General features: G+C 69.1%; 60 protein-coding genes, 4 tRNA genes and 2 pseudogenes (1 of these 66 running past the window's edge). 37 read left to right on the top strand and 29 right to left on the bottom strand.

Annotated features, from left to right (window positions below; all coding sequences use genetic code 11):
* From VGX25_RS07645 to VGX25_RS07635, 3 genes are all read left to right on the top strand, one after another.
* Positions 1–257, top strand: the final stretch of a protein-coding gene (locus tag VGX25_RS07645; protein ID WP_326916907.1) for a hypothetical protein. Its footprint begins 280 nt before the window's first position; only the last 257 of its 537 coding nucleotides appear in the window; its start codon lies off the left edge, out of view; the stop codon is at positions 255–257.
* 263 nt (positions 258–520) lie between these two features.
* Positions 521–1,054, top strand: coding sequence for a hypothetical protein (locus VGX25_RS07640; protein ID WP_326916906.1), 534 nt, complete (start codon positions 521–523; stop codon positions 1,052–1,054).
* Between the two features lie 27 nt (positions 1,055–1,081).
* Positions 1,082–2,098, top strand: a complete 1,017-nt coding sequence (locus VGX25_RS07635) for a proline racemase family protein (protein WP_326916905.1) — start codon at positions 1,082–1,084, stop codon at positions 2,096–2,098.
* Positions 2,099–2,153: 55 nt separating this feature from the next.
* Here VGX25_RS07635 and VGX25_RS07630 read toward each other — a convergent pair whose 3' ends face one another.
* Both VGX25_RS07630 and VGX25_RS07625 read right to left on the bottom strand, forming a co-directional pair.
* A complete protein-coding gene (locus tag VGX25_RS07630) occupies positions 2,154–2,561 on the bottom strand; it encodes a hypothetical protein (RefSeq protein WP_326916904.1) in 408 nt (135 codons plus the stop codon).
* A gap of 83 nt (positions 2,562–2,644) precedes the next feature.
* Positions 2,645–3,517, bottom strand: a complete 873-nt coding sequence (locus VGX25_RS07625; protein WP_326916903.1) for a DUF4394 domain-containing protein — start codon at positions 3,515–3,517, stop codon at positions 2,645–2,647.
* Positions 3,518–3,922: 405 nt separating this feature from the next.
* Here VGX25_RS07625 and VGX25_RS07620 point away from each other — a divergent pair, with 405 nt between their 5' ends.
* A complete protein-coding gene (locus tag VGX25_RS07620) occupies positions 3,923–5,047 on the top strand; it encodes an alpha/beta hydrolase (RefSeq protein ID WP_326916902.1) in 1,125 nt (374 codons plus the stop codon).
* A gap of 116 nt (positions 5,048–5,163) precedes the next feature.
* Here the strand turns inward: VGX25_RS07620 and VGX25_RS07615 are convergent, their stop codons facing one another.
* A complete protein-coding gene (locus VGX25_RS07615) occupies positions 5,164–5,454 on the bottom strand; it encodes a hypothetical protein (protein WP_326916901.1) in 291 nt (96 codons plus the stop codon).
* 588 nt (positions 5,455–6,042) lie between these two features.
* Here VGX25_RS07615 and VGX25_RS07610 point away from each other — a divergent pair.
* The 3 genes from VGX25_RS07610 to VGX25_RS07600 all read left to right on the top strand — a co-directional run bounded on the left by VGX25_RS07610 (position 6,043) and on the right by VGX25_RS07600 (position 8,340).
* Complete coding sequence (locus VGX25_RS07610) at positions 6,043–7,119, top strand: YncE family protein (RefSeq protein WP_326916900.1); 1,077 nt, start codon at positions 6,043–6,045, stop codon at positions 7,117–7,119.
* Between the two features lie 51 nt (positions 7,120–7,170).
* Complete coding sequence (locus VGX25_RS07605) at positions 7,171–7,899, top strand: hypothetical protein (protein ID WP_326916899.1); 729 nt, start codon at positions 7,171–7,173, stop codon at positions 7,897–7,899.
* Positions 7,900–7,968: 69 nt separating this feature from the next.
* The gene (locus VGX25_RS07600; RefSeq protein WP_326916898.1) at positions 7,969–8,340 is read left to right on the top strand and encodes a hypothetical protein; all 372 of its coding nucleotides are present in this window, start codon (positions 7,969–7,971) and stop codon (positions 8,338–8,340) included.
* 154 nt (positions 8,341–8,494) lie between these two features.
* Here VGX25_RS07600 and VGX25_RS07595 read toward each other — a convergent pair whose 3' ends face one another.
* From VGX25_RS07595 to VGX25_RS07575, 5 genes are all read right to left on the bottom strand, one after another.
* Entirely contained in the window at positions 8,495–9,640 is a 1,146-nt protein-coding gene (locus VGX25_RS07595) for an ABC transporter permease (RefSeq protein ID WP_326916897.1), read from the bottom strand.
* Positions 9,640–10,524, bottom strand: coding sequence for an ABC transporter ATP-binding protein (locus tag VGX25_RS07590; RefSeq protein WP_326916896.1), 885 nt, complete (start codon positions 10,522–10,524; stop codon positions 9,640–9,642). Before VGX25_RS07590 ends, VGX25_RS07595 begins: the two co-directional genes overlap by 1 nt.
* A 71-nt stretch (positions 10,525–10,595) precedes the next feature.
* Positions 10,596–11,270, bottom strand: coding sequence for a response regulator transcription factor (locus VGX25_RS07585; protein WP_326916895.1), 675 nt, complete (start codon positions 11,268–11,270; stop codon positions 10,596–10,598).
* Positions 11,267–12,589 carry a sensor histidine kinase gene (locus VGX25_RS07580; protein WP_326916894.1) on the bottom strand — a complete coding sequence of 441 codons (1,323 nt, stop codon included), beginning with the start codon at positions 12,587–12,589 and terminating at the stop codon, positions 11,267–11,269. The genes VGX25_RS07585 and VGX25_RS07580 overlap by 4 nt, the downstream gene beginning before the upstream one ends.
* A 61-nt stretch (positions 12,590–12,650) precedes the next feature.
* Positions 12,651–13,346: an SDR family oxidoreductase gene (locus VGX25_RS07575; protein WP_326916917.1), complete on the bottom strand. Its 696-nt coding sequence runs from the start codon at positions 13,344–13,346 to the stop codon at positions 12,651–12,653.
* On the opposite strand from VGX25_RS07575, the gene VGX25_RS07570 reads away from it, so the two are divergent.
* Complete coding sequence (locus VGX25_RS07570) at positions 13,341–13,505, top strand: hypothetical protein (RefSeq protein WP_326916893.1); 165 nt, start codon at positions 13,341–13,343, stop codon at positions 13,503–13,505. The two genes, VGX25_RS07575 and VGX25_RS07570, sit on opposite strands and share 6 nt — an antisense overlap.
* A 522-nt stretch (positions 13,506–14,027) precedes the next feature.
* Here the strand turns inward: VGX25_RS07570 and VGX25_RS07565 are convergent.
* Positions 14,028–14,840, bottom strand: coding sequence for an SAM-dependent methyltransferase (locus VGX25_RS07565; protein ID WP_326916892.1), 813 nt, complete (start codon positions 14,838–14,840; stop codon positions 14,028–14,030).
* Between the two features lie 548 nt (positions 14,841–15,388).
* Here VGX25_RS07565 and VGX25_RS07560 point away from each other — a divergent pair.
* On the top strand, positions 15,389–16,009 hold the full coding sequence (locus VGX25_RS07560) for a sigma-70 family RNA polymerase sigma factor (RefSeq protein WP_326916891.1): 621 nt from the start codon (positions 15,389–15,391) through the stop codon (positions 16,007–16,009).
* Positions 16,006–18,387, top strand: a complete 2,382-nt coding sequence (locus VGX25_RS07555) for an EAL domain-containing protein (protein ID WP_326916890.1) — start codon at positions 16,006–16,008, stop codon at positions 18,385–18,387. Before VGX25_RS07560 ends, VGX25_RS07555 begins: the two co-directional genes overlap by 4 nt.
* On the opposite strand, the gene VGX25_RS07550 is transcribed toward VGX25_RS07555, so the two are convergent.
* From VGX25_RS07550 to VGX25_RS07515, 8 genes are all read right to left on the bottom strand, one after another.
* Entirely contained in the window at positions 18,384–19,184 is an 801-nt protein-coding gene (locus tag VGX25_RS07550; RefSeq protein ID WP_326916889.1) for an SAM-dependent methyltransferase, read from the bottom strand. The two genes, VGX25_RS07555 and VGX25_RS07550, sit on opposite strands and share 4 nt — an antisense overlap.
* Positions 19,185–19,705: 521 nt before the next feature.
* On the bottom strand, positions 19,706–20,557 hold the full coding sequence (locus tag VGX25_RS07545; protein WP_326916888.1) for a helix-turn-helix transcriptional regulator: 852 nt from the start codon (positions 20,555–20,557) through the stop codon (positions 19,706–19,708).
* Positions 20,557–21,339 (bottom strand): hypothetical protein, encoded by a 783-nt coding sequence (locus tag VGX25_RS07540; RefSeq protein WP_326916887.1) that lies wholly within the window; start codon positions 21,337–21,339, stop codon positions 20,557–20,559. Before VGX25_RS07540 ends, VGX25_RS07545 begins: the two co-directional genes overlap by 1 nt.
* Entirely contained in the window at positions 21,336–21,998 is a 663-nt protein-coding gene (locus VGX25_RS07535; RefSeq protein ID WP_326916886.1) for a sigma-70 family RNA polymerase sigma factor, read from the bottom strand. The genes VGX25_RS07540 and VGX25_RS07535 overlap by 4 nt, the downstream gene beginning before the upstream one ends.
* Complete coding sequence (locus VGX25_RS07530; protein WP_326916885.1) at positions 21,995–22,255, bottom strand: hypothetical protein; 261 nt, start codon at positions 22,253–22,255, stop codon at positions 21,995–21,997. Before VGX25_RS07530 ends, VGX25_RS07535 begins: the two co-directional genes overlap by 4 nt.
* Positions 22,256–22,618: 363 nt before the next feature.
* Positions 22,619–22,948: a hypothetical protein gene (locus VGX25_RS07525; RefSeq protein ID WP_326916884.1), complete on the bottom strand. Its 330-nt coding sequence runs from the start codon at positions 22,946–22,948 to the stop codon at positions 22,619–22,621.
* A 121-nt stretch (positions 22,949–23,069) separates the two neighbouring features.
* Entirely contained in the window at positions 23,070–23,723 is a 654-nt protein-coding gene (locus VGX25_RS07520) for a hypothetical protein (RefSeq protein WP_326916883.1), read from the bottom strand.
* Between the two features lie 40 nt (positions 23,724–23,763).
* Positions 23,764–24,003 (bottom strand): hypothetical protein, encoded by a 240-nt coding sequence (locus VGX25_RS07515; RefSeq protein ID WP_326916882.1) that lies wholly within the window; start codon positions 24,001–24,003, stop codon positions 23,764–23,766.
* Positions 24,004–24,421: 418 nt separating this feature from the next.
* On the opposite strand from VGX25_RS07515, the gene VGX25_RS07510 reads away from it, so the two are divergent.
* Genes VGX25_RS07510 through VGX25_RS07500 form a run of 3 tightly spaced genes read left to right on the top strand, consistent with a single transcriptional unit; the run spans position 24,422 to position 26,443 of the window.
* Complete coding sequence (locus VGX25_RS07510) at positions 24,422–25,282, top strand: helix-turn-helix transcriptional regulator (RefSeq protein ID WP_326916881.1); 861 nt, start codon at positions 24,422–24,424, stop codon at positions 25,280–25,282.
* Entirely contained in the window at positions 25,279–25,524 is a 246-nt protein-coding gene (locus tag VGX25_RS07505; protein WP_414635726.1) for a DUF397 domain-containing protein, read from the top strand. The genes VGX25_RS07510 and VGX25_RS07505 overlap by 4 nt, the downstream gene beginning before the upstream one ends.
* Positions 25,525–25,579: 55 nt before the next feature.
* Positions 25,580–26,443: a helix-turn-helix transcriptional regulator gene (locus VGX25_RS07500; protein WP_326916880.1), complete on the top strand. Its 864-nt coding sequence runs from the start codon at positions 25,580–25,582 to the stop codon at positions 26,441–26,443.
* Here the strand turns inward: VGX25_RS07500 and VGX25_RS07495 are convergent.
* Positions 26,416–27,138 (bottom strand): hypothetical protein, encoded by a 723-nt coding sequence (locus VGX25_RS07495; RefSeq protein ID WP_326916879.1) that lies wholly within the window; start codon positions 27,136–27,138, stop codon positions 26,416–26,418. The genes VGX25_RS07500 and VGX25_RS07495 overlap by 28 nt on opposite strands.
* Before the next feature lie 40 nt (positions 27,139–27,178).
* Between VGX25_RS07495 and VGX25_RS07490 the strand changes: the two genes are divergently transcribed.
* The 5 genes from VGX25_RS07490 (at position 27,179) to VGX25_RS07470 (ending at position 30,671) form a co-directional block, all read left to right on the top strand.
* A complete protein-coding gene (locus tag VGX25_RS07490) occupies positions 27,179–27,511 on the top strand; it encodes a hypothetical protein (protein ID WP_326916878.1) in 333 nt (110 codons plus the stop codon).
* 259 nt (positions 27,512–27,770) lie between these two features.
* Positions 27,771–28,565: a radical SAM protein gene (locus VGX25_RS07485; RefSeq protein WP_326916877.1), complete on the top strand. Its 795-nt coding sequence runs from the start codon at positions 27,771–27,773 to the stop codon at positions 28,563–28,565.
* A gap of 88 nt (positions 28,566–28,653) precedes the next feature.
* Positions 28,654–29,301 (top strand): dTMP kinase, encoded by a 648-nt coding sequence (tmk, locus tag VGX25_RS07480; protein ID WP_326916876.1) that lies wholly within the window; start codon positions 28,654–28,656, stop codon positions 29,299–29,301.
* On the top strand, positions 29,289–30,101 hold the full coding sequence (locus VGX25_RS07475; protein WP_326916875.1) for an exodeoxyribonuclease III: 813 nt from the start codon (positions 29,289–29,291) through the stop codon (positions 30,099–30,101). The genes tmk and VGX25_RS07475 overlap by 13 nt, the downstream gene beginning before the upstream one ends.
* Positions 30,102–30,176: 75 nt before the next feature.
* Complete coding sequence (locus VGX25_RS07470) at positions 30,177–30,671, top strand: NUDIX hydrolase (RefSeq protein ID WP_326916874.1); 495 nt, start codon at positions 30,177–30,179, stop codon at positions 30,669–30,671.
* A 17-nt stretch (positions 30,672–30,688) separates the two neighbouring features.
* On the opposite strand, the gene VGX25_RS07465 is transcribed toward VGX25_RS07470, so the two are convergent.
* Positions 30,689–30,955, bottom strand: a complete 267-nt coding sequence (locus VGX25_RS07465; RefSeq protein WP_326916873.1) for a hypothetical protein — start codon at positions 30,953–30,955, stop codon at positions 30,689–30,691.
* Between the two features lie 17 nt (positions 30,956–30,972).
* Here VGX25_RS07465 and VGX25_RS07460 point away from each other — a divergent pair, with 17 nt between their 5' ends.
* The gene (locus VGX25_RS07460) at positions 30,973–31,218 is read left to right on the top strand and encodes a hypothetical protein (RefSeq protein ID WP_326916872.1); all 246 of its coding nucleotides are present in this window, start codon (positions 30,973–30,975) and stop codon (positions 31,216–31,218) included.
* A gap of 131 nt (positions 31,219–31,349) precedes the next feature.
* On the opposite strand, the gene VGX25_RS07455 is transcribed toward VGX25_RS07460, so the two are convergent.
* The 4 genes from VGX25_RS07455 to VGX25_RS07440 form a co-directional block, all read right to left on the bottom strand.
* Positions 31,350–31,424, bottom strand: a tRNA-Val gene (locus VGX25_RS07455).
* A gap of 4 nt (positions 31,425–31,428) precedes the next feature.
* Positions 31,429–31,500 (bottom strand) — tRNA-Cys (locus VGX25_RS07450).
* A 53-nt stretch (positions 31,501–31,553) separates the two neighbouring features.
* A tRNA-Gly gene (locus VGX25_RS07445) sits at positions 31,554–31,626 on the bottom strand.
* Between the two features lie 90 nt (positions 31,627–31,716).
* Positions 31,717–32,142: an SsgA family sporulation/cell division regulator gene (locus VGX25_RS07440; RefSeq protein ID WP_326916871.1), complete on the bottom strand. Its 426-nt coding sequence runs from the start codon at positions 32,140–32,142 to the stop codon at positions 31,717–31,719.
* Between the two features lie 358 nt (positions 32,143–32,500).
* Here VGX25_RS07440 and VGX25_RS07435 point away from each other — a divergent pair.
* Positions 32,501–32,572: transfer RNA gene (locus VGX25_RS07435), tRNA-Val, on the top strand.
* 740 nt (positions 32,573–33,312) lie between these two features.
* On the opposite strand, the pseudogene VGX25_RS35615 reads toward VGX25_RS07435, so the two are convergent.
* Together VGX25_RS35615 and VGX25_RS07425 are read right to left on the bottom strand one after the other, a co-directional pair.
* Positions 33,313–33,522 (bottom strand): annotated as a pseudogene (locus VGX25_RS35615) (response regulator); the annotation flags it as partial.
* A 33-nt stretch (positions 33,523–33,555) separates the two neighbouring features.
* Positions 33,556–33,945, bottom strand: a pseudogene (locus VGX25_RS07425) (sensor histidine kinase); the annotation flags it as partial.
* A 45-nt stretch (positions 33,946–33,990) separates the two neighbouring features.
* Here VGX25_RS07425 and VGX25_RS07420 point away from each other — a divergent pair.
* Positions 33,991–34,152 carry a hypothetical protein gene (locus tag VGX25_RS07420; RefSeq protein WP_326916870.1) on the top strand — a complete coding sequence of 54 codons (162 nt, stop codon included), beginning with the start codon at positions 33,991–33,993 and terminating at the stop codon, positions 34,150–34,152.
* 31 nt (positions 34,153–34,183) lie between these two features.
* On the opposite strand, the gene VGX25_RS07415 is transcribed toward VGX25_RS07420, so the two are convergent.
* Entirely contained in the window at positions 34,184–35,620 is a 1,437-nt protein-coding gene (locus VGX25_RS07415; protein ID WP_414635725.1) for an LVIVD repeat-containing protein, read from the bottom strand.
* Between the two features lie 150 nt (positions 35,621–35,770).
* Between VGX25_RS07415 and VGX25_RS07410 the strand changes: the two genes are divergently transcribed.
* The 3 genes from VGX25_RS07410 to VGX25_RS07400 all read left to right on the top strand — a co-directional run bounded on the left by VGX25_RS07410 (position 35,771) and on the right by VGX25_RS07400 (position 39,136).
* Complete coding sequence (locus VGX25_RS07410) at positions 35,771–36,400, top strand: DUF305 domain-containing protein (protein ID WP_326916869.1); 630 nt, start codon at positions 35,771–35,773, stop codon at positions 36,398–36,400.
* A 76-nt stretch (positions 36,401–36,476) separates the two neighbouring features.
* Positions 36,477–38,540, top strand: coding sequence for a threonine--tRNA ligase (thrS, locus tag VGX25_RS07405; protein WP_326916868.1), 2,064 nt, complete (start codon positions 36,477–36,479; stop codon positions 38,538–38,540).
* 23 nt (positions 38,541–38,563) lie between these two features.
* The gene (locus tag VGX25_RS07400; protein WP_326916867.1) at positions 38,564–39,136 is read left to right on the top strand and encodes an HIT domain-containing protein; all 573 of its coding nucleotides are present in this window, start codon (positions 38,564–38,566) and stop codon (positions 39,134–39,136) included.
* On the opposite strand, the gene VGX25_RS07395 is transcribed toward VGX25_RS07400, so the two are convergent.
* Positions 39,133–39,711 (bottom strand): YceI family protein, encoded by a 579-nt coding sequence (locus VGX25_RS07395; RefSeq protein ID WP_326916866.1) that lies wholly within the window; start codon positions 39,709–39,711, stop codon positions 39,133–39,135. The genes VGX25_RS07400 and VGX25_RS07395 overlap by 4 nt on opposite strands.
* An 89-nt stretch (positions 39,712–39,800) precedes the next feature.
* Here VGX25_RS07395 and VGX25_RS07390 point away from each other — a divergent pair, with 89 nt between their 5' ends.
* From VGX25_RS07390 to VGX25_RS07370, 5 genes are all read left to right on the top strand, one after another.
* Positions 39,801–40,277 (top strand): MarR family winged helix-turn-helix transcriptional regulator, encoded by a 477-nt coding sequence (locus VGX25_RS07390; RefSeq protein WP_326916865.1) that lies wholly within the window; start codon positions 39,801–39,803, stop codon positions 40,275–40,277.
* Positions 40,278–40,325: 48 nt separating this feature from the next.
* Positions 40,326–40,958 (top strand): phosphatidylinositol phosphate synthase, encoded by a 633-nt coding sequence (pgsA, locus tag VGX25_RS07385; protein WP_326916864.1) that lies wholly within the window; start codon positions 40,326–40,328, stop codon positions 40,956–40,958.
* Positions 40,945–41,871, top strand: coding sequence for a phosphatidylinositol mannoside acyltransferase (locus VGX25_RS07380; RefSeq protein ID WP_326916863.1), 927 nt, complete (start codon positions 40,945–40,947; stop codon positions 41,869–41,871). The genes pgsA and VGX25_RS07380 overlap by 14 nt, the downstream gene beginning before the upstream one ends.
* Positions 41,872–42,039: 168 nt before the next feature.
* Positions 42,040–43,179, top strand: a complete 1,140-nt coding sequence (locus tag VGX25_RS07375) for a glycosyltransferase family 4 protein (RefSeq protein ID WP_326916862.1) — start codon at positions 42,040–42,042, stop codon at positions 43,177–43,179.
* A complete protein-coding gene (locus VGX25_RS07370) occupies positions 43,176–44,195 on the top strand; it encodes an NUDIX hydrolase (RefSeq protein ID WP_326916861.1) in 1,020 nt (339 codons plus the stop codon). Before VGX25_RS07375 ends, VGX25_RS07370 begins: the two co-directional genes overlap by 4 nt.
* A 68-nt stretch (positions 44,196–44,263) precedes the next feature.
* Here the strand turns inward: VGX25_RS07370 and VGX25_RS07365 are convergent, their stop codons facing one another.
* The gene (locus tag VGX25_RS07365; protein ID WP_326916860.1) at positions 44,264–46,408 is read right to left on the bottom strand and encodes an elongation factor G-like protein EF-G2; all 2,145 of its coding nucleotides are present in this window, start codon (positions 46,406–46,408) and stop codon (positions 44,264–44,266) included.
* A gap of 278 nt (positions 46,409–46,686) precedes the next feature.
* Here VGX25_RS07365 and pdxS point away from each other — a divergent pair, with 278 nt between their 5' ends.
* A complete protein-coding gene (gene pdxS / locus VGX25_RS07360; RefSeq protein ID WP_326916859.1) occupies positions 46,687–47,580 on the top strand; it encodes a pyridoxal 5'-phosphate synthase lyase subunit PdxS in 894 nt (297 codons plus the stop codon).
* A 343-nt stretch (positions 47,581–47,923) separates the two neighbouring features.
* On the opposite strand, the gene VGX25_RS07355 is transcribed toward pdxS, so the two are convergent.
* Positions 47,924–48,499: an XRE family transcriptional regulator gene (locus VGX25_RS07355; protein WP_326916858.1), complete on the bottom strand. Its 576-nt coding sequence runs from the start codon at positions 48,497–48,499 to the stop codon at positions 47,924–47,926.
* A 46-nt stretch (positions 48,500–48,545) separates the two neighbouring features.
* Here VGX25_RS07355 and VGX25_RS07350 point away from each other — a divergent pair, with 46 nt between their 5' ends.
* The 7 genes from VGX25_RS07350 to VGX25_RS07320 all read left to right on the top strand — a co-directional run bounded on the left by VGX25_RS07350 (position 48,546) and on the right by VGX25_RS07320 (position 54,885).
* On the top strand, positions 48,546–49,226 hold the full coding sequence (locus VGX25_RS07350) for an AzlC family ABC transporter permease (RefSeq protein WP_326916857.1): 681 nt from the start codon (positions 48,546–48,548) through the stop codon (positions 49,224–49,226).
* The gene (locus tag VGX25_RS07345) at positions 49,223–49,531 is read left to right on the top strand and encodes an AzlD domain-containing protein (RefSeq protein ID WP_326916856.1); all 309 of its coding nucleotides are present in this window, start codon (positions 49,223–49,225) and stop codon (positions 49,529–49,531) included. The genes VGX25_RS07350 and VGX25_RS07345 overlap by 4 nt, the downstream gene beginning before the upstream one ends.
* 19 nt (positions 49,532–49,550) lie before the next feature.
* Positions 49,551–50,168 carry a pyridoxal 5'-phosphate synthase glutaminase subunit PdxT gene (pdxT, locus tag VGX25_RS07340; RefSeq protein WP_326916855.1) on the top strand — a complete coding sequence of 206 codons (618 nt, stop codon included), beginning with the start codon at positions 49,551–49,553 and terminating at the stop codon, positions 50,166–50,168.
* A 24-nt stretch (positions 50,169–50,192) separates the two neighbouring features.
* Complete coding sequence (locus VGX25_RS07335; RefSeq protein WP_326916854.1) at positions 50,193–50,942, top strand: YebC/PmpR family DNA-binding transcriptional regulator; 750 nt, start codon at positions 50,193–50,195, stop codon at positions 50,940–50,942.
* Positions 50,939–51,445 carry a DUF4262 domain-containing protein gene (locus VGX25_RS07330; protein ID WP_326916853.1) on the top strand — a complete coding sequence of 169 codons (507 nt, stop codon included), beginning with the start codon at positions 50,939–50,941 and terminating at the stop codon, positions 51,443–51,445. Before VGX25_RS07335 ends, VGX25_RS07330 begins: the two co-directional genes overlap by 4 nt.
* A gap of 126 nt (positions 51,446–51,571) precedes the next feature.
* A complete protein-coding gene (locus tag VGX25_RS07325; RefSeq protein ID WP_326916852.1) occupies positions 51,572–53,026 on the top strand; it encodes an NAD(P)-binding domain-containing protein in 1,455 nt (484 codons plus the stop codon).
* A gap of 95 nt (positions 53,027–53,121) precedes the next feature.
* A complete protein-coding gene (locus VGX25_RS07320) occupies positions 53,122–54,885 on the top strand; it encodes a metallophosphoesterase (RefSeq protein WP_326916851.1) in 1,764 nt (587 codons plus the stop codon).
* Positions 54,886–54,914 lie beyond the last annotated feature (29 nt).

Here is a 54,914-nt window from a genome sequence, read left to right as displayed (position 1 = left end):
ACCGGGCCGGTGTGGTGGGTGCGCGGATACTGCTCGTCGACGAGGTGCTCGATCGGTTCGACGCCGCGACCGCCTCGCTGCTCGGCACGCTCGACCGACTCGACCGTCGCCGGTGGACCGAACCGGTGTTTCCCGACGACGACGTCACCCTTGGCCGATGGATCCAGACCCATTTCAGCGTGCCCGGCCAACCCCCCTTTCGCCACGCGACGTTCCACCTGAACGGCGTTCCGGGCTCGGCGGTCGACCCGGCGTGAGTGGTCCCGGCGCCGGAATTGAGTAGCCCGTGGCGGTGACGGATACGGCGCGGCCCGCGACACTCGGGGCTGCTGACGCAGCACCTTCCGGTATCCCACCGGTCCACCGTGAGTCCTATCGCGACCGAAGTAACGAGCCGCGCCATGTCCTTGGCGTCCCGCTTGGCCGGTGATCTGCTGTTGGGCGTCCGGCTCGCCATCGGCGGTGGGCAGGTCACGAAGACCGCGGTGACCAGGCTGGTGCTGGCACCATCGGTATCGGGTTGGCCCTGGCCGTGCTCCTGGTCGGCGCGTCGGCCGGCCCGATGCTCCAGGCGCGGGAAGCCAGGTTCGCCGCCCGGCAGCCGGACTTCACGCCGCTGGCGGGCGCCGACCCGTTGCTGGTGCGCGGATTGGGCACGGGCACGCAGTTCCGGGACAGCTGGATCCGCGGCATGTTCGTGCGCCCGGCCGGGCCGGGCGCGCCGGTGCCTCCCGGGTTTCGCGACTGCCCGCCGGCGGCGAGGCGGTGCTTTCCCCGGCCCTGGCCGAGTCGCTGGCCTCGCCGGAGGGTGAGCTGCTGCGGCCGCGGTTCCCGCAGCGGATCATCGGGCTCATCGGCGAGCCCGGCCTGTGGACTGGCCGGACATCGGCCGTCGAGCGCCGCGGCGCTGACGCTCACCGTGCTGACCACCGCCGCCACCCTGCCCGCCCTGCGCGGCGCCACCCGACTCGCCGCGCTTCGCACGGAAATAGCCGCGCGGCCGGTCCACTCGATCTGGAAATACGCCACGGTCACGAGCATCAGGTACGGCTGACCGGCTCCGGCGTGGCACCATTCCGTCGTGGTGCCATCGACGATCGCGACCACGGACTACCACACGGGCGGGGAGCCGTTTCGGATCGTGGTGGATCCTCCGGTGCCGATCCCGGGTGCGACGGTGGCCGAGCGGCGGGCTCGGGCGATCGAGGATCCCGAGGTTCAGGGCGTGCGGGCGGTGCTGTGCTGGGAGCCGCGCGGGCACGCGGACATGTACGGCGGGTTCCTCGTGCCGCCGGACGACGACGGCGCGCATCTGGGTGTGCTGTTCTGGCACAAGGACGGCTTCTCGACCGCCTGCGGGCACGGCACGATCGCGCTGGGCGTGTGGGCGGTGGAGACCGGCCGGGTCGCCGCCCCGGTGACCGGCAGCGTGGACGTGGTGATCGACGTGCCGTCCGGCCGGGTGACAGCCCGGGTGCACCGCCAGGACGGCCGGGTGATCGCCGTCGACTTCCTCGGCGTGCCCAGCTGGGTGGTCGCCACCGACGTGCCGGTGACCACCTCCCGCGGCCAGGTGCGGGTGACCGTGGCCTACGGCGGGGCGATCTACGCGACGCTGCCCGCCGCCGCACTGGGTTTGTCGGTCACACCGGCGTGTCTCGATCAGCTCGTCGCACTCGGCCGCGAGATCAAGTGGGCGCTCAACGACACCGAGCATGCCATGCACCCGACCGACCCGCGCCTGACCGGCATCTACGGCACCATCTGGGTCGACCACCTCGGCGACACGGCCGGGCACCTGCATCAGCGCAACGTGACCGTCTTCGCCGACGGCGAGGTCGACCGCTCCCCGTGCGGCTCGGGCACCTGCGCCCGGCTGGCGGTGCTGGCCGCCGACGGCCGCCTGCCCACCGGCGCCGTGCTACGCCACGACTCGATCGTCGGCACCACGTTCACCGCCACGGTGCTGAAGACCGTCGACATCGGCGGACGCCCCGCCATCATCCCGCAGGTGACCGGAATGGCCTACCGCACGGGCGAGCACGCGTTCTGCATGGACCCGCACGACCCCCTGGTCCCCGGCTTCCTGCTGCGGTGAGTGTCGAACCCGGCGAACGACAATGTCCGGCGACCGCGTCGGGTAGGCCCCGGCGTCAGACCTGTCCGAGCAGCGCCTCGGCGCGGGTGGGGTACAGGGCGGCCGGACCGGACGTGCCCAGGACGCTCACCGCGAGCAGGTCGATCCACGTCGCCGCGCACCTCCACCACCACGGCCTCGCCGTGCTGGTGCACGGTGACGGACGTCGGCATGATCGCAAGTCGCGACCTCGGCCGACTGCGCCGGATTCGGGCCGGGTACCAGCCGCAAGGGCACCCGCGGCCAGCGCCGACGTGCCGCCGAACCGCCCGACGTCGACCGGTGGCCGCGCGACCTTGCGCGGCGGCCGGCGACCGGCCCCGATCTCCGCACCATGCTGGACAGCTACTCTCGCCTCGACCTCGACCTCGACCTCGACCTCGACCTCGACCGCTCCCGCGCTGCGATCGCGCTCAACGTTCACCGTCATCACCCTCGACGGGTGAGCCCGTCCCGGCGGGGTGCGGGGACGGGCTCACCGTGTGCCGGCCGGAGGACCGGCGGGGTCTATGAGTCGAGCGCGACGGCGATGTCGCTTATGTTCAACGGGAACAGGCCGACGCTGGTCGCGGTCCCGGTGAGCAGTTCGACGGTGAAGAGCGTCGAACGGCTGTTGCCCGGGACCGTGAGGGTGGCGAAGGCCGTGTTCGAGATCGTCTTGCCGCCGCTGAGGTCGGCGAAGATGTCGAAGCCCGCGTTGGGGCCGGCGTCGACGCCCAGCGAACCGGTCGCGATCACGAAGCCGGTGTTGGCCGGCGACTGGATGACGACCTGATCAGTGGTCGTGTTGATGTCGAACAGCGTGGTGTTGCTACTCGAGTTGAGGTCGTTGTTCGTGTAGGCGGCGGCGCTGATGCCGGTGACCGTCGCGGTGTTCGGCCCGGAGCTCAGCCTGCCGTCCACCGCCGTGACGTGGGTGTTGAGGTCGTGCCGCAGGTTCTGCCCGGTGTCACCGACGATCCGCAGCCGATCGGCCGCCGGGTTGAAGTCGACGCCGAAGTTCGTGCCCTCCAACGGAACACTGAGCTGGGAGACGTGCCTGAGCGACACGACCGGCACCGGCGGGGGCGGCGCCGGCGGGAGCGTGACGATGTAGATGCAGCCGCGGTTGCCGAGGGCGTACAGCTGGCCGTCCTGCACGCGGAAGTCGATCCCGATCAGAAAAGTCTCACCGCAGACGAACCCGGTCGGGACCGAGACCCAGTTGAGCACCCCCGGAGTGTTGGTGTTGAACGAGGCCATCAGCCCGCCGTCGCTGGTGATCCCGAACGCCGGCAGCCCGGGCACCGTGGCCGAGCTGCTGCCCGACGACCCGACCGCCAGCGCGGCCGAGGCCGCCACCACCGCCGCCGCGATCCCCTTCTTGATCCATACCTTCACTGAGTTTCCACCCCTCTGGATTCTGATGTGCTGGCGATTGCCAGCCCGCACATCTTCCCGAGGACACGGCCACGGGTTCTTCGTGAAATGTGTGAAACGCGCCGGCCGAAGCGAGATCAACCTGTCATTTCCGGTGAAGCCGGACGCACACGCCGGCCCGGTCGCCAGCCGGCCAAGCACGACGACGGAGTCCCCGCGCGCGTAACCGCATCGCGGTCCTGCCCTCGAAGCTGGATTGTCGAACGCACGTGAGATGGTCCACTGGACCATGATCCGCATCATTGGCCGCCGACTCACCAACAAGGTGTAGGACAAGCTGTCACAGTTCACGATTGCCATCGGCGGATCGATTGGCAGAAACTGGGCGAAATGGGGCTGGGGATCCGACTGGGGAAGGTTGTGACGATGAGAGCCTTGCGGAACGTCATGGCGGTGATCGCCGGGCTGGCGGCGATGGCGCTCGTCGCGCCGGCTGGTGCGGCACCCGGGACGGCGCCGCACCCCGGCGATGACCAGTTCACGCTGCCGGCGCCGACCGGGCGGCAGTGGGTCGGTTCGGATGCGCTGCATCTGGTCGACGCCGACCGGCCGGATCCGTGGGTGCCGACCGGGCCGCGGGAGCTCATGGTGTCGGTGTGGTACCCGGCCGCCGTCCCTGGCGGGCACCGGGTGCCGTACGCCACGGCCGAGGAGTCCGCGTTGGTGCTGGCGGGGATCCCTGTGCCGGCCGACGCGCTGACCCGGGTGCGCATCCACGCGCGGGTCGGGGTGCCGCCGCTACGCACGCCGCATCGGCTGCCGCTGGTCGTGCTCTCGCCGGGCTTCGGCCTCCCGCGCTGGACGCTGACGGCGCTGGCCGAGGACCTGGCAAGCCGCGGGTACGTGGTGGCCGGTGTGGACCACACCTACGAGGCGGCGGCGGTCACCTTCCCCGACGGGCGGGTGGCCGAGTGCGTGGTGTGCACCGGGGAGGTGAACGGGCCGGAGATTGCCGCCAGCCGGACCCTGGACCTTTCGTTCGTACTCGACCGCCTGCTCGGCCACCGGCGGTACGGGCAATTGATCGACCCCCGCCGGATCGCGGCCGCGGGTCACTCGATCGGCGGGGCGGCGGCCGCCGCCACCATGCTCGCCGACCGGCGGGTGGACGCCGGGATCAACCTGGACGGGTCGTTCCAGCCAGCCCTCCAGACCGGCCTGTCCCGCCCGTTCCTCATGCTGGGCGCCGGAGCCCGGCATGGGCTTCCCGGGCAGGACGCGAGCTGGGATGCGACCTGGCCCCACCTGACCGGTTGGCGCCGCTGGCTGCACGCACCCGAGATGGAACACAGCTCGGTAACCGACATCGCCGTGTGGGGCGATTGGGTGGGCCTGCCGGTCCAGCCGCTGCCCGGTGCGCGATGCGTCGAGATCATCCGCAGCTACGTCGCTGCCTTCGTCGACCGGCACCCACGCCACCAGCCCGAGCCACTGCTCAACGGCCCGTCGCCACAGTTCCCCGAGATCGACTTCATGGGTCCGACCGTCTGATCAGGACAGGCGGCCGTTGTTGAATGGCATTCCGCCAAAGAGGCCGGGCAAAGTTGAGAACTCGTTACTGCCAGATTGGCAAATTCCGGGGCGCCGCCGTTGGTCGGCCCTGACCGTCACTGCTCCGCGCTCCGCAGGCGCAGCCTGTCGATCTCCGCTTCGGCGGCATTGATCAGTTGTCGATACTTGTCGATCCGGTCGAACAACTCCGCAACCTCGGGACTGTCCGTGGCCTGGCGGCCCCGGGACCCCGCCAGCTCGTGCGCCGTCAGATGTCTCACGTAGGCCAACTCCGCCGCCTTCGCCCGGCGCGGATTCCACCAGGGGCGGTCCCGCGGGTCGTACAGCTGGTGCTCGCCGGACTCGCCGTGCCAATGGGCCGGTTCGGCGCCGGTCAGCATGCTCATGACGTTTCCTCCCGCGTCGCACTTCGCTGCGGCGTGCCCCGTGCCGGCACGGCCACGACGTCGTTGCCCCGCACGGAAAGCCTGTCCATTCGGCTCCGCGTCGTCTCCGGTCACGCGGCGCTGACCTCGGCGCACTCGCCGGACTTGCGACCTCGACCAGGCCGAGGATTCAGTCTCCGCGACCTGATCGACGCCAGCCTAGGGTCATAGGTCCCCATTCCTGGCAGACCCTATGGCCATGACCAGCCTCAGCAGCTGGACACACCTGGCCAAGAAAGAATGGTCGTGCGCAAGTACTTGCGTACTCGCCCGTCGTCGCGGTTGCCAGCATCGTGAGTGTTATTCCTTGGCCACCAGCCGAGTCGGTAGAGTTCGAGTCGGCTCTGCTTGTTGCCATCGAGTTCGCGAGCACCATGAGCCTGCCGATTGGCCTGGTGATCGGCGACGTCGTCGTGCTGGACTGCTGCTCATCCGCGTGCCGTTGGGCGGGTGGAGTACCTACGTGCCTGGTGGTACCGCCCCATTCCGGCATAACTCCGGGCGTTCCTAGCATCGCCGGTACCGTATGCCGACGTCTTGGGGATTCTCATGGGAAACCGGGTCAGGGACTGTGCCGCGGCCGTGCTGGCGGTCGCGATCGCGGTGAGCACCGCGCCGGCGGCGGTGGCGGCCGGCGGAGCCACCCGGGGGTACTTGGTGAACAGCAGCGTGACCAGCAGCGAGCTGCTGGTGCTCGACCCGGTCGGCAACACGATCACCGATCGGATCGCGTTCGGCTCCGAGCCCAAGATCGCGGTGCGCCCGGACGGCCGGGAGGTCTACGCTTCCGATCCCACCACGGGGCGGGTCCTCGTGGTCTCCACGGCGACCAGCACGGTCGTCGCCACGATCAACGTCGGGGGCACCCCGGGCCGGCTTGCGGTCACTCCGGACGGTCGCCGGGTCTACGTCAACCAGAATCGTGACGGCCGGGTCAGTGTGATCGACACCGCGACCCGCCGGGTGGTCCGGACGATTGCGGTCGACGACCTCTACCTCGGCCTGGCGATCTCACCCGATGGCTCCCGGATCTACCTGTCGGTCGGGGCGAACGGGACCCGGCCGCGCGCGCTCGTGGTGATCAGCACCGCGAGCGACACGGTCACCAAGGTCATCCCCACACCCGACCGGGACGTGTTCTCCCGGGTCGAGTTCGCCCCCGGCGGCCGGTTGGCCCTGACCGACTCCGGGCTGGTCATCGACCCGAGGACCGACACGATCCTGCGGGACATCCCGCTGCCGTTCTGGCTGGCCGACTACCAGTTCACCGCCGACGGCGCCGGGGTCTACGTCGCCGATTCCTGCGCCACGGACAACCGCGGCGCGCTGCGGGTGATCGATCCGGCCTCCGGGGCGATCGTCCGCACGGTCATCAACGGCCGCAACCCCTACAGCGTCACGCTGACCCCGGACAACCGCCTGCTGTACGCCGCCTTGGACGCTGGCCGCAACATCGCGGTGCTCAACCCGGACACCGGCGCCATCCTGGACGTGTTCGGCGTCCCCGACCCCAACGGCAACCCGCGGGTGATCGACATCAGGCTGTCCGCCACCGCCCCGGCCGCGCCACGACCGGGCCAGCGGCTCGCCCCGCACCCGCCACCCCAACTGTTCTGCCAGATCTGAGAACATCACACCGCCACGCCTTCAAGGATCTTCGCCGAGCAAGTCGACGGATTGGCCCAACGCTATCAACGCCGCAGCCCTCTGCTGGCGACGCTGCTGACCAAGGTCGGACTCGCCCTTTGGCGGCCGAGCGGGCGCCCGGATGACCAAACGCTATTGAGCCGCACGCACCTGAGCCTGCTTCTCAAGCGATTTCCCGCCGCAATGCGGCGATGGCGGTGGGACGACGACGATCGCGTCAAGGAGCCTATCCGCTGGCCCATCACATCAGAGCGCGAAATTCAAGACATCCTATATCTCATTCTGCGCTCGGTGTTCGACGACGTGAACGACGAGGACCCCAATCCAAAGGTCGGGCATGCAAGCACCCGATCAGACTTCGGGATACCAAGCCTCAGACTGCTCGTTGAGATCAAGTACATCTACGCCGGCCCGGCGGCCGAGTTCAAGAAGATCGAACAGGAAGTGATGACGGACTCGGTCGCGTACTTGCAGCGCGCGACCCATTACGACGAGATCGTTGTGTTCATTGACGACTCGACGGCCTCGGTCGAACATCACGATCTCACCCGGGACGCACTGACAAAGGTCCCCGGCATCGCGGACGTCATTGTCGTGTCGAGACCAGGCGTGCTTGCCCAAGGGAGCAGCACACCCACGGCGAAGAAAGGCGAACGCGCCCGCCGCGAAGGCTGCCCCGGCGAAGAAGGCGGCGGCAGCCAAGAAGGCCGAGCCACAGGCACGGTCTGCTCGCAGGACCACCGCCGACCGGTCTACTGAGTAGCTCAGGGTAGATGCACCGGGCCGCGAGTGCCGTGTGAGTCCACCATCCGCCGCACGTTGCAGCGTGTGGACGGCGACGAACTCGATACGGCCATCGGGGCGTGGGCGGCCAGCCGCACGACAGCGGGTAGCCCGGCGCGGCGCCAGCGCGGCAGCGTCGTCATCGGGCTGCTGCCCGGTGATCTGCGGGCAAGTGGCTGTGCGGAGGAGTGTCTGCAGATCCGGCTGGAGCCGCAGGTGGCGGCCGCGGTACTGGGCGCATCACCCGATCTCAGCGAAACGATGGCACCGCTGGTAGACCTCTGGGGTCGCGACGCCGGACGGGTCGAGGACAGGCTGCGCACGGCCACGTCCTGGGACGAACGGTTCACCATCGCCACCGAGATCCTCGGCCGACGGCTACCCGCCGGTCGATCCGGATCGTGTTCATCGTCATGAGTTGTCCAAGCCGACGCTTCCTGGATGTCGGTGAGCCGCTGCGTCAGCGACCCGACCATCGCCCGTCAGGTCGACCCGGCGCTCGGCAATCCATCGCATCGCAGCGCTGTCCATCGGCTTCGATAGTGCCGGACTATGCGGTGGACCGACTGGCTCAGGACGACGGTCGGTCGACGCTGGCCCAGGCATTGGCGAAGCTGATCTTGCCCCGGGTCTGGAGCAGCGCCCCGGAGTACAGGCGGCTGGCCAGGAGCATGACCAGGACCGCCGAGGCGGCCAGCAGCGTGAGCGCCGCCAGGGCCTCCCAGACCTGCGCGTCGCCGGTGAACAACCGCACCGGCATCGCGAGCGGCGACGAGAACGGCACGTAGGACAGGACGGTCATCACGGTCGCGTTGTCGTTGAAGATCATCACGGCGAAGTACGGGCCCAGCACGAGCAGCATGAGCGGGACGATGCTGGAGCCGAGGTCCTCCTGGCGGCTGACCATGGAGCCGGCGACCGCCCACATCGCGGCCAGGAGGACGAATCCCAGGACGAGGAACGGTACGAACCACCCGAGCGCGGGCGCGACGGCGGCCAGCACCTCCGACTGCCCACCGAGCCGCAGCGCGATCGGCGCGGCCACCGCGAGCACCACCACCTGAACCAGGGTCAGCAGCGCGCCCGCAACGATCTTGCCGCTCAGCAGTGCCCGCACCGGGATCGTCGACACCAGGATCTCCACGATCCTGGTCTGCTTCTCGGTGACCGTGCTCTGCGCGATCGTCATGCCGCCCGTGCCGAACAGCAGGAACACCAGCCCGAAGACCGGAATCACGAGCTCGTGCTGGTCGGAGGCGCTTTCGGACGGGTCCAGCAGATCCACCGGTGGCGTGATGGCCAGCGCGACGACGACGTCCTCGGGTGGGTCGGTCAGGGCCACCACGCGCACGCCGGTGGCCGACTGGCCGGTGGTGTCCGGGACGACGGCCGCGTCCACCTCCTCCGACCGGACCAGTTCCTCGGCGGCGGCGACGTCGGCTACCTGCCGCACCTCCAGTTCCGTCCCGGTCAGCACCCGGGCCGCCTCCGGGCCGACGGCGGCCACGCTCGGTGGCTCGTCGTCGTTCAGGCCCGGCAGGATTGCCAGGGCGAACAACCCGGCCAGGATCACAGCCAGGCCGATCCAGAACGACTTGAGCCGTAGCATGGTCAAGACCTCGCGCTCGGCGACCAGCCGCGTCGAGGACAGGAACGAGCTTCCCGTGACCGGCTGGGTCGGCGTGGCCCGCTTCGCCGGTGATGTCGTGACGGTCATCAGATCGCCTCCTTGAAGATCTCGTTCAGGGACGGGACGACCGGTGTGAAGCTGCGTACCGCGCCGCGTTTCATGGCGGCCTGCAACACCAACTGGTCCGTTCGTCCGTTGCCGGTGGGCTCGAACACCGCCCGCGGACCGTCCAGGTCGACGATGCGGATCTCGGGAAGGTCACGCAGCCAGCCGGCATCGGTGTCGACGATCAACTCGAACCGCTTCGTCCCGTATTTCGCCCGCAGTTCCTCCCGCCCGCCGCTGGCCTTGACCACGCCGCCGGAGATGATCACCACGTCGTCGCAGAGCCGTTCGACCAGGCCGAGTTGGTGGCTGGAGAACAGCACCGGAACGCCGTCGGCGGCCCGCTGACGCAGCGTGCCGAGTACGGTTTCGATGGCGATCGGGTCCAGCCCGGAGAACGGCTCGTCGAGGATCAGCATGGCTGGGTCGTGCACCAGCGCGGCGGCGATCTGCGCGCGCTGCTGGTTGCCCAGCGACAGTTCCTCGAGCTTGTCGTCGGCCCGCTCGGCCAGTTCCAACTGCTCGAGCAGTCGCCGGGTGTTCTCGCGCGCGGTCACGGTGTCCAGCCCGTGCAGCCGGCCCAGCCAGGTGATCTGCTCGGCCACCTTCGTCTTCGGGTACAGGCCGCGCTCCTCGGGCATGTACCCGAACCGCTGCCGGATCGCCTGGGTGATCGGCGCGCCGTGCCAGGTCACCGTGCCGCCGTGCGCGGCGAGCACGCCGAGGATGATCCGCATCGTGGTCGTCTTGCCGGATCCGTTGGCGCCGATGAACCCGGTCATCCGACCGGCGCGCACGTCGAACGTCACCTGGTCGAGGGCCTTGTGCTCGCCGAAGTTCCGGCTGAGTTCCGTCACGGTCAACATGCCACGACGGTAGGCGGCGGGCGGGCGGGCGTCGTCCGGCCAGCGATCGATCTTCGGGTCCTCCGCGCGATCTACCCGGTGCCGCCCGGCGCGACGATCCCGTGCTCGTAGGCGTACACGACGGCGTGCGTACGGTCGCGCAGGCCGAGCTTGGCCAGGATCCGGGACACGTGGGTCTTCACGGTCGCCTCGCCGAGGAACAGTTCTTTGGCGATCTCCGCGTTGCTGGAGCCGCGGGCCAGCAGCACCAGCACCTCGAACTCGCGGTCGGTCAGCTCTGCGGGCCGCTGTCCCGGCACGGTTGCCCTCGGTGGGAAGCCGGCGGCCGCGGAGAACCGGGCGATGACCCGGCGGGTGACTTCCGGGGACAGCAGTGCATCCCCGCGTGCGACGACCCGGACGGACTCCACCAGGTCCTCCGGCGAGGCGTTTTTCAGCAGGAATCCGCTCGCTCCGGCGCGCAGCGCCTCGAACAGGTAGTCCTCACGGTCGAACGTCGTGAGGATCACGACCTTGACCGGGCTGTCGGAACCGAGGATGCGGCGGGTGGCCTCCAGCCCATCGATGCCGGGCATCTGGACGTCCATCAACACCACGTCCGGGTCGAGGCGGCGGACGAGGTCCACCGCCTCGAGACCGTCGCCGGCTTCGCCGACGACCTCGATGCCGTCCTCCGCCCCGAGGATCACGCGAAAGCCGGCCCGGACCAGATCCTGATCGTCGGCGAGCACCACCCGCAGCGTCACGCGTCTGCACCGTCCTCAGTGGATCCGGGCGCGGCGGTCGGCAGGCAGGCGCGGACCCGGAAGCCGTTGTCCCGCCGGGGGCCGGCCTCAAGCACGCCGCCGTGGACCGCGACCCGTTCCCGCATCCCCAGCAACCCCAGCCCGCTGCCGTTCGGGCGTCGGGCCGCCGCGCCCCGGCCGTCGTCGGTGATCTCGACCTCGAGCGCGCTTTCCAGATACCGCACGCGAACGTCCGCCCGGTGTGCGCCGGAATGCTTGACGACGTTGGTCAGCGCCTCCTGCACGACCCGGTAGGCCGACAGCGCGACACCCTGCGGCAACGGCCGCGGGTCGCCGTAGACGCCGTGATCCACCTCGAGTCCGGCCGACCGGGCGGCGGACACCAACTCGGTCAGCTGGTCGAGCCCCGGCGCGGACAGGTGCGTCTCGGCCGGCCCGTCCGCGTCCTCGGCGCGCAGCACTCCGAGCAGCCCGCGCAGCTCGCCGATCGCCGAGCGGGCGGTCTGTTCGACGGTCCGCAGCGCGTCGCGGGAGAGCTCGCGGTCGGTGTCGAGCACCCGCCGGGCGGCGGCCGCCTGAATGCCCATCACCGACACGTGATGGGCGACCACGTCGTGCAGATCCCGTGCGATGCGCACCCGTTCGGCGACGACCGCGCCCCGCAGGTTCTGCTCCTGCGACTCCCGCAACTGCTCGGCGCGGCGTTCCAGCTCGGCCTGCCGGCGCGCCGAAAGCCAGGCCATGTTGCCGAAGAAGTACGCACCGAGCAGGAACACCAGGTTGACCACGATGGAATACAGCACGGAGGCCAGGAGGGGATCCAGCGGCCCGGCCGCGTCCGCGAACGGCGGGGCCGGCTCAGCCAGGTAGTGCACGAGCGCGAGCCCGAGCCAGCCGAACATCACCGTGATCACGGCGATCCGGGCCCATCGGGCGACGACGCGGTTGCGTATCCAGCCGCCGGCCGTGTAGATCACGAGGAAGAGGACGACCGCCTGCACGGTGTTGTCGCCCACGTGCCGTACCTGCGCACCGATGAACAGCGCGCTGATGACGATCAGCACGGCCAGTGGGAACCGGCGCCGCACGACCAGCGGGGCGGTCAACGCCACAACCCACCCGAGCTGCTCAGCCAGTGCCGGAGCATCGTCCCAGGCGAACGCACCGAGGCTGTTCACGAGTACGGTCATCACCGTCGCGCCGGCCATCGTGGCGAGCGCGGTCCAAACATCCACCCGCCGCTGCGCCCGCGTCGGGAACGGCCGCTGCCACCGGCTCCACACCACCTCGCGGTCGCCGGTCGAGACTGCGCTGCCCATGCGCGTCAAGGTAACGCACCGCGCGCTGCGGCCAAGGCGATCCGGCCATCATGATCCGCGGTTACCGTGCTACGTAGCCACCGTCGATGGCGAGGACCCCTCCGGTGATCAAGGAGGACTGGTCGGAGCACGGCCATGCGACGGTCTGGCCCACTTCTTCAGGGATGCCGAGCCGGTTGACCGGTTGCAATGCCGCGGCCGCTTCCGCGGTGAGAATTCCCGCGTCGATGGCCCGGTCGATCATTGCGGTGCGGATTCCGCCGGGACAGATGGCGCTCACCCGGATCCCGGCGGTGGCATATTTCAACGCCGCCGCTTTGGTCAGGCCGATCACCCCGTGCTTGGCCGCGGTGTAGGCCGCGAGTCCGAATGGGATGCCGACCAACCCGGCCACCGATGACGTGTTGACGATCGCGCCGCCGCCGGATTGCTGCATCAGCGCGACTTCGCAGCGCGGACACAGCCAGACTCCTTTGAGGTTGACCGCATTGACCCGGTCCCAGTTCTCCTCGGTCGAGTCCGCCAGCGGCTGGTGCGCGCCTTCGATGCCCGCGTTGTTGAACGCACAGTCCAGGCGGCCATACCGGGTCATCGCGGTCTGCACCATGGCCTCGACATCGGTCGGTGAGGTGACATCGGTGCGGACGAACAGCGCGTCGGCTCCGGTCCCGGTGACGGCCCTGGCGGTTTCCTCGCCAGCCTCGTCGATGCGAGGGGCCGGTGACTGAGGTGCGAGTTGGGTGCGTTTGGATTGGATGTGACGCAGGCTTTCTTCCAGTGCGGCGACTTCGCCCAGCCACTGCTGGCCGCGGGCTTCGGCCAGCCGATCGCGGGCGTTGGCCTCGATGGCCTCCAGGTGTGGGGCCTGCGCCGGATCAAGCCGCAGAAAAGGGCAGCGGATGCCCCGGTTGACTGAACTAACTGCCTAGTTGGGCAGGTCCTGACGTTGCGCGGTGAGGGTGCCGATAGCTTGCCCGAATGATCGAGTCGAAGAAGGCGGACAGGGATCTATCTTGTCTTGTTGTGCCCCGCACTGGGCAGCTCATCTCGACGGACGACAAGTGGGAGCCCTACCGGCTGCACGACGGAGACGGTGCTTCGGTTGCTCCCATGGCCGTGTTCTTGCGGGAGTTGCTGGCGGCCGGGAGATCGGTGGCCACGCTGCGTTCGTATGGCATGGACCTGTTGCGGTGGGCGGGGTTCACCGCGTACTGCTCGCCCACGTGCTGCTCTCCCGCGCGTCGTCGAACCGGCAGACGGGCGGCCGGTGTACGCGTGGGACGCCTACTGGTGGGAGCGGGCCGCGCCGCGCGGCGGCGGGTGCGGTTTCCTGCTCGTCATCTGGCCGGCGGGGTCCATGGGTGCCGGTGGGACCAGGCGTGATCAACGAGATTCTCACCGCGTTATTGCCCCGGAGGCATCTGCCGGCACGGGCTGGTCATTGCGAAGTGGCGGGATGCTTGATGAGGGCAGACAGGGTGAGTTCGGCGTCGGGCTGAGGGGGCTGGGGTGGCTGTGCGTCGGGTGACCATTGGGAGGCGGGGGTGACGATGGTCATGCCGGCCAGCCAGCGGTGGAGCGTTTCGGGAGGGCGGACGATCAGCTGAGCTCCGGCGCTGCGGTAGATTTCGGCGGCGTGTTCGAGCTGGCGGTGGCGGTCGGGGTCGTTGGCGTGCGTCAACATTGTGAGGGCGATAAATGTCTTGGCTTCGGAAGCAGCGCGGTAGTCGGCGATGAGCGCGGCGGGATTGTCGTGATCGGAGATGAACTCGAGAACGCCGACCATGGTGATGGCGACCGGTTCTGAGAGATCGATGAGCTCGCACACGCCGTCGTGGCGGAGGACTTCACTTGGCTGCCTCAGGTCGGCGTGGAATATTTCCGCGTTGGGTGTTGAGTCGAGAATGATTCGACCGTGGGCTACGACCATGGGGTCGTTGTCGACGTACGCCACGGCGATGTTCGGATCATAGGAACAGGTGAGATGATGGACATGCCCGGCCGTGGGCAAGCCGGAGCCGAGGTCGATGAACTGTCGGACGCCGAGCTGGAGCATGTGCTGGACGGAGCGTCGGAGGAATATCCGCTGGTGCTGGATGATCCGGGGTATGGCGGGACAAGCATCCTGTAATTCTTCGGCCAGATGCCGGTCGATTGCGCTGTTGAGGCTGCCGTCGAGATAATAGTCATACACGCGGGCGAGGCTGGGATGTCCGCTCGTGGTCCGAGGATGATGAGCATCGCCGGCCATATCACTCCTCCCGCGAACGTCAACCGTTTAGTCTAACGGAGATCATTCGCTTTTCCGTCCACTGGATGGGGCACAGCTGGTCAGCCTTCTCGTCGTCCGGCGGTCACGGAGCGTTACCGGGGCTGTGGTTCCTCCCTCTGCATGCCACTTTGCGCATGTGGGCTGCGGCCTTGGGCGGTGAGAAGACCCAACCGGGTGACATGACACCCAGAACTCGCCGTGTCCCGCGTCTTCCTAGGCATGAGCCTCGTGGCTCGCCGAAAACTATGGGAAGGAGGAGCTCCGTTGACGCTGATGACCGTGGCGGCTGCCGTACTCGCGATAGTCGGGGCGGGAGGTCGGTCGGCCGGACGTCGGCTGTGGATGCTCATATGCGACTTGGCCCTGGAACGTAGCCACCGCAAGACGATGATCGCGGTTCTCGACCATGTCGTATGGATGCCAGGATGTGCGCAAGTCAACCGGGTTCGCGGGAGCGGGGACTTCTGGTCGGTGAGAACGTCATCGCTGGTGGGAAGTGAGCGCCTGCTGGGACATGGCACGGGAGGGTGACCGATGTTCCACGCGGCGCGGGCACGCCGCCACCCGCCAACTACGAGGAAGAGTTCACCCACGCGTATCGTGCACTCAAGCCATTCCTGCACCGATATGTTCTGGTTCGGTACTGCCGGTTCCAGGCCGACGTGGCCGATGAGATTGTGAGCGACATCTTCTTCAAAGCGTGGCACCACTGGCATGAGGTTCGGCTCATACCTGATCCGATTCCATGGTTCCTCACTACTGCAAAGAATGCGGCGATCGACTACTGGCGCCGCAAGAACAAGGACATACCAGTAGAGCCGAATGAGAGTGACGTTGTGCTGGTTTCCCGTGCCGCCGATGCGGACACCCGGCTCGAACTGCTGAACAGCCTCGAGGCCATGGGCACGCTGCCGGAGCGTATGCGTGACGCACTGGCCCAATGGTGCGCCGGCTGGACTCAACAGGAGATCGCCGAGGTCATGTCCCTCAAGGAGACCACCATCTCCGAGTACGTGAAGAAGGCGCGCGACCGCGTTGCGCGGTCCGTCGGTCGATCCCGAACACGCAAACGCGGGCGCCACCGCGCTCGCCAGGCAGAGCCTCCCCACCACCGGGAAAACCGTCCGGACCGAGAGGATCAATCATGAAAGAAGCGTTGCGGTGCTTCCTGCGGTGGCTGTTTTTGACGGTGTGGCGTCCGGCCCGGATCCGGGAGGGAGATCGCCTACTTCGGCAGCTGTCCGAGGCCGCGCATGCCGTTCCGTCCAAGCACGACGACCCGGAGTACAGCGAGCGGTTCCTGCGCGCGCTGTTCACCGGTACCTACGCCCGAGGACAGCTTCACGGCCGGATGGGAGCGACCGCGTGTCAAGGAGGGCGCGGTCGGTCCACTGTGGCCCAGTTAGATGCGCTGGTCGAAGCATGGCTCGATGCGTTGACCATTGACTGTCCTGTTTCCCGCGGTGCAGATCTGCGAGACCTGCTCCGCCGGTTCGCCCTCGAGTTGGCCGAACAGGTCAGCGGCGCCGTGCTGGACGACCGAGCAGTTCAGGAGATCGGTGTCCAGCTGGCCACGTCGCTACATATTGATCAGGTGTCGTTCCGGCGGACGATCGAGTTGCTCACCCCGTTCCTCCAGGCCGTGACGTCCGCCGACGGCTTCGAAGCAGGCGAGGGTGCCGGCGATTCGGTTCCGCGGTGGATTGGCGTGCTGGCAGAGGTCGTCGAGGGTTACACGGCCGGCACGCGCGACCGCGCGCTCGGCGAGCAGGCGGAGATCGTCGAGGCACTGTCGAATGCCCGGGCGAAGCATTGGCGGGCGCTGGTGGACGATGCGGACCGGTTCGAGAAGTTGCTCACCAGCTCGCCGGTGGCCATGGGACTACTCGACACGTCTGGGCGCGTCATCGAAGCCAACGAGGCGCTCGCGGCGGCGTTGAACCGGCCGCTGCCCGCTGTGCGTGGCACCGATCTGACCCTCTACCTGGGCGGTGAGGCGCACGCCCTGATTGCCGAGCACATGTTCGCGGCGATCCTCGGTGGCAAGCGGTCCGGCTCCATTCCCGCCGTTCCGCTCGCCGCCACCGGCCTGGAGCAACCGAAGTGGATGCGGTTGCTCTGGGCCATGCCTGCCCGTTACGGCGAGCGAATCCGCGTCGTGCTCGAGGATGTCACCGAGCACCACCTCACGCAGCGGTGGCTCGAGCACAAGGCCACCCACGATCACGTCAGCGGCCTGCCCAATCGTCGCTACCTGGAGCAACGGCTGGACCACCTGCTGTCCGGCGCACCGGGCACCGGCACGGTCGGTATCTACGCCATCCGGCTCGACGGTCTTGTCGGTATCGCCGAGACCTTCGGCCGCATCGCAGGTGCCGACGCCCTGCGAGCGTTGACCGCCCGCGCCACCCAGGCCGCCGCGAGCACGGACCTGCTCGCGCAGCTCGACCCGACGACGTTCGCAGTGGTCGTTATCCGGCCGGAAAGCTGGGTCATCGCGAGCAACATGATCAGACGGCTCGTCGAGCGGCTGGCCGATCCGCTGCCTGTCACCGACGGGACCGCGGTGTGCATCACGCCAACCGTCGGGGCGGCCCACGGCGTCCCCGGACGCACCACCGTGCACGAGCTGATGCACAGCCTTGGCCGATCGCTTCTTCCGGTGGCCGCGCACGACCGCACCACCGTCGTCGAGACCACTCGCCGCGACCGCGACCAGGAACGCAATCAGCTTCTCGCCGAACTGCCGGCCGCCCTCGGCAGGGGCGAGGTGACGATCCTGCACGCGCCCATCGCGCGCGCGGACACCGGTCATATCGTCGGAGCGCACGCCATCCCCAGCTGGACCCATCCCGGACGCCGGACGATACCGGTCACCGAGCTGATCAACCTGGCGACCGCCGTCGGGTTGTCCGCGCCGGTCGTGCCCTGGTGTCTGGACCGAGCTCTCGCGGATGCGATGGCATGGCGGGCCACCCTCGGCGGCCTCGCCCCGTTCCTACGGGTCGATCTTCCGGCCCGATGCACAGTCGACAAGGTGCTGGTCGACGAGATCTTCGCCGTGCTGGACAAGCACCGCTTCCCCGCGAGCCGGCTCCAGCTTGCCGTGTGGGAGTCCAGCATCATCGACCCGTATGGCGAGCCAAGACGCGAGATCATCCAGCTTACCTCCCGCGGGGTTCGGTTGTATCTCAATGACCTCGGCGCCGGCGTCGGCAGGTTCGATCTCCTGCCGCGGCTCTACCTTCAGGGTGTCACCATCGCCGCACGCCTCACCGCGGAGCTCGAAAGGACCCCCGCGCAGAGCGGTCCCACCACGCTCAAGGCGATGATCGACTGGGGCACCCATCTCAAGGTGGACGTCGACCTGCGCGACATCAACGACGAATACCAGAGGGACCTGGCATGCCGCTACGGCGCCACCAACATCCAGGGCCACGTCGTGGGCGATCCCCAGACACCAGCCGATCTTGAACAGCTCATCAACGACGCCCATCGACGGCCGTGCGCGGCGGCCGGAGGTTAGCCGCTGACCGGCGCCTCGCCGCGCGCCTCCCGCTTCCCCGGGACTCGCACGGCGATCGTGGCAAGGTCGGACTCGACTCCGGCAGCGAGGACCGATCCGACCCACCGGCCCAGGGGCGCGATGCCGTGGCCCACGGGATGCAGCCCGCCCAGCCAGCCGCGAAGCGTCTCGCGGTGCCGCGGATCGGCGCCGGCGCGGACGGTGAGGGCGAGTCGGCTGTTCGGGGACAGGACGGCGACGTAGGGGGTAAGGACGGTAGCTGGGTGGTCGAGGTCGGACATCGCGTGCAGGAGGTCGACGACCAGGACGCCGAGGGGTTGATCGAGGTCGACCAGGGCGCTCACGCCGGGGTGCTGGAATACCGCGTCAGGATCGCGGACGTCGGCGTTGACGGCGATGACGCCGGGAACGTCCGTCAGCAGAAGCTGACTCGCCGCGACCGTGCCTGGATCGTTGTCGACGTAGACGACCCGGACATCTCGGACCAGTCTGCCGGCGACACGGTGCGTCGGTTCGCATGTCGGTAGGCCGGAACCGAGGTCGAGGAACTGCCGGATGCCGTGGGCGAGCATGTGCCGGACGGCGAAGGCCAGGAACGTGCGGTGCGCCCGCGCCCGCTCGGCTGCCAGGGGATCGGCCTTCAGGACGTGCTGCGCCCGGGTCCGGTCCAGCGCGTTGTTGAGGCTCCCGCCGAGAAGGTGATCGTGGATGCGCGCCTGGCTGGACCGGGTATGCCATGCGACCAGGATCTGACCAGAACCGGTCTCTTCCTGCGCACGCAGGCTACTGGCGTCCATCAGCTGTCAGGTCTCCTCGTCGATGACGCAATGGCGTCGCTCCCGGACCAATTGCGAAGCGCAATCCAACGAACGTGGGCTCGTCCCGAGTCAAGATGGCGTCCGCGGCCGCGATGGGAAACGGCTGGCCGCGCCAGAGCAGGGCGCCGCGCACTTCGGCCACAGCGGAATGTCCAACTTGGACTATGGCGTAGCGCTTCCGCACGACAGGGCAGGTGCCGAGTGGACGTGTTGACGCACGACAAACAGGTCGGCGGTTCGGTCACGGTCACGAGCCGACCGAGCGGCGGCGAGCACGATGTCTGTTGCAGTCGGATCACAACATCTCCTCCCGCCAACGCTGACCCTGCAAACATCGGATACCCAAGCTCGAGTACACGATCTTGGGTCGAACGGAACGTATCTTGCGCCAGTCGGTGGTCCGCCCGGCCCGACATGGCTTGTCGCTCGGGATGACCAGCAGCTGGTTGCCGTGTGGGGCAATTCGCCACATGGCCTCTGCCATTCAGTCACTGTGGATACTAGGTTGAGTCGAAATCGCATGCGGCTCGGGCAATCCATGATTGCGAGTACTCCGGGTCAAGCGCAGATGTCCTCAGTTGGTCGAGGATCGTCCGGTGTTGGCGGGTGAGGTTCCGGTTCTCCAGGAAGAGGCTGACGGTCCCGGTCTCGATGTGGGTCACGGGCTGTTGGTCTGGGCAGTGCAGGAGGCGGAACGGGGTGGCCGGGCACGTCGCGTGGGCGGCGGGGATGACTCGGATGCTGATCTGTGGCTGGAAGGCTGTGAGCACGAGGTGGAGCAGCTGCTCGTTCATGATCTCGGCTGTGCCGACGGTCGTCCGTAGTGCGTTTTCGTGCAGGAAGAAGGTGCACCGTGGAGGGTGGTCGCGGTGGAGCACCAACTGCCTGGTCTTGACGGTGCGAACGTGCGACTCCACGGACTCGGGCGGGTGTATGCCGGTGGAGGTGAGCAGAGCGCGGGTGTAATCCTCGGTCTGGAGCAGGTCCGGGATGATGGCGAGTTGGACGTCATGGATCGCGGTGGCTGCTGCCTCGTGGGTGATCAGGATGCGTCGCTGGCCGGACAGACTTCCTGCGTGCGGCTCGAGCCAGTGGTCGTCGCGCCGGTAGAGGAAGTGGAGCGCTTCTCGGATGTCCGGTTCGGGCGTCTGGCAGGTTGCCAGGTAGATCGCGGTGTGGAGTTCGGACGCCACGCGTCGACCGGATTCCATACGGGAGACCTTGCTTGGCAACCAGCGCAGCTGCCGGGCCAGTTCGGCCTTGGTCAATCCCGCAGCCTCGCGTCTGCGCCGGAGTTCGTCTCCGAGCACGCGTCCACGAATGGTCACTTCGGGGTTGCCGTAGCTGTCCATCAGGCTGGTCGTTGTTGGGCGAGCGGGTGAAGCTCGAGGTCGCAGGCGGCGCCGGCAGACCCCGCACGGTCCGGATGGATGCCGGTGATGTAGCTGCCGGGCACAAGGCGGGCAGGTGTCTGGTGGCTGATGACGATGTGGGCGATCGAGGGCTTCCCGGGTGCATCGACCGGGGGGTTGAGATCGGCTTCGGCCCGCGCGGCGTCCCAGAATCCTGTGTCGAGCAGGCGCTGGAAGGCATCGATATTGAACCGGGTCTCGGCCCGATCGACGTCTGGCATGTCGCCGAGGTCGGCGGATGTGATGAAGCTACCGAGGAGGATTGCCGGCACCGTCGCAAGTTGACTGTCCATCGACGACTGGGCGAAGGCTTCCTTGGACGAGTCGCAGTGCTGCCATTGCACGGTTTTGAGCCAGAGGCGTACCCCGCCGATGAACGCCTCGACAGTGTGGTGGTGGTCGGCGACCACATCGAGGTGCTGGGCGGACAGCCACAGGCCGGGTGGATTGCGTGTGCCTGGGCGCTCGCTGAGGAAGGGGTGGTAGTGGTCACCGTCGGAGAGCAGGTCGTTGAGCCGTTGGGTCAGCGCGAGCAGGGGTGCGTCGCTGAACAGCCGCAGGCCGATCGTCCCGGTCAGGGCGAGGACCTGAGGTGCCGGCCCGAGCGCGTCGATCGCGGCGACCACGGTGTCGAGCTTGGACCGGCCGAGCCCGGCGACCCCCCCGGCGTGCCGGCAGTCGAGGGTGGCAACCCTGATCCGGGTGCCGGTGGTGGAGTTCATGGCCCATCCCGATGTGCGGTGATGGGATGGTTGGTCGCTCGGGACGCGGCTGGTGATGACCGGTCGAATCGGGAATCTCGTCGGGGGCACGTGGTGGTGAGGGCGGGGGGCGCGGCGTTGATCTGGGTGTGCGCGCGGCGTAGACCCATGCGGGCGCGGCAGGTGAGGGCAGCGGCCGCGTTGGGGGTGAGGTGGAACAGGGCCGCGAGTTCGGCCGGGCTTCGACCTTCGACCGTGGTGAGCCACAGCGCTGCGCGCCAGCGTGGTGGCAGGGATCGGAAGGCGTGGTGGATGGGCTCGACGTCCCACGACATCGTGGCCGGATCGGCGCTGATTGCGATGAGCGCAAGGTGCCGTTCCGGCTCCGCGGGCAGGCTGACGACGCGGTCGCGTTTCCTTGCGGCGCATTGGTCGTACGCGCCGTGGCGGATCGCGGTGAGCAGGTACGCGCGGAACTGGTCGGGGCGGCGTCCGTGCTGGATGGCCATGAGGACCGCGACGAACATGTCGGACACGAGGTCCTCGGCATCGGCCTTGCTGCGCATCAGCCGGCGGGCAGACTGGTAGGCGGCCGCGCGGTGCCGGCGGAACAACTCGCCGTAGGCGGCAACGTCGCCGGCTGCGACACGGGCGACAAGCTCAGGGTCTGTTCGAGTCATGACGGCGCAACCGGTTCTGCTCGCCCGGCCGGTTTCGGCATTGATCGATCCGAGCCCGATGCCGAGCGCATGGACTCGAGCGCGCCGGCGCAGACGGCTGCCAACTGCGCCAGGCCAGGTTCGCTGAACACGAGGGTCAACCCCGACGACCGCTCCCCACCGAAGCGGAACTGCACTTGTTCACCGACGATGTCGACGGTGACCGGGCAGCCGGCTTCCATCTTCACGAAGGAGTCAACGATGATTCCGCCAGACATAGGACCTCACTTACTTGTCGGCACTTTGGGTCGGTTCGTTCGTGGTCGCACAGGTGATGCCGCCGTTGAGCCGAACGGCGCCGGCGACGGCGCGATGGTCGGACTAGGGGAGGATCGAGGTGTCCACCCACACAGCCGGGAACCGTGGTCAGCCATCGGGCCAAGCAGCGGCCGATGATCAACCCCACCGCCGGCGCCTGTTGGTGCGGCCTGTGCCGGCGGCATGTCCGGGATCTCGGCGCTGAGCGCCGGGTGGAGCACGCGCATGGCGTGGCCGTGACGGCGCAACCCAGCGACGCCGGTCCGACGCAGCACGGCACGTTGCATGATCGACATGGACTCCATCCGCTCGAAGGACTGTGGTCACCGGTAGGGATCCCTGCCGTGCGCGCGGGCCAGCCACGCGTCGTCGACCGCGTCGCTCAGGATCCACTCGAGAGCCACCTCGAGCGGTATGTGATGACGCCACCGCTCCTGTCCTGTGTGGCGTGGCTGTCCCGGCCTGGGCCCGCCATGCAGCCGAACCGCTGTGGAATCGCCAAGAATCGGGATCATCACCACATCGGTGAACCGGCGGCCGGTCCGAAGGAGGGCGTTGTCGCATGTGCCGTGACCGATCTGCGGTACCAGCCGCCATCCGGCGGCCACCAACCGCTCGATGGCCGGGGCAAACGGATCCGGCTCGCCATTCACGGGACATACCCGTCTGTGCGTCCCGTCGTGGTTCGCCCGATGAACGTGACAGGCGCCGGTGTCGCCAAGGGCAGGCCTGCACCTGCCGGCGGCTGGGAGACAGATGGCCCGACGGGCGTGCTCACGTCCAACCCTCCGGCTGGTCCGGCAACGGCGTATCGGGCGCATCCGGCTTCCCGGGTGCCGGTTGGTCGTTCACCGCCGCCGCGACGGCTCCGACCGCACCCTCGTCGCGCCAGACCAATCCCTTGACGGGATGTTGGCGCCAGGCGAAGGCGATCTCGGGACTGTGCACGACCAACGTGTCGATCGTGCCGTCCGACCACTCGCGCTCGACCTTGATCATCCTGGGTGTCGAGTAGGAGATGTGCCACACGTTCGGGTCGAGCAGTGCGAGCGCTTCGGTCACCGCCGGATCCGGTTGGCGGTGTCCCGTCTCGTGTGGATCCCTTGGGGTGAGCCCGGTTTCATTGGTTGGCGGTTCCCCACTGATGGCGGAAGGATCTTCGAGCTCGACGAGCAGAATCGCGCCAGCGGTGGTCAGCACAACGCGGGATGGCTCGCCGCTATCGTCCGTGTCCTCCAGCCGCACCTGCCCGTGTTCGAACAGCTCTCGCAGGAACGGAACGAGCACGTCGGGGAACGGTTGCCCGTGATCGGAGAACTGCTCGGGGCCGTGGGCGGCGACGCGGCCGCCCAGGACCCTTTGCAACGCCAGCAACAATCCGGTCTGGTGAGGAATGTGGGCTTGCGGCATCATCACCGCACTGCCCACCGGTCGTCCACTGTGGACATCTTGCCAAGTGCGTCGTCGATCATGCGGCGTGCCGGCGCCCGGCTCGCCGACGTCGCCGGCGCGCGAAGGGCTGGTGGTGCCGCTGGTCGAATCGTGGCTCCTCGATGATCACCTTGTGGAATGTGCAGTCGCAGTCCTCGCAGACGCAGTGCCGGCGCACCAGGCGCAGGAAATCCGTACGCCAGCTCTCGCTGTCCAGGTCGTGATAGCCACCGAGGCAATCCCCGCAGCAGCGGACGCGGCGATGGTGGGAATCCATCGATGTCACCTCGCTCGGTGCGGGCGACGGAGCCGGGAGTTCGGGGGCACACCCGGCCCCGCCACCGTGCGATGGTGGTGCCGCCGTCGAAGGCCAGGAAGGCGGCGGTCACACACCAGGGAGCCGTTCCCGGGCGCGGAAGGGAAACGGCCCGCCGGCGCGCACGGAACACGGACGGCGGGTCGGGGATCAGGCGGGTGAACAACTCCTGGCCCATCGGGTCCCGTCCCTTCAGGTTCAACGTGCGCTCCGGCTGCGGCGCCGGCGGGGCCTCGGGCGCTTCACCACCACGTGGCGACCCGATCCCTTGCGGGCACGACCCCGCCGACATCCGGACCATATAGACGTGCGCACGCACATGTCTATACGTCGATCGTGTGCATCTACACGTAAAGGCTCGCCAAGTAGGCTACTGTCCGTGGCGACTCCAACCAGGGCGAAGCGGCAGTTCGGCGCGTTCCTCGCCGAGCTGCGCGAGCGCGCACACCTGGACCCGGCGGACGCCGGTGCCGAGCTGAGGAAATCGGTGAGCACGATCAACCGCTGGGAGGCCGGCACGGCGCTGGTGCGCGACTGGGGCCCGGTGCGCACCCTGCTGCAGTTCTATGGTGCGACCGGCGCCGAACTCGACGAGGGAGCCCGATTGTGGCAGGCCGCGAAGGAGGAACCACCCGCGGTCCGGCTCCCATCGGCAGTCCCACGAGACTTCCATGAACTGGTCACCGCTGAGCGGGAGGCGGTACGGGAACGCACCCTCGCGCCGTACGTTCTACCTGCCTTGCTGCAGACCGAGAACTATGCCCGTGCCCTAGTCCGGGCCGCGCACAGGTTCTATGACCAAGGAACTCGGCAAGACGACGTGATCGCTACCCGGATGAGACGCCAAAGGCTCCTGGGGCCGCCTGACCCGTTGATCTTGCATGCCGTGATTGACGAGGCCGCCATCCGTCGCTCGGTCGGTGGGCCGGATGTGATGCGCGAACAACTCGCGCACTTGCTCGTCGTGGCTGCGAAGCCAAACATCACGGTGCAGGTGATCCCGTTCAGTCTTGGTGCCTACGGCACTATGAACGGGTCCTGCGTCGTCATCGACTACCCCGACGCAGCCGATGCGCCAGGCGTGTATCTCGAGTACCCGGCTGGCGGCGCCTGGGTGGACAATGTTGAGGATGTCAAGCGCTTCACCACCATGTTCGACGATGTGTCGGCACTGGCACTCTCGCCAACCGACACCACCGACCTGATCCTCCAGCAGATAAGGGCACTCCGGACTCCATGATCACCAACAACGGCGTCCGCTGGCGCAAGAGCAGCTTCTCAGGCGGGGGCGGCAATGCCTGGGTCGAGATCGGCGTCCGCTGGCGCAAGAGCAGCTACTCAGGTGGCGATCCCAATGATTGTGTCGAGATTGCCGATACCCTCGGTGCCGTCCGGGACAGCAAGAACGCCACCGGCCCGGTCCTGCGCGCCGATCTGCGCGGGTTGCTAAAGGCAGTCAAGGAGGGCCAGTTCGACCGCTGACCCAGTCGAGTGAACATGCGTCCGCACGGTTCCTCGCGACACTAGGCTACTGAACGTGGCCGTTCCAACGAGATGCAAGAAGCGGCTGGGCAGTTACCTGATGGCCGTGCGGCAACGAGCCGGGAGAACCACGGCCGAGGCTGCGGTCGAGCTGAAGCAGGACTCGCCCAGCACCATGAACCGATACGAGGCAGGCGAGGTTCTGCCGAACTGGGGCACGGTGCGCACCTTGCTGGACTACTACGGTGCGACCAAGGCCGAGCGGGATCAGGCATCCCGCCTGTGGGATGACGCAAGGGTGGAGCCTCGCTCCGTGCGGCTGCCCTCCATGGTGCCCAAGGCGTTCCGCAAACTTGTCAACGCAGAGCAGCGCGAGGCAGTCCAGGAGCGGGTGTTGGCGCCCTATGTTCTGCCTGCCCTGCTCCAGACCGAGAGGTATGCCCGCGCCCTTGTCCAGGCCGCCCACCGGTTCTATAACCCCGCGACTCGACAGGGCGATGTGGTCGCCGCGCGAATGAAGCGGCAGAAACCGCTGGAGGGCCCCGACCCCCTCGCTCTGCACGTACTGATCGATGAAGCTGTCGTCCAGCGCAAGATCGGTGGCCCCGATGTGCACCGTGAGCAGCTCGCACGTCTTCTGCTTGTCGCCGAGAAGCCCAACATCACGCTCCAGGTGATCACATTTGGTGTTGGCGCCTACGGCACTATGAATGGCTCGTGCGTCATCGTCGACTACCCGGAGCCCGACGCCGTACCAGGCGTCTACCTCGAGTACCCAGCTGGTGGCGCCTGGGTGGAAGACCCTGAAGACGTACAACGCTTCACCAACATGTTCGACGACGTGTCGGCCCTGGCGCTGTCGCCGGCCGATAGCACCGATCTGATCCATCGTCAGCTCAGGGAGCTTGCCGGGGCGTGAGCCTCGAACTCATGCCAGAGCAGGTTGACTGGGTGATCGGGGGAGTAGTGCTCGCGCTCGCCTCGGCGGGCGAAGACGCCGGTGACCAGTTCGAGTGGGGGCTGGTAGTCGTCGCCGAGTTCGATCATGCGTAGTCCGGCGCCGCCGGGGAGGCGTCCGTCGATGGCGGCCTGGGCGACGGCGTTGGTGGTGAGCAGGCAGCCGTGGAGGAGTTGGGAGTCGAGCAGGCCGAGGCCGTAGTAGAGGGCGTCGATCTCGGCGATGATGGACAGCCGGCTGCGGTAGTCGGGTCCGTACCAGCGGCGGAGGAACTCGGCGAGCAGTCCGGCGGTGGGGGCGAGCAGTGGCAGGGTGGGTAGTTTGTCCGCCCGTACGGGTTTGTCGGGAAGTTCGCGGGTGGACAGGTTGGTCAGCAGGGCGATGGGCTCGCGGTGCCATTCGATGAAGTCGTAATCGAGGGTGGGGAGCTTACCGGCCTCGGTGGCGAAGCTGCCGCATACGAGGTCGACCTGCTGAGCGTCGAGTGTGGACCAGAAGTCGCGGGTGCGGACGTGGACGATCTTGAGTTCGACCTCCCGCCGTTCGAACTCGTCGCGCAGCCGCGGCCAAATCTCGCCGACGAACCGGATGGTGAACTCGGTGGTGCCAATGGGTGATCGTGGAGCCGAGCTGCCGGCGGGCGCCGTGCACCGCAATGGTCCAAGAGTCCAGTGTGGACCTTGCGAGCTTGGTGAGGTGCTCGCCACTGGGGGTGAACAGCACGTCCTGACCACGGCCCTGCTTGATGACCAGCGACTCGCCGACGAGCCGCTTGGCGATCTCATTGAGGGTATTGAGTTGTTTCTGCACGCTGGACTGCTCACGTCCGAGCCGCCGGGCCGCGCGCAGCTGCGCTCCGGCTTCATGGACCAGGTCGGCCGGGATGTCGAGCAGGTCGGCGACCGCATCAGCCGATTTCAATTGCACCCGGCAGGTGATGGCACGGAACCTCCTGCTGTTCGTTTGGACAGCCGAGCTGTTCGTGTTCGCAGTACCTGCCGAGATTACCTCAAGATGTTCGGCAGATAATCTGGACATCGAATATTGCTGCTGGACACTTTGGGTGTGATTGCCCGGATTATCGCCGACGGCGGCCGAGCGGCGTCGTGTTATTTCCGAACGACGGTCGAGGCGCCATGCCGTAATGCGTTGGTGCAGATCGACGAGCGCTGCAATCTGCGCAGCGCGCACTGTTTCGTCTCGGCCACTCGCGCGGGCTCCTCCATGCCGCTGGCCGGCATCGTGGACATTGGTCGTGCCCCGGCTGCGGGAGTGTCGCGTCCTTCGGATGACCCTCACCGGCGGGGAGCCCACCATCCATCCTGCCTTCCTCGGTGTCGTGCGGGCTTTTCGCGCTGGCGGGATGGAGGTCGGTGTCTGTACCAACGCCACGAACCTCGACCGGGCGACGATCGACGAACTGGCGGTGATCGGCGGGGTGCATTGCAACGTCTCCCTGGACGGTTTCCGGGCGGAATCGCACGGCCGGTTCCGTGGCGACAGGGCTTCGTTCGAGATCACCGTGGCCACCGTGACTCGGCTCGCCCGGGCCGGATTGTTGCAGGGGCCTGCTGTGCACACCGAACACCTTGGCCGAGGACGAGGAGTACCGCGAGCTGTGCGAGTTCGCGCGCCAGCAGGGCGCCCGGTACGTGCTGATGAACCCGCTGTCGAGCATGGGTCGCGGGGTCAAGGCACGTCGCCCGCTGGCCAGCCCAGACGATCACATGCGGCGCATTTCGAGCCGACCGCTCCGTTCGAGGGTCCCGACCTGGATATCGCCCATATCCGGTTCCCCAACAACGACGGCAAACCATTGTCCGGATGCGAGGCCGGAACAATCATCTACGTGTTCACGCCCGGCGAGGTGACGGTGTGCCCGTATCTGGTGTTCGCCGCCCGCACCCCAGCCTCCCGGCACGACCCGGCGGAGTTCATCGTCGGCAACATCTTCACCGACGCCGACCTCGCCGAACGGCTGGATGCCTACCGCTTCCACGACCGCTATCACGTCGGGGCCACCCGACCTGCCGCTCCTGCGGCATCGCCGCGTCCTGCGGCAAGGGATGCCCGGCGGCGGTGATCTCGGCGGGCGGCCGCATCGGCGACGTGGACGCCGAGCAGTGTCCGGTGACCTCGGGGGAGCGCCGGCTGTTGCCGTTGGTGCCGGCATGACCGTCCACCAGGGGCGATTGCCGGGCCTATTCGTCTGCATCGACGGCCCCGGTGGGATAGGAAAGTCCACCATGGCCACCCTGGTCGCGCGCGCGTTGGTTGACCGGGCGGTGCCTGTACATACGGCGACCGAGCCCAGCCGCACCCCCCTCGGCGACCACATCCGCAACGGCACCGGCACCTACCGCGGAATGGCCCTGGCCTGCCTGGTCGCCGTGGACCGGCACCACCACCTGGCCGCGGAAATGCTGCCCGCCCTACGCGCCGGGACGGTCGTGATCAGTGACCGCTACCTGCCGTCCTCGCTGGTGCCGCAGCGCCTCGACGGCATTACCGGCGACACGGTGTGGCAGCTCAACGCCGGCGTCTACGTGCCCGACCTCGTCGTGATCGTCAACGCCGACCCGGCCGTGATCGCCCGCCGGCTCGACGAGCGGGGAGGGCACAGCCGATTCGAGCGCCTTCCGGATGCGAGCCGGTCGGAGTCCAACCTGTACCGGCAGGTGACGGCCGAACTGTATGAACGCGGGTGGCCGATACTCACTGTGGACGCCACCACCGCGAAGCCCGAGGCGATCGCGTTGACCGTGGCCTTCCAGATCGTCGACATGTATCTCGAGCGGAGGACCGCGTGCCCGGCCTGAGCCTGCTGACGCTCAACATCGCCAACCCGTCCACCGACCGGGCGACCGCCCTACTCGCCTGGTTGGCCGCCCGGCCCGAGGACGTGCTGGTGCTCACCGAGACCAAGGCCAGCGACGGCTGCCGCCTGCTCGCCGACGCCTTCCGGGCCGCCGGCTGCACGGTGATCTTCCCCGGGCCCGGCCCCGGCGAGTACGGCGTGATGATCATCAGCAAGATCATCGCCGATCCCGACTCCATCACCCACACCGTGGGCTACCTGCCCACCCGGGCGGTCGGCGCGATGCTGGACACCGACCGTGGGCCGATCCGCGTCATCGGGGTGTACGTGCCGTCGCGGGATGCCGGTGCCGAGAAGACCGAACGCAAACGGTGTTGGCTGACCGAGTTCGCCACCGCGCTACGCGCCACGGGGGCCGGCGAGCCCACCGTGTTGCTCGGCGACCTCAACGTGCTGGAGCCGGACCACCAGCCGCGGTACCGCTTCTTCGCACCCTTCGAGTACGACTTCTACCGCAGCCTCACCGACCAGCACGGCCTCGTCGACGCCTTCCGGCACCTGCATCCTGATCGGGTGGAGCACAGCTGGGTCGGCCGCACCGGCGACGGCTACCGCTATGACCACATCCACTGCTCCAAAGACCTCGCCGCCGACCTCGACCACTGCGAATACCTCCACCAGCCCTGTCTGGCCCGGCTCAGCGATCACTCCGCCCTCACGGCGCGCCTCACCCGCTGCGCCGGCACCCCGTTGCTAGTCTCCGACCCGGTCGAAGCGGCCAGCCCACCCACGCTGTTCTAACCAGCCTGCCGGGCGTTCCGGCACCGGCTTCGACCGCCGTCGTTGCCCGTGCGACCGTGAGGAACCTCCGGCCGGATGACCACCGCCGACCTCGGCATCCTGCGTATCGGTGCCCGCGTCCTGCTGCTCGACCCGCACGATCGCGTGCTGCTCATCCACGCCCGCGACCCCGACCAACCGACCCACCACTGGTGGGAACTGCCCGGCGGCGGACTCGACCCCGGCGAGACCCCCACCGACGCCGCCATCCGCGAACTCGCCGAGGAAACCGGCATCCACCTCGACCACCTCGGCCCCTGCCTGTGGATCCGCGAGACCCGCTTCCGCTACCGCAACCGCGACCACCACCGCCGCGAACACGTCTACCTCGCCCGGCCAAGCCGGTTCTCACCGACGACGGCGATCGCGCCCACCGCCAACGAGAAACTCGGCCTCATCGAACACCGTTGGTGGAGCTACCACGAACTGGCCCACTGTCGTGACAAACTCCTTCCCCCCGCACTCCCGACGCTCCTTAGCCAGGTCCTCGCCGGGATCGTTCCGGACGAGCCACTCCTCCTGTTCGCCTGACCACCGGCCGGATCCGCTTACGGCGTCACGAGCACGACGGTGAAGGCACCGGCGATCATCGCCGGACCGTAGGGGACTGGCGGGGTCCGCGACAGCCGGCCGAGCGCGATCGCGACAAGTCCGACCACGCAGGCGTAGCCAAACTGCTGTTGGACAGCCACCAGCACACGTTCGTGTTCACCACGCCGGAAGGCCATCCATGGCGTCGGTCGAACTTCCGGCAGCGGTACTGGCGGCGGGCCTGGGATGGCGTCCACCCCGACAACCCGGAGGCCGAGGATCACGTCCCGGCGATCCTGCCGTGGTTCACTTCCACGAGGGACGCCACACCCATGCGACCTGGCTGACCGAGGACGGTGTTCCCGAGGTGGCCCGCCGGGCACGGTTGGGGCAGAAGATGAAGGGCATCGCCCGGATCTACGACCACGTGACCGACGTGATGAAGCAACAGATCATCGACGCGCTGGAGGCACGATGGGCGGCTAGTCTGCTTGCCTTGACGGCTACTGAAAGTGATCGACTGACCGGCTGGTTCCCGCACCTGTGACCGGTCATCACCAAGCTCATGATCGAGAACTCGGGCGGTAAGGGCGACGCCATCGCCATTTCGTCGCCATTGGATCACTGAGGCATTGGCCTCATGATCAGGAGCAGGGCCTCTGGCCCGAGGGGAAGATGTGGTGGGCGATACTGGGATTGAACCAGTGACCTCTACCGTGTCAAGGTAGCGCTCTCCCACTGAGCTAATCGCCCGCCGAGGCGGAGGCGGGAATCGAACCCGCGTACAGGGCTTTGCAGGCCCTTGCCTAAACCACTCGGCCACTCCGCCGTAATCCCGAGCCTAACTTCGGGAGTGTGGCCCCGGTCCGAGAGGCCTAGCCGAGCGGACGACGGGGCTCGAACCCGCGACCCTCACCTTGGCAAGGTGATGCGCTACCAACTGCGCTACGTCCGCGAGCCACGGTCTGACCGTGGTGCGTGCGGAACTGTATCCGACCCGCTGACCGGGGATCAAATCGGGTTCCGCTTGTCCCGCAACGCGAGATTAGCTGAGATCCGTCGAGATCAGGTGGGTGAGCGCCTCGTCGACGTCCACCCAGAGGTGCTCGTTGCCGGGCACCACGACGTCGTACGTCCGGTCGAGGAAGTCGGCCAGCTCCTGCGCCGACGCCTCGAACACGGCGTGGCCGGACGGCGAGCTCAGCTCGATGACGACCACCTCGGGGTCGTCGACCGCGGGGCGGATCCGGACGTCGCCGTCGCCCGCCTCGGCGATGAGGCCGTCGGCGAGCAGGTCGCGGGCGTACACCCATTCGACCCAACCGGCGCGGCCGGTGCGGAAGGCCGCGACAACCGCGTACGGGTCACGCGTGTCGTAGCGCAGCTCGACCTTCACCGGCACCGCCGGGGTGCGCGGCGCAAGCAGGTCGAACACCGCTGTCGAGCGGAGCGTGACGTGGTCGTTGCGCATGGTCGCTACCCTTCTGCTCCCTTCCCAGTCAATATGAACGACTGAGGCCTCTCAATGTGACGCTTCGCCGGCCCAATCGGTGGCAGACCTGGCAACATCACCCGTCCGGTCCAGTGGTTCCAGCCCTGTGTCGACGTCTCGTCCCACCTTCCATACTGGCAAGGTTCGGTCAACAACCGGTAGCGCTGTGGCCTGAATGTTGCTCGTGTCGCCTCGCCCTGGCCGGGCCCGCATGGCAATCTGTCCTGTTTGATCTTAGGACGTCCCGCCGTTTCGCCTGGTGAGGCCCACATTCGGCGGCTGCCATGCCCGATTTCAGTTGAGCTCCGGCGTCCGCTACTGTATGCCGGTCATCACCGGGCGATTAGCTCAGCGGGAGAGCGCTCCGCTCACACCGGAGAGGTCACTGGTTCGATCCCAGTATCGCCCACTCGACTCCGGCGACGTGTGTCCGCGGAAAGCGCGGACCACGTCGTCTCGGATGATGTTGGGGGGCCGAGCCCCCCAAACCCCCCACGGTGCTGGCTCCTTCCGATGCGGGGCTGGGCGCGTTGGTCGTGAACCAGCCTTGCCGTTTGCTGAGTGGATGTGGAGACCAGGGCGGGCTCGTCGGCGATGATCACGAGTTGGGGGTGGAGCTTGGTGGGCAGGCGGCCGATGTGGGTCTTGCCGGTGGCGGACGCTGACGAGCAGCTGGGTGGCGATCTCGGTGTTGGACAGGCCTTTGGCGATTGTCCGCGGAATGCGCGGACCACGTCGTCTCGGATGATGTTGGGGGCCGCGGCCCCCAATCGCCCGACGGTGCTGGCTCCTCCCGACCCAGCGTGGTTGCGTGGCATGGAACCAGCCTTGCCGGTTGCCGGGTGGATATGGAGACCAGGGCGGGCTCGTCGGCGATGATCACGAGTTGGGTGTGGAGCTTGGTGGGCAGGCGGCCGATGTGGGTCTTGCCGGTGGCGGACGCTGACGAGCAGCTGGGCGGCGATCTCGGTGTGGAACAGGCCCTTGGCGATCAGCGTGAGGACCTCGCGCTCCCGGTCGGTCACGCCGTCGAGCGTGGCCGAGACCGCCATGGCGGGCGCGGCGACGCGGGCGAACTCCGCGATCAGGCGGCGGGTGACGCTGGGGGAGAGCAGACCCTCGCCGGCGGTGATGACCGGATGGCGGACAGCAGATCCGCCGGGTGGCCTCGATCCCGTCCATCTCCGGCATGCGCACGTCCATCAGCACCACGTCCGGACGCTCGCGGCGGGCCGGCCCGACCGCCTCGGCGCCGGTGCCGGCCTCGCCGACCGCGGTCAGGTCCGGCGCGGTGTCGACCAGCAGCCGGAAACTGCCGCGCAGCAACGCCTGATCGTCGATGATCAGCACCCGGCTCACGCCCGCTCCTCGGAGGAGCGCGTACGGCAGCCGGGCGGACACGGCGAAGCCGCCCTCGGCGCGCGGCCCGGCGCCGAACTCGCCGCCGTGCATCGTGATCCGCTCGCGCATCCCGACGAGGCCGTGGCCCGGCGTGGAGCCCGGCAGGATCCGCGTCCCCGGTCCGTCGTCGACGGTCTCGACCCTGGCCTCGTGCTCGTCGGGCACCACGCTGACCCGGCGGCGGGCCGGCGCGGCGTGCTTGACCACGTTGGTCAGCGCCTCCTGCACGATCCGGTACACCGACAGCTCCACCCCGTCCGGAAGCTCCGCCGACCGCCGCACGTCCAGCTCGACGCGGACCCCGGCCAGGCCGGGGCTGGGCGCCGGCTCGGGGGCCGGCACCCCGCCGTCGGAGCGCGGCACGCCGAGCAGCCGACGCATCTCGGTCAGCGTGCCGCGGCTGGTGTCCTCGACGATGCGCAGCGCGTGCTGCCGCCGTTTGCGTTCTTCCTGCCGGCGCCGTGGGACGACCGGGTGGCCGCCGTCATGCTGCCGAACCTGACCTCGCAGCTGGCCGGGCGGAGCGAGGTCGCGGTGCCGGCGGCCTCCGTGGGGCCGTGGCGCTGGCCGCCGGATCCCTCGCGCTGATCCGGCGGGACGCCTGACGAGTTGCGGCCGCTCAGCGTCGGCCGAAGCGCTCCTGCGTCTGGACGTTGAGCTCGTTCATCCGGACGCCCCGCGCGGAGTTGGTCCGCGGGTCGTTGAGCTCCACCACGTCGAGACCCTTGCGGATGTCGGAGCCGTAGATGAAGCCGTTGTACCAGTAGACCGACCACTCGCCGCCGATGTCCTCCGGCTCGAGCGGGCCGCGCTCGAGGAAGCCGATCTCCACCGGGTTGCGCGAGTCGGTGAAGTCCCACACCTGCATGCCGCCCTGGTACCAGGCCTGGACCATGATGTCCTTGCCCGCCACCGGGATCAGGGATCCGTTGTGCGCCACACAGTTCTCGGTCTCGGTCTGCATCCGGGAGATCTTGAAGTAGCTGCGGAACTCCAGCCGCCGGTCGTTGCCCCGGCCGACCACGTCGTAGACGGCGTCTGCGCCCTTGAGCTGACCGATCTCCGCGTTGCAGGTCGGTGCGCCGCCGCCGCCGAGCTCGTCGGTGAAGACCACCTTGGTGCCGGCGTTGTTGAACGTGGCGGAGTGCCAGAACGCGAAGTTCTGGTTGTCCTGCACGCGGCTGATCGTGCGCGGCGCCTCCCGGTCGGAGATGTCGAACAGCACGCCGTCACCCATGCAGGCGCCGGCCATCAGGTTCTTCTCCGGGTACACGGTCAGGTCGTGGCATCCGCTGGTGGCCGAGGTGCGCTCGGGGAACTGCAGGTCGGGCTCGCCGGGGTTGCCGCCGTCGGGGAACAGCACCGGGGTGGCGACGACGGCCGCGGCGGTCGGGTTGCGCAGCGGCACCTTGATGATCGAGATCTTGTCGTGCGGCGGCTGGCACTTGGGCAGCGCCGCGTTCGGGCTGTACGACGACACGTACAGGAACACCGAGCGGTTGCGGCCGGCGTCGCCCTCGGGGGTCTGCTCCTGCGCCCGGCCGGTGGCCTCGGGCACCAGGGTGTGGGTGTGCGAGCCGCAGGCGGTCTCCACGGACTTGACGTACCGCGGCGCCCGCTTGTCGCTCACGTCGAAGATCTTGATGCCCTCCCAGTACGGCAGGGCGCCGTCGGGCTGCGCGGTGGACTGGCACGAGTCGTCGCTGCGCCGGGAGTCGGTGGACAGGAACAGCAGGTTGCCGGCGATGGACACGTCGTTCTGGGAGCCGGGGCACAGCACCTGGCTGACGATCTGCGGACGGCGGGGGTTCCTGATGTCGTAGATAGTGAAGCCGAGGTAGTTGCCGACGAACGCGAAGTCGCCCTGGAACGCGATGTCGGTGCTGAGCGCCTCCTCGCCGGTCAGCGGGCCGCTGAGCGGGACGTTGGCGACCAGGCTCATGTTCGGGCTGCTGACGACCTCGTCGGCAGCCGGGAAGCCCTGGGCGCCGGCTGCCGAGACACCGGCCAGCGCCGACAGGGTCAGGGTCAGGGTTCCGATAACGGCCGTCGACACTCTGCGGCGCCGACTGCTCTGTGCGGAGCTCACGGCGGATGCCCCTCTCGTGGACGTTCGGTAGCCCAAGTATTACCGTCGGGTTAGTCCCCAACCAGCACCCTTAGGCGGGTTCTTTTCCCAGAAAGACCGCCCGAATGGTGGTAATCCATGGCCGCAATGCGGACGGTGTGCGCGCTGGCCGCCGCGCTGGCGCTGAGCGGGCTGCCGGCCTGCACGCAGGAGCCGAGCGCGGACGGGCCGCCGGTGCTCGTGCCCGGCCGCCCCGGCGAGTCGGCCGGCACGCTCGCCCCGGGCCAGCCCAACCCGCTGCCGGCGAACCGGCCGAACGACGCGGACATCCGGTATGTCCAGGACATGATCGTCCATCACCAGCAGGCCATCGTGATGTCGAGGCTGGCGCCGGAGCGGGCCGCGCGCGACGACGTCAGGCGCCTCGCCGACCGCATCGCCGGCACGCAGCGGCCCGAGATCGACATGATGAACTCCTGGCTGCGCGGCCACGGCCGGCCCACCGTCGATCCCGAGCACGCCGAGCACGGCAGCCACGCGATGGTCGGTCTGGCCACCCCGGCACAGCTCGAGGCGTTGCGCGCGGCGCGCGGGCCGGAGTTCGACCGGCTGTACCTGCAGCTGATGATCACCCACCACGAGGGCGCGCTGACCATGGCGCGCGCGGTGCAGACGGCCGGCATGGACGTGCGGGTCCAGGAGATGGCCGACGACGTCGTCGCCACGCAGTCCGACGAGATCAACACGATGCGGGGTCTGCTCGGCTGAGCAAAACCCGCAGGCCGGCGAGCGGGGCGCCTCGATACCATCTACTGCGCGTAATCACCAGACCCGAGGAGTTGCCGTGGCCCAGCCGCCTGTCCATGCCGCCGCACCCGCACCGCGCGTGGTGGTGCCGGCGGGCACTACGGCGGGCGCCGCGGTCCGCGAGGCCGGGTTGCCGGGCAAGGGCCCGGACGCGGTCGTGGTGGTCCGCGACGGCGAGGGCCGGCTGCGCGACCTGGCCTGGGCGCCGGACGTCGAGGTCGAGGTGGAGGCGGTCGCCGCGGACACCGAGGAGGGCCGCAGCGTGCTCCGGCACTCCTGCGCGCACGTGCTCGCGCAGGCCGTCCAGCAGCTGTTCCCCGAGGCCAAGCTGGGCATCGGCCCGCCGATCAAGGACGGGTTCTACTACGACTTCGACGTCGAGCGGCCGTTCACCCCGGAGGATCTGCAGGCGCTGGAGAAGCGGATGAAGCAGATCATCAAGGGCGCCCAGCGGTTCTCCCGCCGGGTGGTCGACTCGGTGGACGCGGCCAAGGCGGAGTTGGCCGCCGAGCCGTACAAGCTCGAGCTCGTCGATCTCAAGTCCGGCGAGGACACAGTGGACACTGACGAGGTGATGGAGGTCGGCGGGGGAGAGCTGACCATCTACGACAACCTCGATCCGCGCACCGGGGAGCGGGTCTGGGGCGACCTGTGCCGCGGGCCGCACGTGCCTACCACCAAGCACATCCCCGCGTTCACCCTCACCAGGGTGGCCGCGGCCTACTGGCGGGGCAACGAGAAAAACCCGCAGCTGCAACGGATCTACGGCACCGCATGGGAGTCGCAGGAGGCGCTCGACCGGCACCTGGAGCTGATCGCCGAGGCCGAGCGGCGCGACCACCGCAAGCTCGGCGCGGAGCTGGACATGTTCAGCTTCCCCGACGAGATCGGCTCCGGCCTCGCGGTGTTCCACCCCAAGGGCGGAATCATCCGCAAGGCCATGGAGGACTACTCCCGGCGGCGGCACGAGGAGGAGGGGTACGAGTTCGTCTACACCCCGCACATCACCAAGGCCCAGCTGTACGAGATCTCCGGGCATCTCGGCTGGTACGCCGACGGCATGTTCCCGCCGATGCACCTCGACGCCGAGCTGAACGAGGACGGCACGGTGCGCAAGCCGGGGCAGGACTACTACCTCAAGCCGATGAACTGTCCCATGCACAACCTGATCTTCCGGGCGCGCGGCCGGTCCTACCGGGAGCTGCCGCTGCGGTTGTTCGAGTTCGGCGGCGTGTACCGGTACGAGAAGTCCGGCGTGGTGCACGGGCTGACCAGGGTGCGCGGGTTCACCCAGGACGACGCGCACATCTACTGCACGCCCGACCAGCTGCAGGACGAGCTGGCGGCCCTGCTCGACTTCGTGCTGGGGCTGCTGCGCGACTACGGGCTCACCGAGTTCACCGCGGAGCTGTCCACCCGGCCGGACAAGTACGTCGGCAAGCTGGAGGACTGGGACAAGGCGGAGGCCGCGCTGGAGGAGGCGCTGCGCCGGGCCGGGCTGCCGTACCGGATCGGCCACGGCGAGGGCACGTTCTACGCGCCGAAGATCGACGTGCACTGCACCGACGCCCTCGGTCGCTCCTGGCAGCTGTCCACGCTGCAGGTCGACTTCCAGCTGCCGGACCGGTTCGAGCTGGAGTACACCGCGCCGGACGGCTCGCGGCAGCGGCCGTACATGATCCACCGGGCGCTGTTCGGGTCGATCGAGCGCTTCTTCGGCATCCTCACCGAGCACTACGCCGGCGCGTTCCCGGCCTGGCTGGCGCCGGTGCAGGTGGTCGGCATCCCGATCGCCGACGAGCACGCAGAGCACCTGCTCGGGGTGGCAAAAGCGTTGCGGGCCAAGGGAATCCGGGTCGAGGTCGACACCTCGGACGACCGGATGCAGAAGAAGATCCGCAATCACACCACGGCGAAGGTGCCGTTCCTGCTGCTGGCCGGCGGCAAGGACGTCGAGGCCGGCGCGGTGTCGTTCCGGTTCCGGGACGGCAGCCAGGTCAACGGCGTGCCGGTGGCCCGCGCCGTCGAGGCGATCGAGGGCTGGATCGCCCGCCGCGAGAACGCCTCCCCGTCCGCCAAGACGCTTACCATCGAGGCCTGAGGAATCGCCCTTAGGATCGACGCATGACCGGTTCCGGTTGGGCGGAGCAGCAGCCAGAGCTCGTGGCGCAGGAGGGTGTGGGAATCCCCGACGCGCTGCAGCGGCTGTGGACGCCGCACCGGATGGCGTACATCCTCGGCGAGAACAAGCCCGACCACGACGCGGCCGAGGGCTGCCCGTTCTGCCGGCTGGTCGAGCTGGACGACGCCGACGGGTTGATCATCGCGCGCGGCGAGCTGGTGTACGCGGTGCTCAACCTGTACCCGTACAACCCGGGTCACCTGATGGTGGTGCCCTACCGGCACGTCGCCGACTACCCGGACCTGACCAGGGCGGAGACGATCGAGCTGGCCGAGTTCACCCAGCGGGCGATGGGCGTCGCCCGCCGAGTGGCCTCGCCGCACGGGTTCAACATCGGGATGAACCAGGGTGTGATCGCCGGCGCCGGCATCGCCGCCCACCTGCACCAGCACCTGGTGCCCCGGTGGGGCGGCGACTCGAACTTCATGCCGGTCATCGGGCACACCAAGGTGCTGCCCCAGTTGCTCAGTGAGACCCGCTCGCTGCTCGCGAAGGCGTGGGCGGAGGGAGACTAGCTCTCGGCCGGGGCGTCGTCCTTGCGCAGCACCGCCTCGACGTCGATCACCAGCTCGATCTTGTCGGCGACCACCGCGATGCCGTCCTGCACGCCCTCGAAGTTGACGTTGAAGTCCTTGCGGTTGATCTCACCCTTGGCCTCGAGGCCGAGCCGGGTACCGCCCCACGGGTCCTTGCCGAAGCCGCTGAGCTCGAAGTTCAGCGAGACGGGGCGGGTGACGTCCTTGATGGTGAGCTCGCCGTCGAGCACGAACGCGTCGCCGTCGGGCCGGATGCCGGTGGACCGGAAGGTCATCCGCGGGTACTTCTCGACCTCGAAGAAGTCGGCGGAGCGCAGGTGGTTGTCCCGGGTCTCGTTGTTGGTGTTGACCGAGTTGAGGTCCACGCTGACCTCGACGGTGGAGTCCAGCGGGTTCTCGGCGGTGTGGATGTGGCCCTCGACGGTCTCGAACCGGCCGCGGACCTTGGTCACCACCAGATGCCGGACGACGAAGCCCACGTAGGTGTGCGCGGGGTCGAAGTCCCAGGTGCCCGCGATGTAGCCGGGGATCTCGACGGTCGTGGGACTGCTCATGGAAAGCTACCTCCTAGGTTGGTTGAACGCTCAATCAGAGCCTACAGCAAGACGATTGAGGGCTCAACAATGGCCGGTAGACTGGACTCGTGGACCGCACCCGGTGGCTGAGCGAACGCGAGCAGGAGATCTGGCGCGCGTTCATCACGGCCGTCGAGGGCCTCATCGACCACTTCGACCGGCAGCTGCAGCACGACTCGTCGATGCCGTACACCTACTACGAGATCCTGGTGGCCCTGTCCGAGGCGCCGGACCGGACGCTGCGGATGAGCGACCTGGCCGGGGTCCGGGGGTTCTCCCGCAGCCGGCTGTCGCACGCGGTGGCGCGGCTGGAGCAGGTGGGCTGGGTGGAGCGGCGGACCTGCCCGACCGACCGGCGGGGCTCGTACGCGGTGCTGACCGATGCCGGGTTCGCCGCGCTGGAGGCGGCCGCGCCGGGGCACGTCACCGCGGTCCGCGAGCAGTTGTTCGACGTGCTCACCCCGGAGCAGCTGGCCGAGCTGGGTGAGATCAGCAAGGCCATCCTGAAGGGGCTCGGCTGCCCGGACTCCCCTCCCCGCCATTAGGCTGCCCTCGCCCAGATCGACCGCAGGTGAGGTGCACCCGACCGGCCAATGCTGAACATCTTCGCCAGAGCCTCGGTATCCCGCGTGACCGATCCGATCGGCGCGTGGCTGGTCCGCGGTGGTCTCACACCCAACGCGATGACCGTGTTCGGCACGGCGGGCGCGGTGGCCGGAGCGCTGTGGCTGTTCCCAACCGGGCACCTGCTCGCCGGGACGCTCGTGGTGTGGGGCTTCGTCATGCTCGACCTGCTCGACGGCGCCATGGCCAGGGCCAAGGGCTCCGGCACCAGGTTCGGCGGGGTGCTGGACTCCACCTGCGACCGGATCGCCGACGGGGCGCTGTTCGCCGGGATCGCCTGGTACGGCTTTGCCGTGGCGGGCAACCGGGCGCTCGCCGCGGCGGCCCTGATCTGCCTGGTGCTCGGGCAGCTGATCTCCTACATCAAGGCGCGGGCCGAGGCGGCCGGTCTCACCGCCAACGTGGGCCTGGTCGAGCGCGCCGAGCGGTTGATCATCTCGCTGGTCGGCGCCGGACTGTCCGGAATGGGGGTGCCGCACGCCCTGCACGCGGCGCTGTGGCTGCTCGTCGGGCTGTCGCTGGTGACCGTGGTGCAGCGGATGGTCGCGGTGTGGCGCTCGTCGGCGGCGGAGATGACGGAGGCGGGGCATGAGCGTAAGTGACCGGCTGCAAGACTGGGCCTATGCGGCCGGCTGGAGCCTGGTCCGGCGGATGCCGGAGGGCATGGCCGCGTCGATGTTCAACTCCGCCGCCGACGTCGCCGCCCGGCGCAACGGTCCCCGCGTTCAGCAGCTGCGGCGCAACCTCGCGCGGGTGGTCCCGCAGGCCGGCGCCGAGGAGCTCGACGAGCTGGTGCGCGGCTCGCTGCGGTCCTACGCCCGGTTCTGGCGGGAGACCTTCCGGCTGCCGGGCATGGACCGGCAGGCGATCTGCCGGAAGGTCGACGAGGCGATGGTCGGCCGGGCGATGATCGACGACGTGCTGAGCAAGGGCAAGGGCCTGATCCTCGTCCTGCCGCATACCGGAAACTGGGACGTGTCCGGCATGTGGCTGGCGGATCGCTACGGCACGTTCACCACGGTCGCCGAGCGGCTGCGGCCCGAGTCGCTGTACCGGCGGTTCGTGTCCTTCCGGGAGTCGATGGGTTTCGAGATCCTGCCGGCGAGCGCCACCGACTTCTCGCCGTACCGCGTGCTGATCGAGCGGCTGAAGGCCAACGGCGTGGTGTGCCTGACCGCCGACCGGGACCTGACCAGGAAGGGGATTCCGGTCACGTTCTTCGGCGAGCAGACCAGGATGCCGGCCGGCCCGGCCCGGCTCGCCGCGATGACCGGCGCGACCATCCTCATCGTGGACCAGACCTTCACCGAGGACGGCTGGGGCCTGCGCATCCACTCGCCGATCGTGGTGGGCAGCCGCGACGAGATCCCGATCGCCACGCAGCGGATGGCCGACGGGTTCGCCGCCGACATCGCGGCCAACCCGGTCGACTGGCACATGCTGCAGAAGCTGTGGATCGCCGACCTGCCGGAGGGGAAGCGCAAGGTGCTCGCCACCGCCGAGGAGAGACCATGAGAGCGGAGCTTGCGGAGCGAACCATTCGACGCTCCTGCGTCTTGGAGGAACGAGAAGACGCAGGTTTGGCGGAGCTTGCGGAGCGAACCATGAATACTGCTCCATCGCCGAGGGACGAGCGAGTTGTCGACTGGCCTCTGCCGTCTACCGAGCCTGCGAGGTGATGGCGTGAGAATCGGCATGGTCTGCCCGTACTCCTTCGAGGTTCCCGGGGGAGTGCAGGCCCATGTCGTCGACCTGGCAAGGGCGCTGCGCGGGCAGGGGCACCAGGTTGAGGTGCTCGCCCCGGCCGACGAGGAGACCCCGCTGCCCGACTTCGTCCGCCCGACGGGCCGGTCGGTGCGCATCCCGTACAACGGGTCGGTCGCCCGGCTGTCCTTCGGCCCGGTCTCCTTCGCCAGGGTCCGGCGGTGGATCCGCGACCACGACTTCGACGTGCTGCACCTGCACGAGCCGGTCGCGCCGAGCGTGTCGCTGCTCGCCCTGATGCTGGCCGACGGGCCGATCGTGGCCACGTTCCACACCTCGACGCCGCGCTCGCGCACGCTGTCGGCGTTCCAGGTGGTGCTGCAGCCGTTCCTGGAGAAGATCACGGCGCGGATCGCGGTGTCGGCGCTGGCCCGCCGGGTACAGGTGGAGCACCTCGGCGGGGACGCGGTGGAGATCCCCAACGGGGTAGACGTCGAGTTCTTCGCCCGCGCCCGGCCGCTGCCCGGTTTCCCGCGCGACGGCGGCACGGTCGGCTTCGTGGGGCGGTTCACCGAGCCGCGCAAGGGAATGCGGGTGCTGCTCGACGCCATGCGGTCGCTGGAGCCGGCGCTGCCCGACACGCGGCTGCTGGTGGTCGGCCGCGGCGACCCCGACGAGCTCAAGCGCGCCGCCGGCACCGGCCTCGCCGACCGCCTCGTGCTGCTCGGCCAGGTCGACGACGAGACCAAGGCCAGGGCGCTGCGCAGCGTCGACGTCTACTGCGCGCCCAACACCGGCGGGGAGAGCTTCGGGATCGTCCTGACCGAGGCGATGTCCGCCGGCGCCGCGGTGGTGGCCAGCGACCTGAGCGCGTTCCGCCGGGTGCTCGACGACGGCCGGGCCGGCGTGCTCACGCCGGTCGGCGACCCGGACGCGCTCGCCGCGGCGCTGCGCGAGCTGCTGACCGACCCCCGACGCCGGGCGGCCCTCGCCGAGCAGGCGCGCCGCCGGGTCGCGGCCTACGACTGGTCGGTGGTCGCCGGCCAGGTCGTGCGCGTTTACGAACAGGCGATCGCCGCCGATCCCCGCCGAGTGGGCGAGTCAGGAGTCACTCCATGAGCACGGGCTATCTGATCACAACGCTCGTCGTTGCCTTCGTGCTGGCGCTGGTGATCGGCTCATGGCTGGTCCGAACCGCGAGCCGGCTGGACCGGCTGCACGTGCGGACCGACGCGGCCTGGGCGGCGCTGGACGCCGCGCTGGCCCGGCGGGCGGTGGTCGCAAGGGCGGTGTCCGCGGCCGGGCAGCTCGACCAGCGCTCCGCCGACACCCTGCGGGCGGTGGCCGAGCGGGCCGAGCAGGCGCCGCGGATCGACCGCGAGGCGGCCGAGAACGACCTCACCCTGCAGCTCGCCGGCGTCGACCGGGCCCGCCTCCCGCTGGCGCTTGCCGCCGAGCTGACCGACGCCGAGCAGCGCGTGGTGATCGCCCGCCGGGTGCACAACGACGCCGTGCGCGACACGCTCGGGCAGCGCCGCCGGCGGGCCGCCCGGTGGCTCAAGCTCGCCGGCACCGCGCCGCAACCGGAGTACTTCGAGATCGTCGAGCCGGCGCTGGCCGGGGAGCCGGACGCGGCGCCGGTGCCCCGCCCGTCGGCCAGGGTGCTGCTGCTCGACCGCGAGGGCCGGGTGCTGCTGTTCAACGGTCACGACCCGCGCCGCGCCGACGAGTCCTGGTGGTTCACCGTCGGCGGCGGCGTGGAGCCGGGGGAGAACCTGCGCACCGCGGCCGCACGGGAGCTGGCCGAGGAGACCGGCATCAAGCTCCCGGAAGACCAGCTGATCGGTCCCATGTGGCGGCGCCGCGTCGTGTTCAGCTTCGACGGCCGCACCTACGACGGCGAGGAGTGGTTCTTCCTCGCCTTCGCCCCGCCCGCGAACGGCAAGCCGCTGGAGATCACCGTCAACACCGCCGGCTTCAACGACGTCGAGCGCCACACCATCGACGGGCACCGCTGGTGGAGCGCCGACGAGCTGCGCTCCACCAACGAGACGATCTACCCCGTGCAGCTCGGCGAGCTGCTGCCTGACGTCCTGCGGGGCGAGTGGGACGGCACGGTCCGCACCGTCCGCTAGCGCCCGGCTCAGGGTCGTGAGTCTTTGCGGTGCTATAACCCCACAAAGACTCACGACACCCGGGAGCCTCAGTCCTTCTTCGCGTCGGCGAGCACCTGGGACGCCAGGGACTCCGGCAGAGGGTCGTACCGGACGAACGACCGGGTGAACGTGGCCGAGCCGGAGGTCATCGAGCGCAGGTCGATGGCGTACCGCAGCAGCGAGGTGGCGGGGACCTCCGCCCGGACGATGCTGTAGCCCGGTGAGCTGTCGGCCTCGGTGCCCAGGACCCGGCCCCGCCGGCTGGACAGGTCGCCGAGCACGGTGCCCAGGTGATCGTCCGGCAGCCGCACCGCGACCTCGTCGATCGGCTCCAGCAAGGAGATCCGGCCATTGGCGGCGGCGTCCTTGAGCGCGAGCGAGCCGGCGGTCTGGAACGCGGCGTCGGAGGAGTCGACGCTGTGCGCCTTGCCGTCGAACAGGGTGACCCGGATGTCCACCACCGGGTAGCCCGCCTGCAGGCCCTTCTCCAGCTGGGCCCGCACGCCCTTCTCCACGCTGCCGATGAACTGGCTGGGCACCGCGCCGCCGACGACCTTGTCCAGGAACTCGAACCCGCTGCCCACGGGGAGCGGCTCGACCTCGATGTCGCACACGGCGTACTGGCCGTGCCCGCCGGACTGCTTGACGTGCCGGCCGTGGCCGCGGGCCTTGGTGGCGAACGTCTCGCGCAGCGCCACCTTGACCGGCTCGGTGTCCACGTCGGCGCCGCCGGCCCGCAGCCGGGCGAGCACCACGTCGGCGTGCGCCTCGCCCATGCACCACAGCACCAGCTGGTGGGTCTCGGCGTTGCGCTCCAGACGCAGCGTCGGGTCGCCCGCGACGAGCCGGTTCAGGTTGCGGGACAAGGCATCCTCGTCGCTGCGGGTCTTGGCCACGATGGCCACCGGCAGCAGCGGCTCGGGCATCTGCCACGGGGTGATCAGCAGCGGGCGGCTCGGGTCGGACACCGTGTCGCCGGTCTCCGCGGAGCCGATCTTGGTCAGCGCGCACACGTCGCCCGCGACGCAGTACGGCACCTCGCGCAGGTTCGCGCCGAGCGGCGAGTAGATGTGCGCCACCCGCTCGTCGGTGTCGTGGTCCTCGTGCCCGCGCTCGGCCAGCCCGTGCCCGGAGACGTGCACCGAGCGCTCCGGCCGCAGCGTCCCGGAGAACACCCGGACCAGCGAGACCCGGCCGACGTAGGAGTCGATCGAGGTGCGGATGACCTCGGCGGCCAGCGGGCCGTTGGGGTCGGGCGACAGCTCGTCCTGCGGGTTGCCCTGCGGGTCGGTGACCTTGGGAACGGAGTGCTCGAGCGGCGACGGGAACGCTCCGGCCAGCGCCTCGAGCACCTCGGCCAGCCCGACCCCGGTCAGCGCGCACACCGGGATCACCGGGTGGAACGCGCCGCGGGCCACGGCGGTCTCCAGGTCGGAGATCAGCGTCTCGGCCTCGATCTCCTCGCCGCCGAGGTAGCGGTCCATCAGGGACTCGTCCTCGCTCTGCTCGATGATCCCCTCGATGAGGGTGTTGCGGGGGGCGTCGATCTGGTCGAGCTGGGTCGCGTCGGGCTCGGACACCTTGGGCGGGTAGCCGTCGGTGTAGTCGAGGAACCGCCGGGTGATCAGCCCGATGAGTCCGGGCGCGCCCCCAGAAGCCGGCAGGTAGAGCGGCAGGACGCCGGCGCCGAACGCGTCCTGGCAGGCGGACAGCTCGGCGGCGAAGTCCGCGCGCTGGTGGTCGAGCCTCGCGATGACCACGGCCCGCGGCATCCCGACCGCGGCGCATTCCTCCCACAGCGCGGTGGTCGCCGGGTCCACGCCCTCGGCGGCGCTCACCACGAACAGAGCCGCGTCTGCGGCCCGCAGCCCGGCCCGGACCTCGCCGACGAAGTCCGCGTACCCGGGGGTGTCGATCAGGTTGATCTTGATGCCGTTGTGCATCAGCGGCGCGACGGCCAGGCCGACGGACCGCTGCTGGCGCTGGGCGGCCGGGTCGTGGTCGCAGACGGTGGTGCCGTCGGTGACGGAGCCGGCCCGAGTGATCACCCCGGCCGCGGTGAGAAGCGCCTCGGTCAACGTGGTCTTGCCAGACCCGGACGGGCCGACCAAGACGATATTTCGCACCTTGGCGGGGTCGTCTACAGCGACCGCCGCTCCGGCTTCACCGCCGTCGGTGTGCTTACCAGCCATGACACTCAACCTCCCGAACGAGACCGCGCTGTCCTGGGGAACATCCGTGAACGATGTGGTCGATCCCACACCGTACGCCTGCCGAGGACAACCCCTGACGGGGTTCTCTACTCACTCGTTGCAATGGTCCAGTCACGCAACTGTGCTTGATGTTTCGCTCCGCAAGCTCCGCGAAAGTGGCCTGGCGAGAACGCTCCGGATTGGCCCGCATGAAGGGTCCACGTGCGCCGTAGCATGAGGTCAGAGGATTCCACTACCCCCATTTCGGAAGGTCAACAGTGTCTGACTTGCCTGAGACCGGCACGGCCCGGGTGAAGCGCGGCATGGCCGAGATGCTCAAGGGCGGAGTGATCATGGACGTGGTCACCCCGGAGCAGGCGAAGATCGCCGAGGACGCCGGCGCCGTGGCCGTCATGGCGCTGGAGCGCGTGCCCGCCGACATCCGCGCGCAGGGCGGTGTGGCGCGGATGAGCGATCCCGACCTGATCGACGGGATCATCGGTGCGGTGTCCATCCCGGTCATGGCCAAGGCGCGGATCGGCCACTTCGTCGAGGCGCAGGTGCTGCAGGCGCTCGGGGTCGACTACATCGACGAGTCCGAGGTGCTCACCCCCGCCGACTACGCCAACCACATCGACAAGTGGCGGTTCACCGTGCCGTTCGTGTGCGGGGCGACCAACCTCGGCGAGGCCCTGCGCCGGATCACCGAGGGGGCGGCCATGATCCGCTCCAAGGGCGAGGCCGGCACCGGCGACGTGTCCAACGCGACCACGCACATGCGCAAGATCCGCGGCGAGATCCGCCGGCTCACCTCGCTGCCGGACGACGAGCTCTACGTTGCCGCCAAAGAGCTTCAGGCGCCCTACGAGCTGGTCCGCGAGGTGGCCCGGCTCGGCAAGCTGCCGGTGGTGCTGTTCACCGCGGGCGGCATCGCCACGCCGGCCGACGCCGCGATGATGATGCAGCTCGGGGCGGAGGGCGTGTTCGTCGGCTCGGGCATCTTCAAGTCCGGCGACCCGGCCCGGCGCGCGGAGGCCATCGTCAAGGCCGTCACCTTCTACGACGACCCGGACGTGATCGCGAAGGTGTCCCGCGGCCTCGGCGAGGCCATGGTCGGCATCAACGTCGACGACATCCCCCAGCCCCACCGCCTCGCCGACCGCGGCTGGTAACACCCTGGCCCAGAGTGTTCCAACAGTGCGCCGGGGTAGCCCACTCCGCGGTACCTCAAAAACTGCGCTGGGGTCGCCAATCTTTGCGTCGTATCCCGAAAGTGTCGCTGGGGTCGACCAATCTTTGGCGAGGGCGGCCGCCCCACGACGACCAGGGCAGGGCGAGGAACGAGCCCTGCCCGCAGACGTCGTCACCCAACCACCCACGACACCCAACCACCCACCCCGGCCCGCAACCACCCAAGCAACCCAACCCAAGGCCGCTCGCCGAAGGCGACAGGGCGGCCTTGCCCGAGCTATCAAGCACAGGAGGCGCCCGGCGGCCTTGCCCGAGTTAGAAAATTCAGTGCTCGGAGATCATCACCGCGACGGTGCCCGGCTCGAGCGCCTCGAAGACGTGCTCGACGTCGCCCGGGTAGGCGACGTAGTCGTTGGGCCCGATGTCGACCGGCTCCTCGGTGGGCCCGACCCTGGCCCGGCCGGCGGCCAGCACCACGTGCTCGACGACGCCGGGCATGTGCGGGTCGGACTCCTTGGCGGAGCCGGGCTCGGCGGTGATCAGGTAGAGGTCCCGCCGGGCGTTCGGCGGGCAGGACGACAGCACGGTGGCCACGTAGTCGGCCCGCTCGGAGTGCACGGCGGGACCCTCCCCGGCGCGGATGATCTGCACCCGGGGCCGGGGCGGGTCGACCAGCCGGCTGAACGGCACGTCGAGCGCGACCGACAGGGCCCACAGCGTCTCGACGCTGGGGTTGCCGCCGGCCGACTCCAGCTGGGACAGGGTGGACTTGGCGATCCCGGCGCGCTTGGCCACCTCGCTGAGCGACAGCCCGACCCTGGCCCGCTCCCGGCGCAGGGCGTGGGCGATGACGTCGAGCGGGGCGCCGCGCTGGGCCGGCTGTTCGGTAGACGAGTCCATTCGTTCTCCTTGACGAACGGGTGGATCTACGTTCATCGTATAAGCCATGCGTTCGTTATGGCGAACAATCGACCGGAAGCTCGTGCGCGACGTGCTGGCCATCGCCGCGGCGGTGGCCGTGATCGGGATGTCGTTCGGGGCGATCGCGGTGTCCTCCGGCCTGCCGTGGTGGGTGCCGGTGGCGCTGTCGGCGCTGGTCTTCGCGGGCGGGGCGCAGTTCCTGGCGGTCGGGGTGGTCGCGGCCGGTGGCGGTCCGATCGCCGCCGTGCTGGGCGCGTTGCTGCTCAATGCCCGGCTGCTGCCGTACGGCCTGGCGATCACCGGCATGATCGGCCGGGGCCGGCTGGCCAAGCTGATCGGCAGCCACCTGATCACCGACGAGACGGTGGCCTTCGCCGTCGCTCAGCCGGACCGCGAGCGCGGCCGGGCGGCGTTCTGGCTGTGTGGTGCGGCCCTGTTCACGGCCTGGAACGTTGGCACGGTCGCCGGGGTACTTGCCGGTCAGGCGATCGGCGACCCGGAGGCGTTCGGCCTGGACGCGGCGTTCCCGGCGGCGTTGCTCGCGCTGGTGCTGCCCAGCCTGCGGGGCGCGGCCGTGCTCCGGCCGGCCCTGCTCGGCGCGGCGATCGCGCTGGCCGCCAGCCCGTTCCTGCCGCCGGGCGTTCCGCTCCTCCTGGCGCTCGCCGGCCTGGTTGCCGTGCCGCGCAAGGAAAGGGTGCCCTCATGACGATCGTGACGGTGCTCGCCGTCGCGGTGGGCACGTACGCATTCCGGGTGGCCGGGCCGCTGCTGCGGGACCGCATCGAGCTGTCCGAGCGGCTCAGGGACCTGCTGTCCACCGCGGCGCTCGTGCTGCTGGTCGCCCTGGTCGCGACCGCGTCGGTGATGGCCGGCCGGCAGTTCGCGGGGGTCGCGCTGCCGGCCGGGGTGCTGGTGGGCGGGGTGCTGGCCTGGCGCAAGGCCCCGTTCATCGTCGTCGTGGTCGCCGCGGCGGCGTGTACGGCCGGGCTGCGACTGCTCGGTGTGGACTGATACTGGAGAGGTGGCGACGGTGGGCAGACCGCTGGTGGGAGTGCTCGCGCTGCAGGGCGACGTGCGCGAGCACGCGCGTGCCCTCGCCGAGTGCGGGGCGGACTTCAGCGCGGTGCGGCGGGAGTCCGAGCTGTCCGAAGTGGATGGTCTGGTGATCCCTGGCGGGGAGTCCACGACGATGTCCCGGCTGCTGGACACGTTCGAGCTGCTCGAGCCGGTGCGCAAGCGGATCGCCGACGGCATGCCGGCGTACGGCTCGTGTGCCGGCATGATCCTGCTCGCCCGCGAGGTTCTCGACGGCCGGCCCGACCAGCACCAGCTCGGCGGGCTGGACATCACGGTCCGGCGCAACGCCTTCGGCCGGCAGGTCGACTCGTTCGAAGAGGATGTCGAGCTGACCGGGGTGGACGGCGGCCCGGTGCGGGCGGTGTTCATCCGCGCGCCGTGGGTCGAGTCGGCGTCGCCCGAGGTGGAGGTGCTCGCCACGGTGCCCGAGGTGCCGGGCGCCGGGAGCGCCGCCGGTAGGATCGTTGCGGTTCGGCAGGGGGCCAAGCTCGCCACGGCGTTCCATCCGGAGCTGACCGGTGACACCCGCGTGCACCGCCTCTTCGTGGAGATGGTCCGCGCTGCCGCGTGATGCTCGGGAGTTGACGGAGGAGAGATGAGCGGCCACTCAAAGTGGGCGACGACGAAACACAAGAAGGCCGCACTCGACGCCAAGCGGGGCAAGCTGTTCGCGAAGCTGATCAAGAACGTCGAGGTCGCCGCGCGGACCGGCGGCGGTGACCCGGACGGCAACCCCACGCTGTTCGACGCCATCCAGAAGGCCAAGAAGAACTCGGTCCCGCAGGACAACATCGAGCGCGCCCGCAAGCGCGGCGCCGGTGAGGAGGCCGGCGGCGCGGACTGGCAGACGATCATGTACGAGGGCTACGCCCCGAACGGGGTGGCCGTGCTGATCGAGTGCCTCACCGACAACCGCAACCGGGCCGCTGGCGAGGTGCGCACCGCGATGACCCGCAACGGCGGTTCGATGGCCGACCCAGGCTCGGTGTCGTACCTGTTCAACCGCAAGGGCGTGGTCATCCTGCCCAAGAACGACCTGTCCGAGGACGACGTCCTGATGGCCGTGCTCGATGCCGGCGCCGAGGAGGTCAACGACCTCGGTGACAGCTTCGAGGTGGTCAGCGAGGCCACCGACCTGGTCAGCGTCCGCTCGGCCCTGCAGAACGCCGGCTACGACTACGAGTCCGCCGAGGCCAGCTTCCTCCCCTCGGTCAGCGTGCCCCTTGACGTCGAGGGCGCCCGCAAGGTCTTCCGCCTCATCGACGCCCTCGAGGACTGCGACGACGTCCAGAACGTCTACGCCAACTTCGACGTCTCCGACGAGGTCATGGCGGCCGTCGGGTGAGGCCGACCGAGGCCGACGCCGAGGATCTGCGGTGGTGGCTGCTCGACCAGTCCGACCGGCACGGGTATGCCATGGTCGAGGTGGCCGGGGACGAGCACGGGGCGCCGTACGTGTTCTCGGTGGGGGCGTGGCGGCGGTTCCGGGTGCCGGAGGCGGTGGTGATCGGGCTGCCGGACGGCATGGGGCGGATGCTGATCGACGCGTACGTGCGGCGGGCGAGGGCGGGGGAGCGGTTCATGCCCGGCCGGGTGGTCGACGACTTCTTCGACGGCGCGCCGGTGATCGTGGAGCGGGTGGCGCGGGGGCACTATCCGGAGTTCTTCGGCAGCGCCCTGCTGGTGTACCCGGCCGGGGATTTTCCTGCGGTACAACTCATTGTGGCCACGCCGGAGGGTGCCTGGCCGTGGCAGCCGGATGCGCCGGTGGGCTTTGCGGACTGGCAGCCGGTGCTCACGCACAGCGGCGACCCGGAGAGCTGGACCCCGGGCGTCGACGGGCCATAGGCACAATGAGAACGTTTGCAATCGGCGGCGGTTTGCTCATGCGCAGAATTACCGGCATCGGGTGAACCGTTTCGCCGCGGCCGTCGTAATGCCCCCGAGACGATGCGGCGGGCTGGGAGGCGGCTCATGGTCACGACGACGGACTACCTCGTCATAGGGGCCGGACCAGCGGGCTTACAACTCGGTTACTTCCTGCAGCGGGCCGGCCGCGACTATCTGATTCTGGAGGCCGGCGGCACGCCGGGAGGTTTCTTCCGCACGTTTCCCAGGCACCGGCAGCTCCTCTCCATCAACAAACCGCACACCGGGTTCAACGATCCGGAGCTGAACCTGCGGATGGATTGGAACTCGCTGCTTTCCGACCGGGAGAGCCTGCTGTTCACCCGGTACACCAAACGTTATTTTCCGAACGCCGACGTGATGGTGCGCTATCTGGCCGATTACGCACGGGCGCTTGGCCTCAACATTCGTTACGACACAAGGGTCGTGCGGGTGAGCCGGACGGACGAGCGGTTCCGGGTGCTCGACGAGCAGGGCAACACCTATGAGGCGCCGCTGCTGATCGTCGCGACCGGCCCGGCCAAGCCCTACGTGCCGACGATTCCGGGCATCGAGACCGCCGAGCTGTACGGCACGGTCACCGTCGACCCGCTCGATTTCCTCGACCAGCGCGTGCTCATCATCGGAAAGGGCAACTCGGCATTCGAGACGGCCGGCAACCTCATCGAGACCGCCGCGGTGATCCACCTCGCCGGGCCTGGCTCGATGCGGGCCGCCTGGCGCAGCCACCACGTGGGGCAGGTGCTCAACGGGCTGGTCCGCGGCATCGACCGCACCGAGCAGGGCTACCGGGTGACGGTCCGCTTCGCGCGGGCCGACGAGACGATCGGGGACCTGCACTACGACCGGGTGATCGTCTGTACCGGATTCCGGTTCGACAGCTCGATTTTCGCCGCCGGGTGCCGGCCGGAGCTGGCCATCGGCGACCGGTTCCCGGCGCAGACCTCCGCCTGGGAGTCGGTGAACGTGCCCGATCTCTATTTCGCCGGGACCCTCATGCAGGCGCGCGACTTCCCGAGGTCGGCCAGCGGCTCCATCCATGGTTTCCGGTACTGCATCCGCGCGTTGCACCGGATCCTGGAGCGGCGCTACCACGGGTCGCCGTGGCCGCCGCGGGGCCTGCCGGCCGATCCGGAGGCGCTGACCGTCGCCCTGCTCTGCCGCGCCAACCGGGCGTCGGCGCTGTGGCAGCAGTCCGGCCGGCTCTGCGACCTGGTGGTGCCGGAGGGCTCGGAGGCGGCGTACTACGAGGAGCTGCCCTGCGACTACGTGCCCGACAGCCAGTTCGGCGCGGGCGGCACCTACTTCACGCTGACCCTTGAGCGCGGTTGCGACCGCGAGCGGGTCGCCAGCCTGCACCCGGTGGTCCGGCACTACCGGCACGGGGTGCTGCTCGCCGAGCACCACGTCGCGGAGAACCTGGAGAACGAGTGGACCGACCAGCAGGCGCACCGCGCCCCGCTGCGGGCGTTCCTCGACCGTGAGCTCGACCCGGCCGGCCGCTCCGCCACCATCGGATAACCGCGCGCAGCGCGCCAGGTTACGTCCCGACTACCTCCCGCGATCAGGTGGTTAGCATTCAGTGCCGCCGTCGGCTGTAGGAGGCTTGCGAACTCGTGGCGATCTCCGAACCCATCCCGCCCGTCCAGACACCGCCCGTCCGGACACCCGTGGCCCGGCCCCGGCCGACCGACATGTCCGAGGAGCAGCTGGGTTTCCGGCCGCAGGCCGCGGTGCGCTGGCTGGCGCCAGGCGTGCTGATCACCACCGGGGCACAGTCGCTGATCGCGGCGATCTTCGGATCGTTCGCCGACAAGCGGGAGCTGCAGGGCAGCCTGCCGGCCACGGTGCACCGGCACGACACCGCGGACGAGCTGTGGCTGGACTACGTCGCCGACGTGGGCGACGGCTTCGACGCCACGTTCTCGGTCGCCTCGCTGCTGGGCGCGGAGTCCGTCGAGCTGCCGGGCGTCGGGACGCTGCCACGCGGCCGGCTGCTGGTGCTCGGCGGGGACGAGGTGTACCCGGCGGCCTCCACGCGCGCCTACGAGGACCGCAGCAAGGGCGTGTACCGGGCCGCTTTGCCGGTGCCGCAAGGAGATGCGCCGACGCTGTTCGCGTTGCCGGCCAACCACGACTGGTACGACGGGCTGACCGCGTTCCTGCGGGTGTTCGCCCAGCGGCGCCCGTTCGGCGGCTGGAAGACCGAGCAGACCCGCAGCTACTTCGCCATCCAGCTGCCAAGGCGGTGGTGGCTGTTCGCCATCGACACGCAGTTCGACGACTACGTGGACGCGCCGCAGCTGGAGTACTTCCGCACGGTGTCCGAGCGGCTGCGCAAGGGCGACGGGGTCATCCTGTGCACCTCGACGCCGTCCTGGGTGTCGGCCGGGTCGGGCGGCGAGTCCAAGGGCTACGACACGATCGAGTTCTTCAACCGCGAGATCATCCGGCCGAGCGGCGCGGCGATCCGGGTGATGCTGACCGGCGACCGGCACCATTACGCGCGGTACGCCGAGGTCGGCGGCACCGGTCAGCGGATCACCTGCGGCCTCGGCGGCGCGTACACGTCGGCCACGCACAAGCTGCCCGAGCACCTCGAGCTGCCGCCGCCGAAGTCGCGGGTGCGGGAGCCGGCCGGCACGGCCAGGTTCGACCTCGTGACCACGTACCCGGACAAGGCGGCCTCGCGGGCGCTGGCCGGCGGGATCTTCCGGTTGCCGTGGCGCAACCCGACCTTCTGGGCCCTGACCGGGTTCACCCAGACCGCCATGACGCTGGCGATGCTGATCGGCATCGGGGAGCTCGGCACCGGAACCTTCCGGCTCCTGGCCGCGTGGGCGCCGGCCGTCGTGGTGGCCGTCGTGCTCGTCCTCGGCGCGGTGGCGTTCGCCCGGATCGACCTACCGAAGAGCGCCAAGACCAACACGTTCGCCGGTGTCCTGCACGCCGCCGCGCACCTGGGGCTCAGCCTGGCCTGGGCCGCGGTCATCCGCTGGCTCGACATCGACGTCCTGCCCGGCGGCCTCGGCGCCGACCTCACCATCGTCGCCATCGTCGCGATCGGCACCCCGGTGCTGATCGGCTTCATCGACGCCGAGATCGTCGCCGCCTACCTGTTGCTGGCCAGCATGTTCTGCGTCAACCTCAACGAGGCCTTCGCCGGCCAGAGCATCGAGGACCACAAGGGCTTCCTCCGCCTGCACATCGACGCCACCGGCACGCTCACCATCTACCCGGTCAAACTTCCCGTGGTGTGCCGGAAGTGGAAGGCCCACCCCACCGGCGCGCCCAGCGAGCCCTGGCTGCTCCCCGACGGCCAGACCCTGCGCCCCGAACTGATCGAGGAACCCATCCGGATCCCCCGCTCGGTGTCGTGAGCCTTTGTGGGGCTGTAGCACCACAAAGG

Source organism: Actinophytocola sp. (assembly GCF_035942955.1).
GTDB lineage: Bacteria > Actinomycetota > Actinomycetes > Mycobacteriales > Pseudonocardiaceae > DASYTH01.
This window is presented reverse-complemented; position numbering and strand designations above follow the sequence as displayed.

Bases quoted from the DNA above. Each gene is read 5' to 3' on its own strand.
- VGX25_RS07505 (WP_414635726.1), top strand. From the start codon at position 25,279: ATGATCACCAACAACGGCGTCCGCTGGCGCAAGAGCAGCTTCTCAGGC.
- VGX25_RS07550 (WP_326916889.1), bottom strand. From the start codon at position 19,184: ATGGACGCCAGTAGCCTGCGTGCGCAGGAAGAGACCGGTTCTGGTCAG.
- VGX25_RS07335 (WP_326916854.1), top strand. From the start codon at position 50,193: ATGAGCGGCCACTCAAAGTGGGCGACGACGAAACACAAGAAGGCCGCA.
- VGX25_RS07615 (WP_326916901.1), bottom strand. From the start codon at position 5,454: ATGAGCATGCTGACCGGCGCCGAACCGGCCCATTGGCACGGCGAGTCC.
- VGX25_RS07530 (WP_326916885.1), bottom strand. From the start codon at position 22,255: ATGTCTGGCGGAATCATCGTTGACTCCTTCGTGAAGATGGAAGCCGGC.
- VGX25_RS07485 (WP_326916877.1), top strand. From the start codon at position 27,771: ATGACCCTCACCGGCGGGGAGCCCACCATCCATCCTGCCTTCCTCGGT.
- VGX25_RS07370 (WP_326916861.1), top strand. From the start codon at position 43,176: ATGAGCACGGGCTATCTGATCACAACGCTCGTCGTTGCCTTCGTGCTG.
- VGX25_RS07325 (WP_326916852.1), top strand. From the start codon at position 51,572: ATGGTCACGACGACGGACTACCTCGTCATAGGGGCCGGACCAGCGGGC.
- VGX25_RS07610 (WP_326916900.1), top strand. From the start codon at position 6,043: ATGGGAAACCGGGTCAGGGACTGTGCCGCGGCCGTGCTGGCGGTCGCG.
- tmk (WP_326916876.1), top strand. From the start codon at position 28,654: ATGACCGTCCACCAGGGGCGATTGCCGGGCCTATTCGTCTGCATCGAC.
- VGX25_RS07565 (WP_326916892.1), bottom strand. From the start codon at position 14,840: ATGGCCGGCGATGCTCATCATCCTCGGACCACGAGCGGACATCCCAGC.
- VGX25_RS07400 (WP_326916867.1), top strand. From the start codon at position 38,564: ATGACCGGTTCCGGTTGGGCGGAGCAGCAGCCAGAGCTCGTGGCGCAG.
- VGX25_RS07410 (WP_326916869.1), top strand. From the start codon at position 35,771: ATGGCCGCAATGCGGACGGTGTGCGCGCTGGCCGCCGCGCTGGCGCTG.
- VGX25_RS07395 (WP_326916866.1), bottom strand. From the start codon at position 39,711: ATGAGCAGTCCCACGACCGTCGAGATCCCCGGCTACATCGCGGGCACC.
- VGX25_RS07540 (WP_326916887.1), bottom strand. From the start codon at position 21,339: ATGAACTCCACCACCGGCACCCGGATCAGGGTTGCCACCCTCGACTGC.
- VGX25_RS07515 (WP_326916882.1), bottom strand. From the start codon at position 24,003: ATGGATTCCCACCATCGCCGCGTCCGCTGCTGCGGGGATTGCCTCGGT.
- VGX25_RS07350 (WP_326916857.1), top strand. From the start codon at position 48,546: ATGCGTTCGTTATGGCGAACAATCGACCGGAAGCTCGTGCGCGACGTG.
- VGX25_RS07545 (WP_326916888.1), bottom strand. From the start codon at position 20,557: ATGGACAGCTACGGCAACCCCGAAGTGACCATTCGTGGACGCGTGCTC.
- VGX25_RS07365 (WP_326916860.1), bottom strand. From the start codon at position 46,408: ATGGCTGGTAAGCACACCGACGGCGGTGAAGCCGGAGCGGCGGTCGCT.
- VGX25_RS07345 (WP_326916856.1), top strand. From the start codon at position 49,223: ATGACGATCGTGACGGTGCTCGCCGTCGCGGTGGGCACGTACGCATTC.
- VGX25_RS07470 (WP_326916874.1), top strand. From the start codon at position 30,177: ATGACCACCGCCGACCTCGGCATCCTGCGTATCGGTGCCCGCGTCCTG.
- VGX25_RS07355 (WP_326916858.1), bottom strand. From the start codon at position 48,499: ATGGACTCGTCTACCGAACAGCCGGCCCAGCGCGGCGCCCCGCTCGAC.
- VGX25_RS07555 (WP_326916890.1), top strand. From the start codon at position 16,006: ATGAAAGAAGCGTTGCGGTGCTTCCTGCGGTGGCTGTTTTTGACGGTG.
- VGX25_RS07620 (WP_326916902.1), top strand. From the start codon at position 3,923: ATGAGAGCCTTGCGGAACGTCATGGCGGTGATCGCCGGGCTGGCGGCG.
- VGX25_RS07595 (WP_326916897.1), bottom strand. From the start codon at position 9,640: ATGACCGTCACGACATCACCGGCGAAGCGGGCCACGCCGACCCAGCCG.
- VGX25_RS07590 (WP_326916896.1), bottom strand. From the start codon at position 10,524: ATGTTGACCGTGACGGAACTCAGCCGGAACTTCGGCGAGCACAAGGCC.
- pgsA (WP_326916864.1), top strand. From the start codon at position 40,326: ATGCTGAACATCTTCGCCAGAGCCTCGGTATCCCGCGTGACCGATCCG.
- VGX25_RS07440 (WP_326916871.1), bottom strand. From the start codon at position 32,142: ATGCGCAACGACCACGTCACGCTCCGCTCGACAGCGGTGTTCGACCTG.
- VGX25_RS07380 (WP_326916863.1), top strand. From the start codon at position 40,945: ATGAGCGTAAGTGACCGGCTGCAAGACTGGGCCTATGCGGCCGGCTGG.
- VGX25_RS07535 (WP_326916886.1), bottom strand. From the start codon at position 21,998: ATGACTCGAACAGACCCTGAGCTTGTCGCCCGTGTCGCAGCCGGCGAC.
- VGX25_RS07580 (WP_326916894.1), bottom strand. From the start codon at position 12,589: ATGGGCAGCGCAGTCTCGACCGGCGACCGCGAGGTGGTGTGGAGCCGG.